This window comes from Pseudomonas sp. JY-Q (genome assembly GCF_001655295.1).
Taxonomy (GTDB): domain Bacteria; phylum Pseudomonadota; class Gammaproteobacteria; order Pseudomonadales; family Pseudomonadaceae; genus Aquipseudomonas; species Aquipseudomonas alloputida.
This window is the reverse complement of the sequence record NZ_CP011525.1, coordinates 1815342-1873012: the sequence shown is the minus strand read 5'-3', so window position 1 is coordinate 1873012 and position 57671 is coordinate 1815342. Positions and strand designations below refer to the sequence as shown.

Genomic DNA, 57671 nt, shown 5'->3' with positions numbered 1-57671 from the left:
GTCAGGACACCTTTTTCGACCTGCAGGTCGAGGTCTTCTTCCTGGAAACCAGCTGCAGCAACCACGATGCGGTAGTGGTCATCGCCATGCTTTTCCACGTTATAGGGCGGGTAGCTGCTACCGGCCTCGTTACGTGCCGCGGATTCGAACAGGTCGTTGAAACGGTCGAAACCAACGGAATGACGGAACAGTGGAGCAAGAGAGAAAGCAGTAGTCATGGTCATAAACTCCTGAGATTCAGCAAGTAAGTCATTACGCGACCCGGCTTCGGCATCGCGTACTCAAAAGATATGGCCGAGGGAAACGCTTTCAAGGGGCAAACAGAAAAAATTTGATTTTTTTTGCACGGGGCCTGATGGCCTATTTGCCGGTCAACCCGCCCCTACGACGACCTGCGCCGAACCACCGCTGCGTGTGTGTGTGTGCGTGTAGGAGCGGGTTTACCCGCGAATACAGTGGCGGCGGCAACGGTGAACGGCCGGTGGAAATTGGCCAGCAGGCCCGGCCCTTTCGCGGGTGAACCCGCTCCTACGACGGCCTGCGCCCAACCACCGATGTGTGTAGGAGCGGGTTTACCCGCGAATACGGTGGCAGCGGCAACGGTGAACGGAAGGTGGAGATTGGCCAGCTGGGCCGGCCTCTTCGCGGGTAAACCCGCTCCTACGACGACCTGTGCCCAACCACCGATGCGTGTGTGTGTAGGAGCGGGCTTGCCCGCGAATACGGTGGCGGCGGCAACGGTGATCGGCGGGTGGAAAATGGCCAGCAGGCCCGGCCCTTTCCCGGGTGACCCCGCGCCTACAGGTGCAGTACCCGCGTAGCGCCCTGCTCAGGCGACGCAAGCCTCCAACGCTTGCGCCTCAACCCCCAGCAACCGGCTGATCCGCGCACAGTCATCTTCCCGGCGCAACTCGGCAAACAAAACCACCGCTTCGGGGTAACTGCGAGTCAGCATCGCCAGCCACTGCTTCATCCGCCCTGGCGCATAACGCGGCGACAATTTGGCCTGGGCCTGGCGCCAGAACTCACGCAACAGTGGCAACAAATCATGCCAGCTCATCGGCTGATAGTCGCGCCCATCCCGCGCCGCTGCAATCTGCAGGCCCAGGTCCGGGCGCGATACCAGCCCACGCCCGAGCATGATGTCTTCAGCGCCACTGACCTCGCGGCAACGCCGCCAGTCATCGACCGTCCATATCTCGCCATTGGCAAACACCGGGACCTTGACCACATCCTGCACCCGCGCCACCCACTCCCAGTGCGCTGGCGGCTTGTAGCCCTCAACCTTGGTCCGTGCGTGCACCACCAGGTGTGCCGAACCGCCCTCGGCCAGCGCCGTGGCGCACTCCAGTGCCCCATCGGGGCTGTCGAAGCCCAGACGCATCTTCGAGGTCACCGGAATGTTCGCCGGCACCGCACGCCGCACTTCACGCACAATGGCGTGCAGCAACTCCGGCTCTTTGAGCAGTACCGCGCCACCGCGCGACTTGTTCACCGTCTTTGCCGGGCAACCGAAGTTCAGGTCGATCACCGGCGCCCCAAGCTCGCAAGCCAGTGCGGCGTTTTCCGCCAGGCATACCGGGTCCGAACCCAGCAATTGCACGCGCATGGGCACACCGGAAGCCGTGCGCGCGCCCTGACGCAGTTCAGGCGCCAGCTTGTCGAACGAGGACGCCGGCAGCAGGCGGTCGCACACGCGAATGAACTCGGTGACGCACCAGTCGATACCGCCCACACGGGTCAATACGTCGCGCAGGATGTTGTCGACCAGCCCCTCCATCGGGGCCAGAGCAATTTGCATGTCGGGGTCTCAGCGGAAAAAGCCGGCAGTTTAACAAAAAATGCCGGCGACTCAGGCGCCGATCAGCGCCGGACCGTAACCTTCGACGAATTCCGCCGGCATGCGCCTGGGCTTGCCGCTGGACAGCTCGATGCAGGCAAAGGTGGTTTGCGCACGCAGCAACGTCACACCATCGCGCGGGCGCTTGAGCTGAAACCGCCGCGTCATGCGCAGGCGTTGGTCCCAATCAATGATCCAGGTGGCCAGCTGCAGCTCATCGTCTTCATAGGCGGCGGCCAGGTAGTCGATTTCGTGGCGCACCACAGCCATCGCCCGGTCAAGGCGCCGGTACTCGGCCAGGTCCAGCCCCAGACGCTGGGAGTGGCGCCAGGCGCAGCGCTCAAGCCAGGTGACGTAGACGGCATTGTTGGCGTGGCCAAGGCCGTCGATGTCCTCGCTGCCGACGCGCAGGTCGATGACGAAGGGTGTTGCCAGGTCCCAGCTCATTTTCGCTTCCTTGGCGCAAAAGGCGATTTAGCAGCGATCTGCGGGGCAATGTCCAGCCCCAGCGAGCCTGAAGCGGTCGTTGTAGGAGCGGGCTTGCCCGCGAATCAGACACCGCGGTGGGTGGCACCGGCGATGCCGATGTTCGCGGCTGAAGCCGCCCCGACACTGACCGCTTCAGCCCGAGCCAGCAATTCGAGCACGGCGTCACTCAGCCGCGGGTCGGCCAGCACTCGCTGGTGACCACCCCCTTCCAGCAGCATCAGCCGGCTGTCGAACCAGGCCTTGTGGATCACATGTGCCTCATCTGCGGGCACGAGAGCATCATCGGCGGCATGCACCACCAGCCCCGGCAGTTCCAGCTGGTAACCCGTGACATCCAGCCGCGCAATCTGCATGCCCACATCGCGCTCGATCTGGCGAATGAACGCTGCCCGTGCCCGGGCTGGCAGCCCCAGGCGATGGGCAAAACCACGCAACACACCGAGCAACCGTGCCGGCGCTGCAATGCTGACAGCCGCCTCTGTACGCAGCCCCATCTGCAAAGCCAGCAGCACGCTGGCACCGCCCATGGAATGACCTATGACCGCACGCAAGGGCGGCAACTCAGCCGCAGCCTCAAGCAGCGCCCGGGCAAACAGCACCACATTCGCCTGCTCGCCAGGCGAACGACCATGCCCAGGCCCTTCCAGCGACACCACCGTATGCCCCGCCTGAACCAAAGTCTCGATCAAGGCGGCAAACTGCGTTGGGCGCCCTTCCCAACCGTGCATCAGCAGCACGGTCGGCCCTTGACCCCAGCGCAAGGCAGACAGACCGAAGCGCAGTGTAATGCGCTCAGCCCTGGCCAGCACAGGCAGCTCCCAATCCCGCGGCGGCAGGTTGCGCGGGGTCATGAAGGCACGGCGCATCTTGCCCGCGACATGCTCGGGGGCCAGGCGGCCCAAGGTGCCATTGACACCGCGAATCCAGCTCAGGGTGGTCATCGCCATGCTCCAGGGTTAAAGCACCGCCGATTTGGCGGCGCGCAGAATACGGTCAGACAGGTCACTGGCCCCCAAGGCCCGGGCCAGCGCCAGCCCCCCCACCATCAGGGCCAGGTCGGCCAATGCTTTGTCAGCATCCTCAGGGCGGTCGACCATCGCGGCAGTCATCAACTCGATGTGCTCGGCCAGCACCTCGCGGAAGACCTCCGGCAGGCGCTGCATTTCGCCCAACGCGTTAGGCAGCGGGCAAGCATGTACTTCGCAGTCCCGGTGCTTGCGCGAGAGGTAGAAAGCCCCGGCCAGCGCTCGCCGCCCGGCGCCATCGAGATCGGGGTCGATCTGGGCGAGCAAGGCACGGCGCTCACCCAACAACTGGCGGAACGCCTCGAGCATCAGCTCGTCCTTGCTGTCGAAGTGCGCATAGAAGCCCCCGACGGTCAGGCCTGCCGCACCCATCACCTGGCTGACGCTTGGCTCGGCCGGGCCGTGCTGGATCAGCGCACTGCGCGCAGCTTCCAGAATGCGTTCGCGGGTTTTGCTCTTCTTGTCGCTCATCTGGCACACACCACACAAAATATGATGATCGAAATATTATTCTCATCATATTTTTTGGCAAGCAAAATGTGCGGCCGTTTGTCGGGGGCAAATTATTGAGAAGGGAAAAAACAAAAGGCCCATTCAATAAGCGAATGAGCCTTTAAAGTCCCGCAAAACGCGGGTAAACGTGGCGTCCCCTAGGGGACTCGAACCCCTGTTACCGCCGTGAAAGGGCGGTGTCCTAGGCCACTAGACGAAGGGGACGTAACCTTCGCGAAGATCCACTTGCGTGAACCCTGGCAGAAATGGTGGAGCTAAGCGGGATCGAACCGCTGACCTCCTGCATGCCATGCAGGCGCTCTCCCAGCTGAGCTATAGCCCCGAAACAAAAGGCTCATCAATAAGCGACGAGCCTTTTAAAGCCCTGCAAAACGCAGGAAAAGTGGCGTCCCCTAGGGGACTCGAACCCCTGTTACCGCCGTGAAAGGGCGGTGTCCTAGGCCACTAGACGAAGGGGACGTAACCTTCGTGCCGATCCGCTAACGCGAACCGCGGCAAAATTGGTGGAGCTAAGCGGGATCGAACCGCTGACCTCCTGCATGCCATGCAGGCGCTCTCCCAGCTGAGCTATAGCCCCGGATTTCTAGCCTCGCGGCCCAGCGACATAACAACATCGCTTGTGTAAAACTGGCGTCCCCTAGGGGACTCGAACCCCTGTTACCGCCGTGAAAGGGCGGTGTCCTAGGCCACTAGACGAAGGGGACGAACCTTCTTACCTTCAAGACCTGGTTGCTGGACCCGGTCTTGCTTATCAGCCTTGGCTGCTAAGCGGAATTTGGTGGAGCTAAGCGGGATCGAACCGCTGACCTCCTGCATGCCATGCAGGCGCTCTCCCAGCTGAGCTATAGCCCCACAATGTCGCTTTGAACTGAACCGCTGGCTGGGTGCCTGGCGTTTCGTTTTCGTTCATCGCTGTGGACGGGGCGCATATTAAGTTCGGATTGCAAGGCTGTCAAACGAATTTTCAAAAATATTCAAAAATTTTTTCACAGATAACAATCACTTACCGCCCTGCTCCACTCAATCCGGCCACTTGGCCCTCAGGGAAATGCCTGTGGGAGCGGCCTTGTGTCGCGAAAGGGCCGCAAAGCGGCCCCGACGGATTTGCGTCGAGTCAAAGATTGTGGGACCGCGTTGCAGTCCTTTCGCGACACAAGGCCGCTCCCACAGTGCTCAACAGCGGTGCTCGGAAAACGGTCAGCCGATGGAGCCCAACAGCTTTTCCCACTCTTTGTTTTCTTTCTTCGACACTCCACCCAACAGGTCCAGGGCCTGGCGCAGGCGGTAGCGCGTCAGGTCGGGGCCGAGGATTTCCATGGCGTCCAGCACCGAAACCGAGCTGGCCTGGCCCGTGATGGCGGCGAACATCAGCGGCATGGCGTCACGCAGCTTCAGCTCCAGCGCTTCGACCACAGCCTGGATGCAACCGGTGATGCGCTCTTTTTCCCACTGACGCAGGCTTTCAAGCTTCCACAGGATCAGCTGGATCACCTGGCGCACCTGGTCGGCCGACAGTTTCTTGCTTTCGAACAGCTTGGCGTCCAGCTTGAGCGCGCCTTCGAAGAAGAACCCGCCCAACGGGGCAACCTGGCTGAAGGTTTCTACCCGGCCCTGCACGTGCGGGGCAATCTTCATCATGTAGTCGCTGTTGAACGCCCATTTCTGCAGGCGTGCGGCGAATTCCTCTACCGGCAGCTCGCGCAGCCACTGGCCGTTGAGCCAGGACAGCTTCTCGATGTCAAAGATCGGGCCGCCCAGCGAGATACGCGACAGGTCGAAGTGCTCGACCATTTCGGCCAGCGAGAACTTCTCGCGCTCGTCAGGCATCGACCAGCCCATGCGGCCAAGGTAGTTGAGCATCGCTTCAGGCATGAAGCCCATGCGCTCGTAGAAGGTGACCGAGGTCGGGTTCTTGCGCTTGGACAGTTTGGATTTGTCCGGGTTGCGCAGCAGCGGCATGTAGCACAGCTTGGGCTGCTCCCAGCCGAAGTACTCGTACAGCTTGATCAGTTTGGGCGCCGATGGCAGCCACTCTTCCCCACGCAGCACGTGGGTGATGCCCATCAGGTGGTCGTCGACCACGTTGGCCAGGAAGTACGTCGGCAGGCCGTCGTTCTTCATCAGTACCTGCATGTCCATGCGGTCCCACGGGATCTCGACATCGCCGCGCAGCATGTCCGGCACCACGCAGATACCTTCGCTCGGCACCTTCATGCGGATCACGTGCGGCTCGCCAGCGTCCAGGCGGCGCTGCACTTCTTCGGCGCTCAGCAGCAATGCACGGCCATCGTAACGCGGGGTTTCGCCGCGAGCCTGCTGCTCGGCACGCATCTGCTCCAGCTCTTCGGCGGTGCAGAAGCAGTAGAAGGCGTGGCCGGCGTCTACCAGCTCTTTAGCGTATTTGGCGTAGATTTCGCCACGCTCGCTCTGCCGGTAAGGGCCGTGCGGGCCGCCGACATCCGGGCCTTCGTTCCATTCGATGCCAAGCCAGCGCAGGGCGTCGAAGATCTGTTGCTCCGACTCACGCGTGGAGCGCAGCTGATCGGTGTCTTCGATGCGCAGGATGAACTCACCGCCGTGCTGCTTGGCAAAGCAGTAGTTGAACAGGGCGATGTAGGCAGTGCCGACATGGGGGTCGCCGGTAGGCGATGGCGCAATACGCGTGCGTACGGTGGTCATGGAGAGTCTCGAACGAAAGATGAAACAAAGGCGGGATGTTAGCAGGAGGCGGGCACCGGGCTCCAGCAATGGCGCGAACGTCACTTGTCGACAGGCCCGGTGCCGCTGTTAAATTTGTTTACATTTCTGGAACGATAGTCCCCATGCCTGCCCAACTCAAACGCCGCCTGACGCTCTTCTTCGCCCTGGTGGCCATCATCGCCCTCGCCTTCCTGGGCCACTGGTACTTCAAGGGCCGCTTCTACGAGAGCACCGACAACGCTTACGTGCAGGGTGAGATCACCCGTATCTCCAGCCAGCTTGGCGCACGTATCGAAACGGTACCGGTCGAGGACAACCAGCACGTCAGCAAGGGCGACCTGCTGGTGCGCCTGGAAGCCGCCGACTTCGAGCTGGCGGTCGAACGCGCCCGTGCCGCCCTGGCCACCCGCGAAGCCGAGTACGCACAAGCGCAAAGCCGCCTCACCCAACAAGGCAGCCTGATTGCCGCCGGCCAGGCCCAGTTGGCGGCCACCCAGGCCACGTTCGACCGTTCACGGCTGGACCTGAGCCGTGCCGAGAAGCTGCGCAAGCCGGGTTTTGTCTCTGAGGAGCGGGTCACTACCCTGTCGGCGGACAGCCATGTCGCCGGCTCCCAGGTCGACAAGGCCCGCGCCGACCTGCAAAGCCAGCGCCAGCAGGTCACCGCCCTGAACGCCGAACTCAAGCGCCTCGATGCGCAAATCGCCAATGCCCGCACCGACCTGGCCCAGGCCGAACTGAACCTGACCCGCTGCGAAATCCATGCGCCGATCAGCGGCACCATTGGCCAGCGTAATGCGCGCAATGGCCAAGTGGTGCAGGCCGGCGCCTACCTGCTGTCGATCGTGCCGGATGAAGACATCTGGGTGCAGGCCAACTTCAAGGAAACCCAGATCGGCCGCATGCACCCCGGCCAGCGCGCGGAGCTGTTGTTCGACAGCTACCCCGACACACCGATCGAAGGCAGGGTGGACAGCCTGTTCGCCGCGTCCGGTGCGCAGTTCAGCCTGCTGCCACCGGACAACGCCACCGGCAATTTCACCAAAGTTGTGCAGCGCATCCCGATAAAACTCACGTTCAGCGCTGACAACCCGTTGCACGGGCGTATTCGCCCCGGCATGTCGGTGACCGCCACCGTCGACCTGCGCAGCGCAGACGAAGGCCACAATGGCCGGTGACCAACTGCTGCGCCCCACGGCGGAGCCAACCCGACGCGACTGGATCGCGGTGATGAGCGTGATGCTCGGTGCCTTCATGGCAGTGCTGGATATCCAGATCACCAATTCCTCGTTGAAGGACATCCAGGGCGCTCTGTCGGCGACCCTGGAAGAAGGCTCATGGATTTCAACCTCCTACCTGGTGGCGGAAATCATCATGATCCCGCTAACGGCCTGGCTGGTGCAGCTGCTGTCGGCGCGGCGCCTGGCGGTGTGGGTATCCAGCGGTTTCCTGCTGTCGTCGCTGCTGTGCTCGATGGCCTGGAACCTGGAGAGCATGATCCTGTTTCGCGCCTTGCAGGGTTTCACCGGTGGCGCGCTGATCCCGCTGGCCTTCACCCTGACGTTGATCAAGCTGCCCGAGCACCACCGCGCCAAAGGCATGGCGATGTTCGCCATGACCGCCACTTTTGCCCCCTCCATCGGTCCCACCCTGGGCGGCTGGCTGACCGAAAACTGGGGCTGGGAATACATCTTCTACATCAATATCCCACCAGGCCTGCTAATGATCGCCGGCTTGTTGTATGGGCTTGAGAAGAAGGAGGCGCACTGGGAGCTGCTGAAAAGTACCGATTACGCCGGCATCGTCACGCTCGGCCTTGGGTTGGGCTGCCTGCAGGTGTTTCTCGAGGAAGGCCATCGCAAGGACTGGCTGGAGTCACACCTGATCGTCGGCCTGGGCAGTGTTGCCCTGGTCAGCCTGATCACCTTCGTCATCTTGCAGTTTTCCAAGCCACACCCCCTGATCAACCTGCGCATTCTTGGCAACCGCAACTTTGGCCTGTCGAGCATCGCCAGCCTGGGCATGGGCGTGGGCCTGTACGGGTCGATCTATCTGCTACCGCTGTACCTGGCGCAGGTACAGGGTTACAACGCCTTGCAGATTGGCGAGGTGATCATGTGGATGGGTATTCCGCAGCTGTTCCTGATCCCGCTGGTGCCGCAACTGATGAAGGTGATATCGCCCAAGGTACTATGCGCGCTGGGGTTTTGCCTGTTCGGCGCTGCCAGTTTCGGTTCGGGGGTGCTCAACCCGGACTTTGCCGGGCCGCAGTTCAACCATATCCAGATCATCCGCGCCCTGGGTCAACCGATGATCATGGTGACCATTTCGCTGATTGCCACCGCGTATATCCAACAACAGGATGCAGGGTCCGCGTCGAGCCTGTTCAATATTCTGCGTAACCTCGGTGGCGCGATTGGTATTGCCTTGCTGGCCACCCTGCTGGATGCGCGCACCAAGGTGTACTTCGACTACCTGCGGGAGGCGGTGGTGCCGAGCAACCCGCAGGTGGCTGAGCGGCTGGCGCAACTGGCGGAGCGCTTGGGCAATGACAATGCGGCGCTGGGCAAACTTAGCGAGATTACCCACCAGCAGGCACTGATCATGGCTTACAACGATGCCTTCCACTTTGTCGGGATCGGGTTGGCGGTGAGCATGGTGGCGGTGTTGCTGACCCGCAAGTTGCCGGAGGGGCTGAAGGCTGGGGAGGCCCACTGAGCACAATTTCAGATGATGCGCGATGCCTGTTGGAGCGGGCGTGGCAGCGAACACCCAGCGCAGCCGGTGCCAGACACCGCGTGGAATGCTTCGCGGGCACGCCCGCCCCCACAGGATCAGCTGCTAATCAACCGCTCCCGCAGTTGCGCAATCTCGTCACGCAACTGCGCCGCAGCTTCGAACTCCAGGTCGCGGGCGAACTGCATCATTTTTTCTTCCAGCTGCTTGATGCGCTTGGTGATCTCGCCCGGCGTACGCAGTTCGGCCTCGTAACGGGCGCTCTCCTCCGCCGCCTTGGCCATGCCCTTGCGCTTCTTGCTGCGCGCACCAGGCACGGCGGCACCCTCCATGATGTCGGTGATGTCCTTGACCACGCCCTTGGGCACGATGCCGTTGGCTTCGTTGAAGGCGATCTGCTTCTCGCGGCGACGCTCGGTTTCGTCAATGGCCCGCTGCATCGAGCCTGTTACGTTATCGGCATACAGGATGGCCCGGCCATTGAGGTTACGTGCCGCGCGGCCAATGGTCTGGATCAGGGAGCGCTCGGAACGCAGAAAACCTTCCTTGTCCGCATCGAGGATGGCCACCAGCGACACCTCGGGCATGTCCAGGCCCTCGCGCAGCAGGTTGATGCCCACCAGCACGTCGAAGGTGCCCAGGCGCAGGTCACGGATAATCTCCACCCGCTCCACCGTGTCGATGTCCGAGTGCAGGTAGCGTACCCGCACATCATGGTCGGCCAGGTAATCGCTGAGGTCCTCGGCCATGCGCTTGGTCAACGTGGTCGCCAGCACACGTTCGCCTGCCGCGACACGCTTGCGGATCTCGGACAGCAGGTCGTCGACCTGGGTCAGCGCCGGGCGCACCTCTACCTGCGGGTCGACCAGCCCGGTCGGACGCACCACTTGCTCCACCACGCGCCCGGCATGCTCAGCCTCGTAGGGGCCCGGAGTGGCCGAAACAAAAATGGTCTGCGGGCTGACATCCTCCCACTCGTCGAAACGCATCGGCCGGTTGTCCAGCGCTGAAGGCATGCGGAAGCCGTACTCGACCAGGGTCTCCTTGCGTGAACGGTCGCCCTTGTACATGGCGCCGACCTGCGGAACGCTAACGTGGGATTCGTCGATCACCAGCAGCGCATCAGGCGGCAGGTAATCGTACAGGGTGGGCGGCGGTGCCCCGGCCGGGCGCCCGGACAGGTAGCGCGAGTAGTTTTCGATGCCGTTGCAGTAGCCCAGCTCGAGGATCATCTCCAGATCGAAGCGGGTACGTTGCTCCAGACGCTGCGCTTCGACCAGCTTGTTGGCCTTGTGCAGGTACTCCAGACGCTCCTTCAGTTCTTCCTTGATGCCCTCCACTGCTTCCAGCAGCGTTTCCCGCGGGGTGACGTAGTGGCTCTTGGGGTAGAAAGTGAAACGTGGCAGCTTGCGGAAAACCTCGCCGGTCAACGGATCGAAGGCGGCGATGTTCTCCACTTCATCATCGAACAGCTCGATGCGGATGGCTTCCAGGTCCGATTCGGCCGGGAAGATGTCGATCACGTCACCGCGTACCCGGAAGGTGGCGCGGGCAAAGTCCATTTCGTTGCGGGTGTACTGCAGGTCGGCCAACCGGCGCAGCAGCGCGCGCTGGTCGAGCTTGTCGCCACGGTCCACGTGCAGAACCATTTTCAGGTAGGTCTCGGGGCTGCCCAGACCGTAGATGCACGACACGGTGGTCACGATGATCGCGTCACGCCGCTCCAGCAGCGCCTTGGTCGCCGACAGGCGCATCTGCTCGATGTGGTCGTTGATCGAGGCGTCCTTCTCGATGAAGGTGTCTGACGAAGGTACGTAGGCTTCCGGCTGGTAGTAGTCGTAATAGGAAACGAAGTACTCCACCGCGTTGTTGGGGAAGAACGCCTTGAACTCCCCGTACAACTGCGCGGCCAGCGTCTTGTTGGGCGCCAGCACCAGCGTTGGGCGCTGCACCTGCTGGATGACGTTGGCAATGCTGAAGGTCTTGCCCGAACCGGTCACCCCGAGCAACGTCTGGTGCGACAGCCCCGCCTCGATGCCTTCGACCAACTGGCGGATAGCCTCGGGCTGGTCGCCGGCCGGCTGGAAACGTGTGACGAGCTGGAACTCGGACATGAAGGACCTCGCGGTGCAGCAGCTGTAAATTTAGCCAGTAGTCTATACCCAAATGCGCCCGTTCGGGGGCGCTTTCAAGGCACAGGTGTGGGCGGGCTCAACGGTGGACACGGCATTTAGACCAATGGTCGAAAAATATTTGCGCAAATAGCCCCAAAAGCTGCGCCAGAGTGTCGCGGTGACCGGTCGGTATCACTATACTGACTCCCCGTTTGTGCACCGCTTCAGTGCATTCGGCTGGAGCGTGTACGCCCTATCACACTCCAATCAGAGCCAAGGTAACAATGAGCCTGTTTTCCGCTGTCGAGCTGGCACCCCGCGACCCTATTCTGGGCCTCAACGAAGCATTCAACGCCGACCCACGTACCGACAAGGTCAACCTGGGCGTAGGCGTGTATTGCAATGAGGAGGGCCGCATTCCGCTGCTGCGCGCCGTGATCGAAGCCGAAACCCAGCGTGCCGCCCAGCACGCTTCGCGCGGCTACCTGCCGATCGACGGCATCGCCACCTACGACCAGGCTGTGCAGAAGCTGCTGTTCGGCGCCGAGTCGCCACTGCTGGCCGCCGGCCGCGTGGTCACCGTGCAGGCCGTCGGTGGTACCGGCGCACTGAAGATCGGTGCCGACTTCCTCAAGCGCCTCTCGCCCAACGCCGTGGTTGCCATCAGCGACCCTAGCTGGGAAAACCACCGTGCGCTGTTCGAATCAGCCGGCTTCCCGGTGCAGACCTACCGCTACTACGATGCGCCGACCAACGACGTCAACCGCGCCGGCATGCTCGAAGACCTCAACGCCCTGCCGTCCGGCTCGATCGTGGTGCTGCACGCCTGCTGCCACAACCCGACCGGTGTCGACCTGAACCTGGACGACTGGAAGAACGTCCTGGAAGTGGTCAAGGCCAAGGGCCACGTGCCGTTCCTCGACATGGCCTACCAGGGCTTTGGTGACGGTATCGCCGAAGACGCCTTCGCCGTGCGCCTGTTCGCCGAGTCGGGCCTGGAGTTCTTTGTTTCCAGCTCGTTCTCCAAATCGTTCTCGCTGTACGGCGAGCGCGTCGGCGCACTGTCGATCGTCACCGCCTCCAAGGACGAGAGCACCCGCGTGCTGTCGCAGGTCAAGCGCGTGATCCGCACCACCTACTCCAACCCGCCAACCCACGGCGCAACCATTGTTGCCACCGTGCTGAACAGCGCAGAACTGCGCCAGATGTGGGAAACCGAACTGGCCGAAATGCGCGAGCGCATCCACGGCATGCGCAAGCAGATGGTTTCGCTGCTGGCCGAATACGGTGCCAACCGCGACTTCAGCTTCGTTGGCCGCCAGGTTGGCATGTTCTCCTACTCGGGCCTGACCGTTGAACAGGTCGCCCGCCTGAAGAACGACTTCGGCATCTATGCCCTGGACACCGGCCGTATCGCGGTGGCCGCGCTGAACCAGAGCAACATCCACGTGGTGACCAAAGCGATCGTGGAAGTGCTGTAACTCATTGTTTTGCCTGGGGGTGGGTTGACTTCTCCCAGGCAATCAGTAAGATACGCGCAGATTCCGCGATAGCTCAGTCGGTAGAGCAAATGACTGTTAATCATTGGGTCCCTGGTTCGAGTCCAGGTCGCGGAGCCAGACATTGAAGAAGCCCCCGGATGCGCAAGCAACCGGGGGCTTTTTCGTTGCGCTGGAATTATTGGCCAAGCACCTCGGTCACTGGCTTGCCCTCGTCCACCAGGCTCCAGACCAGCAAACTGGCCGGCTGGGTTTTGCTGGCGTTGCGTGAAACGCTGTGCACGGTGCCCGGCGCCTCGTACCAATAATCGCCGGCCTTGTAGGTCTTTTCCTGCTCGCTGTTGAGCTTCGATACCACCGCCCCTTCCAGGACGTAAGCCATGACTGCGCCCGGATGCTGATGCGCGGGTGATGCCTCGCCCGGGGCGTAGCTGACGGTGAGCATGACGGCGGTTTTGCCGGGGGCATTAGAGGGCTGCTGTTGTTGCAGGACCTTGACCTGGTCGGCGACATCACCGTGGGCCCAAGCGGGTGTTTGGGCGGCGAGCAGTGCGAAGAGGATGATGGCTAATGGATTCATGAGCTTTCCTGGAGGACAAGTGCCTGCAGGTTAGACCCTGACTGGCTGAAGACAAATGGCCAATCCGGGGGAAAAGCAGGGGGCCGATTTTCGCCTGTACTGGCCCTTTCGCGGGTAAACCCGCTCCTACGACGGCCTGTGCCGCCCTCGATGCGTGCGTAGGAGCGGGTTTACCCGCGAATACGGTGGCGGCGGCAACGGTGAACGGCGGGTGGAAATTGGCTGGCAGGCCCGGCCCATTCGCGGGTGAACCCGCTCCTACGACGGCCTGTGCCGCCCTCGATGCGTGCGTAGGAGCGGGTTTACCCGCGAATACGGTGGCGGCGGCGACGGTGAACGACGGGTGGAAATTGGCTGGCAGGCCCGGCCCATTCGCGGGTTAACCCGCTCCTACATCGGCCTGTGCCGCCCTCGATGCGTGCGTAGGAGCGGGTTTATCCGCGAATACGGTGGCGGCGGCGACGGTGAACGGCGGGTGGAAATTGGCTGGCAGGCCCGGCCCATTCGCGGGTGAACCCGCTCCTACGACGAGCCTGCGCCCAATCACCGATGCGTGTGCAGGAGCGGGTTTACCCGCGAAGAGGCCGACATCGTCAACATAGGCCTCAGCCGCGCCCGATCGGGTAAAACGCCCCCCGACTCCACACCCCAAGCCACTCCTCCCCGTCGATCACATGCGGCACCGCCAGCTCCACCAGTTGGTAAAACACATTGCGATGTATCAGCGCCTCCAGGTTGCTGCGCATCAGCACATACGGTGATGGCTCCTGCGTCACCGGGTCGATCACTACCCGCAGGGGGTTATCCGGCCCCGCCTCGACCTGGTCCTCGACATTGCTGGTAAAGCGCAGCACCTGCTGTTCGCCTTCGCCCTGCACGTCCAGCAGCACGGCCACGAATGGCGCATCGTCGACACGAATGCCAACCTTCTCTACCGGGGTAATCAGGAAGTAGTCATCGCCGTCGCGGCGAATGATGGTAGAGAACAGCCGCACCATCGGCTTGCGCCCGATCGGCGTGCCCAGGTAGTACCAGGTGCCATCGCGGGCGATGCGCATGTCGATGTCACCACAGAAATCCGGGTTCCACAGGTGCACCGGCGGCAGCCCCTTGGCCTTGGGGATCTGCGCCAGAAGGTCATTGGCCTTGCCGGAGTCGCTCATCACGCTTGCCTCATTCACTCATGCCCAGGAGGCTACGAGCGTACTCGCGCATCGGCGCACCAAGCAAATCCTCCGGCGTGTTGTCGTGGAACGTCAACAAACCGCCACGGCTCTTGATGCGTGCGGTGTCGATCAGGTAGCGGGTACTGGTTTCGATCAGCATCATCTGCACCACGCCAGAGTCCCAGCCCAAGCGGTCGACGGCCTGTTCGTCATACCACTCGTCACCATTGCCGATGCGATCGTCAGTACGGGCAAAGCGCGTGTACAACACATAGTCGGCGCCTACCGAGCGCGCCTGGGCAATGGCCTCTTCGAGGCCCAGCGGGCCCTGGGCACGACGCACCATCGGGAAGTATTCGACGAAGCTCTTGAAGGCCTGCTCGGCCACTGCATTCTGCCGAGGCACCGGACCCTTACCCGGCGGCACGAATGCACCCTGACCAATGAAAATGAACGAATCGGGCTGCAGGCGGATCGACAAGGTGCGACGGGTTTCGCTGTGGTCCAGCAGACCGGCATCGCTCATGTGATAGCGGACGCCTTCGCCCATATCGCTGACATTCATGCAGCCGCCCAGCGCCATCAGCGCCAGCAGCAAGACCAGGCTACGCATCTTTCCTCCAGTGGCCGGCGACGAAAAACCGGCGAATAGCCGGCGGATGCAGCTTTTGCGCCAGCTTCAGCCACCGATCACTTTCATGACTGTCACGCCACCGGAGAAGGCCACGTCCTGCTTGTCAGCCAAAGCCTTGACCAACAACCGCTGCAAGGCCGGCAGCGCCTGATGACGCGGTTTTTCCAGCAGGTCGCCGACGAAGTGCCGGTTACCTGACGACAGGCAGCCATGCAGCCAGCCCGTAGAAGACAGGCGCAGCCGCGAGCAGGTCCGGCAAAACGGCACGCTTTCGTTGGCAATGACGCCGAAGTGGCCCCTGCCAGGGATGTGGTAACGCATGGCTGTGGCGTCCAGCGGCGCATTCACCTGGGCGTAGGTATGCTGGCCGCCGATCAGCGCAAGCAGCTGGTCGAGGCCTACAAACTGTTGGAGGAAGGCGTTGCGATCGTGAGAGAGGTGACCCATGCGCATGAGCTCGATGAAGCGCAGCTCGAAGCCGCGCGCGAGGCAGTAATCCAGCAGCGGCAGTACCTGATCAAGGTTTTTCCCGCGCATCGGCACCATATTGACCTTGATTCGCATACCCACGGCGCGGGCCTGCTCCATTGCGTCCAGCACAGTGCCCAGGTCGCCGCCACGGGCAATCTGGCGGAAAGCCAGCGGGTCGAGGGTGTCGAGGGAAACGTTCAGCCGACGAATCCCCGCCGCCTGCAGTTGCGGCAACTTGCGCGCCAGCAACTGGCCGTTGGTGGTCAGCGAGACGTCGTCAAGGTCGAGTTTGGCCACGGCAGCCAGAAAGGCATCCAGGCGCGGGCTGACCAGTGGCTCACCGCCAGTAATCCGCAGACGCTCGATGCCGGCGGCTTCGATCAGATAGGCCACGCCGCGGGCCAGGGCATCCGCAGACAGCTCGTCCTGCGCCGCCACCAGCCGCTTGCCGTCGGGTACGCAGTAGGTGCAAGCGTAGTTGCAGGCAGCCGTCAGGCTGACGCGCAGGTTGCGAAAGCGCCTGCCTTGACGATCGACAATCATGAATGACTCCGGCATGGATGAAGGGGCCGGCAAAACCTGACTCATAAATCAGGTTTTTGCAAGCCCCATGAGCAATGCCGAATGTCCAGACGATAGCGAAACGCTTTGGGCTGCACTGCCGCGCAGAGAACGCACGACGCAGTGCTTATGGGAGCGGGCGTACCCGCGAAGAATCAAACGCGGTGCCTGGCACGGGCTGCGCCGGTGTTCGCGGGCGCGCCCGCCCCCATAGGGCCCGCGCAGTTTCGCGCAAGGCTCAGTTCGAGGGTTCCGGGTCGCGCTTGCGCTTGTTGCCCATACGCACGCCAATGTCCATCAGGAACTGGAAGAAGCCTTCCTGGTCCTCCAGCACATTGCTCCAGAACGGCGAGTGGTACAGCGCCACAGCGCCGTGCACCAGCGCCCAGGCAGCGCAGTAGTGGAAATACGGCGGCACGTCTTCGAGCTTGCCTTCGCTGATACGGCCCTTGATCAGCTGGGTCAGGCGGTCGAAGTTGGAGGCACGGATGCTGTGCAGCTGCTCGACCATTTCCGGCACCTGATTGCCCTTGACCACCTTTTCTTCAAGGCGGTCGAACAGCCGGTAGCGTTGCGGATCGCGCATGCGGAACTCGAAGTAGGCGCGCGACAGCGCTTCCTTGTCACGGTCGACGTCGGCCGAGTGCAACAGCTCGTTCAGGTCACGCTCGTAATCGAGCATCAGGCGCAGGTAGATCTCCGCCTTGGACTTGAAGTGCTTGTAGATCGTGCCTTTGCCGATGCCCACGGCGTCGGCGATCATCTCGACGGTGACGCTGTCTTCACCTTGCTCGAGAAACAGCTTGAGCGCGGTATCGAGGATTTCCTGTTCGCGACGGCGAAACTCACGGACCTTACGAGGTTCTTTCTGCATGGGAAGGACTGGATGACAATCGAAGCGGTTTATTATGCCTAACTTGCGGGAAATTGCACGGATCATCCACGCATGTCTGTGTTTCACGATGCATACAGCCATGCGCTGCGGGAGGAATGAAACGTTGGCGTATTCCAAATCTGTTTAAAAAACGTCCAATATGCACTGGCACTGCGCCAAACCTGACCAATACTTGAAGTGTTGGCGCGGCGCATCCCCCCCAGTGGCGCGCCGATAAAGGTGCTCAGGGACCGCGTACCTTTGTTTTACTCCTAATGGTCTTAACCCGGATTCCTCCCCCAGAACCCGGGTTTTTTTTGTGGGGAGGATGGTGTGACGGCTGCCAGGTGCGTGCCGCAAGATTCTCAGCGCCTGTGAGATCGAGCGCCGCCCGCGCGGCGCTTCGCGGGTAAACCCGCTCCTACGTTTGTTTCGGGCCAATTAGGCCTGTGGGATTTGCGCGCGAACGCCTTGGCGCACGCCTCGATATCGCGCCGTACAAACAAGGCGGTCGCGCGCGCCTGGCACAGAAGGGAGATCGGGCGCCGCCCGCGCGGCGCTTCGCGGGGAAACCCGCTCCTACGCTTGTTTCGGGCCAATTAGGCCCGTGGGATTTGCGCGCGAACGCCTTGGCGCACCCCTCGATATCGCGTCGTACAAACAAGGCGGTCGCGCGCGCCTGGCACAGAAGGGAGATCGGGCGCCGCCCGCGCGGCGCTTCGCGGGTAAACCCGCTCCTACGCTTGTTTCGGGCCAATTAGGCCTGTGGGATTTGCGCGCGAACGCCTTGGCGCACGCCTCGATATCGCGTCGTACAAACAAGGCGGTCGCGCGCGCCTGGCACAGGACGGACTGGCCCGAAACAAACGTAGGAGCGGGTTTACCCGCGAAGCGCCGCGCGGGCGGCGCTCGATCTCATAGGCGCTGCAAGGGCTGTGGCAGGCACCTTGTGCCCCTCACACAATCTCTAACCCCGGTGAATCAATCCACACGCGCCAACGGGAACAGCCGCTTGAAGTTGGCGGTAGTCTGCTCGGCCAACTGCTCATAACTGGCCCCACGCAACGAAGCCACATACTCCGCCACCTCCCGCACGTACTGCGGCAGGTTCGGCTTGCCCCGGTACGGAATTGGCGCCAGGTAGGGCGAATCGGTCTCCACCAGCAAGCGATCGACAGGCACCTGCCGCGCTACTTCCCGCAAGGCATCAGCATTGCGGAAGGTCACGATGCCCGACAGCGAAATGTAATAACCCAGGTCCAGCGCCGCCTTGGCCATGTCCCAGTCTTCGGTGAAGCAGTGCAGCACACCCGCTTGCGGCAGGCTCGCCTCACGCAGCAGCGCCAGGGTATCGGCGCGCGCTGCCCGGGTATGCACGATCACCGGCTTGCCGGTCTGCCTGGAGGCCTCAAGGTGCAGGCGGAACGAAGCCTGCTGCAGCTCTGCCGCCTCTGGCTCATAGTGGTAATCCAGCCCGGTTTCACCAATCGCCACCACATGCGGGTGGGCCAATTCGCGCAACAGCCACTCCAACGCCGGGGTTTCGCCAGGGGCCAGGTCCAGCGGGTGCACGCCCACCGAGCAGTCGACGTCAGCGTACTGCTCGCTCAGCGCCTTCACTGCACCCGCATTCTCGGCACTGACGCCAATGCACAGGAAATGCCCGACCCCACGCTCACGCGCCGCCTGCAGGGCAGCATCGAGGGAGCCCTGGTGGGCACTGAGGTCAAGACGGTCGAGGTGGCAATGGGAATCTACGAGCATGGGATAACGGCACACATGAAAAATGGGAAATCAGCGGGCACCCGGCAGTTGCAGCCAGTGAGCCAGCAGCGATTCAAGCAACAAGGCACGGTTGAGGTTGGCCTTGCCCAGCACCTTCTGGCGCTGCTCGAGGATCCAGGCCTGCACTTCCAGCACCTTGGCCTGGCGGCTCTTCTGCGCCAGGTATTGCACGACCTTGCGCATATCGGCCAAGCCTAACCCTTCCTCGTCCTGGGTCAACTGGTAGCGCAGGATCAGGTGCGACCAATCGCAGAACCAGTCGAACAGCAGCAACAACGGCACACCGCTCCAGGCATCGGCCAGCTGGCTGGGCGATTGCTGCTGCTTGAGCAGCTTCTTCACCCCATCGGCCACCAGCGCGCGTTGCTCGCGCACACCCTGCGCCTGCAGGCTGACCGCCATCAATGGCGAGCCCGCTGCCAGCGTCAGCAGCTCATCGCGCTCGACCTCGTCGCAGTCGGGTAACGCGCCAGCCAGCCATGCCTGGCTCTGGGCCAGGCTGGGCTGCGGGCAGGCCACCTGCTGGCAGCGGCTCTTGATCGTCGGCAACAGACGGCTGGGCTGGTGCGTCACCAGCAACAACACGGTGTCACCGGAAGGTTCTTCAAGGCTTTTGAGCAGGGCGTTTGAGGCGTTTACATTCATCGCCTCCACCGGCTCGATCAACACCACCTTGCGCCCGCCCAACTGCGCGGTCTGCACCACAAAGGCCACCAGCTCCCGTACCTGGTCGACCTTGATCGGCTTGTCAGCCTCCTCCGGCTCGAGGACGAAGTTGTCCGGGTGGCTGCCGGCCTTGAGCAACAGGCACGACTTACACGCCCCACAAGCGTCCAGGCCCTGCGGCTGCTGGCACAACAGGCGCGCCATCAGGCGCTCGGCCATGGCCCGCTTGCCAATACCCTGCGGCCCATGCAGCAGATAAGCGTGGGCGTGGCGGCTGCGACCGGCCAGTTGCTGCCACAGCGCCTGCTGCCAAGGGTAGGCCTCAGCCACGGCAACGCTCCAGAATGCCTGGCAGCAGAGCGTCGATGTCACGCTGCACAGCCTCCAGGGATTGTGCCGCATCAAGCAGGCTGTAGCGCTGTGGCGCGCCTTGGGCGCGCTGCAGGTACGCCTGGCGCACTGCTTCGAAGAACGCCTGCCCTTCCTGCTCGAATCGGTCCAGGCGGCCACGGGCAGCGGCGCGGGCAAGGCCCACTTCTACCGGCAGGTCGAAGACCAGGGTCAGGTCCGGGCGCAGGTCGCCCTGGACGAATTGCTCCAGAACCGCGATACGCTCTACCGACAAACCACGACCGCCGCCCTGATAGGCATAGGTGGCGTCCGTGAAACGGTCACACAGCACCACAGCCCCGCGTGCCAGCGCCGGCCGGATGACCTGCGCCAGGTGCTGGGCGCGAGCGGCGAACACCAGCAGCAGCTCGGTGTCGGCCGCCATGCCTTCGTCGCTGGGCGTCAGCAACAGTTCACGCACCTTTTCCGCCAGCGGCGTACCGCCTGGCTCACGGGTCAGCACCACGTCCAGGCCGTGCTCGCGCAGGCGCGCGGCCAGGTAGTCGCGATTGGTGCTCTTGCCCGCGCCTTCGGGGCCTTCCAAAGTTATAAACAAGCCGCTCACAGGCAGTCCTTAATGTTGTTCGTCAGGCGTCGGCCGCTCGGCCGCTTGCGCACCGCCGGCAGGGGCATCCTGCGCGGGCGCTTGATCGGGGGCTGGCTGCGCAGCTGGCTCGTCCGCTGCTGGGGGCTCAGGGCGCTGCGCATCGTCGGCGCCCGACGCCTGTTCGGCATCATCGGCCCCTGGCTTGGCCTCTTGCTGCGGCGCGGGGCTGGAGCGGTAGTCCGACCGGCGCTTGAGCTGGAACTCGCGCACTGCCGAATTGTGGTCGTCGAGGTCGTCGGAAAACACATGGCTGCCATCGCCGCGGGCGACGAAGTAAAGGCTGGTGCCATTGGACGGGTTCAGCGCCGCGTGAATCGCCTCGCGGCCGACCATGGCGATCGGGGTCGGTGGCAGCCCAGTGATGGTGTAAGTGTTGTAGGGCGTTGGCTCGCGCAGGTCGGCGCGGGTGATCTTGCCGTTATAGCGTTCACCCATGCCATAGATAACCGTCGGGTCGGTCTGCAGCATCATACCCAGGCGCATGCGCCGCACGAACACGCCGGCGATCTGCCCGCGCTCCTGCGGAATGCCGGTTTCCTTTTCGACCAGGGAGGCCATGATCAGCGCCTGGTAAGGGTCACGATACGGCAGGTCGGTGGAGCGCTCGGCCCACTCCTTGGCCAGCACTTCGTCCAGACGCATGTAGGCCTGCTGCAGCAACTCGACATCGGTCATACCCCGCACGAAGCGGTAAGTGTCGGGGAAGAAGCGGCCTTCGGGGAATACACCGGTATGGCCGAGCTTGTCCATGACCTCGGCATCCGACAAGCCGTCCAGGGTATGCTTGATCTTTTCATGCTTGGCCACGGCCGCACGCACCTGACGGAAGGTCCAGCCTTCGACCAGGGTGAGGTTGTACTGCACCACGTCGGCACGGCGCCAGGCGTCGAACAACTGCTCGACGGTCATCCCAGGGGTAAGACGGTACTCGCCAGTGTGCAGCGGGGTGCCGGCCATGTTGAAGCGCCAGTACAAACGCAACCAGACAGCATCGTCAAGCAACCCATCTCTTTGCATGCTGTAGAACATGCGGTTGGGGTTAGTGCCATTGGGCACATCCAGCAGGCGCTCCTGCGTGACGTGCAGGGGCTGCTCCAGGACCGAGTTGACCTTCCAGGCCGACCAGCCAAACGCCAGGCCGGCAAGGATCAAGCCCATTTCCAGCAACAGCAGGAATTTACGTCTCACGAATTCAGGTTTCCAGTAACGTACGGGCAACGGCCTGCAGTTTACGAGTGAGCGGGCCCGGCGACCAGTTTAGCGCGGCTACGCCACACACGGGCCAAATGCCGTAAACGCTATTGCAAACAAATACTTCATCCGCTTGCTCAAGCGCCTCGAACGACAGGTCGCAGACATGTGCCGCAATACCCAGCAGCGGGGCCTGTTCCAGCAGTGCGGCACGCATCACGCCCGCCACGCCACAACGGCTAAGGTCGGCGGTAAGCAACACGCCATCGCGCACCAGAAACAGATTGCTGTATACCCCTTCGATCACCCTGCCCTGCGCGTCACGCATCAGGCCTTCGGCATGGTCGCTGTCCTGCCATTCGGCACGGGCCAGCACCTGCTCCAGGCGGTTAAGGTGTTTGAGGCCGGCCAGCAGTGGTTGTTCCCCAAGCCGGGTCTGGCAAGGGAACAAACGCACGCCATGCTCAGCATGCTCGACAGGATAGCGGGGTAATGGGCTGCCTTGCAGGATACGCCGCGGCGCTGCATCGACAGCTGGCGCATAGCCACGCTGGCTATCGCCACGGGTAAGGATAAGTTTGACGACACCCTCACCCAGCTGGCTGGCGTAACGCAGCAGCTCGTCGCGCACCAGCGCCAGGTCGGTGTTGATCGCCAAGCGCTGGCAGCCCAGTGCCAGGCGTGCAAGGTGGCCGTCCAGCAAGCTGGGCTGGGCACCTCGCACGGCGATGGTTTCGAACAGGCCATCGCCGTAGGCCAGGCCGCGGTTCTGCAGGTTGAGTGCAGTCGCCGGCTGGCCGTCGATCCAGCTGTGCATCAGTCGGCAAACCGGCGGAATACCAGCGAGCCGTTGGTGCCGCCAAAGCCGAACGAGTTGGACAGCACCACGTCGATCGGCATGCTGCGCGCCTGGTGGGGAACGAAGTCGAGGTCACACCCTTCGTCCGGCTCGTCCAGGTTGATGGTCGGTGGGGCCATCTGGCTATTGATTGCCAGCACGCTGAAGATCGCTTCCACCGCGCCTGCGGCGCCCAGCAGGTGGCCCGTCATCGACTTGGTCGAGCTGACCGCCAGCTTGTAGGCATGCTCGCCGAACACGCGCTTGATCGCCGCCACTTCGGCCACATCGCCCGCTGGGGTAGAAGTGCCGTGGGCGTTGATGTAGCTGACGTCTTCCGGCTGGATACCGGCATCGCGCAAGGCGTTGGCCATGCAGCGGGCAGCGCCTTCGCCAGAGTCGGGCGGCGACGTCATGTGGTAGGCGTCGCCGCTCATGCCAAAGCCAACCAGTTCGGCGTAGATAGTCGCCCCGCGGGCCTTGGCGTGCTCCAGCTCCTCGAGCACCAGGGCCCCAGCACCGTCGGACAACACAAACCCGTCACGCCCCTTGTCCCACGGCCGGCTGGCCCGGCTGGGTTCATCGTTGCGGGTAGACAGCGCGCGCGAAGCGCCAAAACCGCCCATGCCCAGACCACAAGCCGCCATTTCGGCGCCACCGGCGATCATCACATCAGCTTCACCGTAGGCGATATTGCGCGCGGCCATGCCGATGCAATGGGTGCCGGTGGTGCACGCAGTGGCGATGGCATAGTTCGGCCCTTGCAGGCCCAGGTGGATCGACAGGAAACCGGAGATCATGTTGATGATCGAGCCCGGCACGAAGAACGGCGAAATGCGGCGCGGCCCTGAATCGTGCAGGGTGCGGCTGGTTTCTTCGATGTTGGTCAGACCACCGATACCCGAGCCCATGGCCACGCCAATACGCTCGCGGTTGGCATCGGTGACCTCCAGGCCGGCATTACGCACAGCCTGGAAACCAGCCGCCAGGCCGTACTGGATGAACAGGTCGAGCTTGCGGGCCTCTTTGGCCGACAGGTACTGCTCAACCTCGAAGCCTTTCACCGAGCCGCCAAAACGGGTGGAGTAGGCAGACAGGTCCGTGTGTTCGATCGGACCAATGCCACTGCGGCCAGCCAGAATGCCCTGCCAGGTGCTCGGTACATCGGTACCCAGTGGCGACAGCATACCCATACCGGTGACCACGACGCGTCTACGCGACACAGTACTCTCCTTTTCTAATAACAGAGTCTCTTGCCATTGCATTCAAGCGCTGGAATGAAATGGCAACAAGCTCTTGGTGCGCGGTGAACGAAGCCGCCTGAAAAATGCGAGGCGCTCGCAAAGAAAAAACCGCACGCCAGCGAAGGCAGTGCGGTTTTCCCCGACAAGAAACGTCGACTGTAGCGTCTTAGGCCTGGTGGGCTTTGACGTAGTCGATGGCAGCTTGAACGGTAGTGATCTTCTCGGCTTCTTCGTCAGGGATTTCGGTCTCGAATTCCTCTTCCAGAGCCATCACCAGTTCAACGGTGTCAAGCGAATCGGCACCCAGGTCATCGACGAAGGACTTAGTCTCAGTCACTTCTTCTTCCTTGACGCCCAGTTGCTCGGCGACGATTTTCTTGACGCGTTCTTCGATGGTGCTCATACCTAGTTTTCACTCCTAATGGATATATGTCAGGCAGCTGGCCGGTGGCTAATTTTATAGAAAGACGTTCGCTTTTCAAGCTAAACGCACCTTCAGGCTAGTCACCACACCCGCTGCCTGGAATCTGGTTGCAGCTTTATAACGGATTTTAGGCTCGCAGTATGACTCTTTTTTTACGAAACCCGTCACATTGAGTTGCAGTATTACATGTACATCCCGCCGTTGACCGGCACGGTAGCGCCGGTCACGTAGGCGGCGCCGTCGGACGCCAGGAACGAAACCACCTTGGCAATTTCGTCAGCCTGGCCCAGGCGGCCCAGCGGAATCTGGGTCTGCAGGGCTTCGCGCTGAGCTTCTGGCAGCTCGCGGGTCATGTCGGTATCGATGAAGCCTGGGGTCACCGAGTTGACGGTGATACCACGCGAACCCACTTCACGCGCCAGGGCGCGGCTGAAACCTTCCAGACCGGCCTTGGCAGCCGCGTAGTTGGCCTGACCTGCGTTACCCATGGCACCAACGACCGAGCCGATGCTGATGATACGACCCCAACGTGCCTTGGTCATGCCACGCAGCACGCCCTTGGACAGACGGTAGAGGCTGTTGAGGTTGGTGTCGATGACATCGAACCACTCGTCGTCTTTCATGCGCAGCATCAGGTTGTCGCGGGTGATACCGGCGTTGTTGACGAGGATGGCCGGCGCACCGAACTGCTCGCCAATGGCGGCCAGCACGGCTTCAACCGATTCGGCGCTGGTCACGTTCAGCTCCATGCCGGTGCCGGTGATGCCGTGTTCTTTCAGGGTGGCAGCGATGCGCTCGGCGCCGGACGCCGACGTGGCGGTACCGATCACGGTCGCGCCCTGGCGGCCCAGCTCGAGGGCGATGGCCTGGCCAATGCCACGGCTGGCGCCGGTAACCAGTGCAACTTTACCTTGCAGGCTCATGCAAGCTTCTCCAAATCAGGCCAGTGCCGCGCGAGTGGCAGCAACGGCGTCAGGGGTGTTGAGGTTGTAGGTGGTCACGCCGTCGGCGCAACGCTTGTTAAGGCCAGCCAGGACCTTGCCCGGGCCACACTCGACCAGGTTGACCGCACCGTTGGCGGCCAGGGTCTGCACGCACTCGACCCAGCGCACCGGCTGGTACAGCTGTGCCAGCAGGTCGTGCTTGAGGGCATCGAGGTCGGCGCCGACGGCGGCAGTGACGTTCTGTACCACCGGAATCTGCGGGGCCCTCCATTCGATGGCATTGACCGAATCGGCAAAGCGCTCGGCGGCGGGCTTCATCAGGGCGCAGTGCGACGGGACGCTCACCGCCAGTGGCAGGGCGCGCTTGGCACCTTTGGCCTTGCACAGTTCCATGGCGCGATCTACCGCTGCCTTGTTACCGGCGATGACCACCTGACCAGGCGAGTTGAAGTTCACGGCGCTGACCACTTCATCTTCAGCGGCTTCGGCGCAGATTTCCACGACCACAGCATCGTCCAGGCCGAGAATGGCAGCCATGGCGCCATGACCGGCCGGTACGGCTTCCTGCATCAGCTGACCGCGGCGCTCGACCAGGCGAACGGCATCTTTCAGGCTGATGCTGCCGGCGGCGACCAGGGCACTGTATTCGCCCAGGCTGTGACCGGAAACGAAGGCCGGCTTGGCACCGCCCTCTTCCAGCCACAGGCGCCACAGTGCGATGGACGCAGTAAGGATCGCCGGCTGGGTCTTGTCGGTCTGGTTAAGTTGCTCTTCCGGGCCGTCCTGGACCAGCTTCCACAGGTCGTAGCCGAGCGCTTCGGACGCTTCCTTGAAGGTTTCGATGATCACTGGCTTCTCGGCGCCGAGCTCGGCGAGCATGCCCAGCGACTGGGAACCTTGACCGGGAAAGACGAATGCGAGGGATGCAGACATTGAACAAGCCCTTATGATCTTGTCGTCGGATAGTGTGCGCCAGGCCCGAGGCCAGGCGCGGAATCTGAAAACTTGGATGGAAACACAGACCAAGCGGTCACATTTAAGCACTTCATCGGCGAAATGCCTAAGGCAACAGGTCTTCAAGGCGGCCATGCAGCCGCTGCGGCAGGTTTTCCTGAATTTCGATCAGCGCCCGCTGGATGGCACTCTGAAACCCCTGCACGCCCGCCGAGCCATGACTCTTGATGACGATACCCTGTAGCCCCAGAAAGCTCGCCCCATTATGCCGCGCCGGCGCCAGGTCGGCCTGCAGACGCTTGAGCAGCGGCATGGCAACGGCCCCGGCAACGCGGGCAAAAGCACCGCCCTTGAACAGTTTTTCGATGCGCGCACCGATCATCGTCGCCAGGCCCTCGCTGGACTTGAGCAGTATGTTGCCGACAAAACCGTCGCACACCACCACGTCTGCCTCACCCCGGTACAGGCCATCCCCTTCGACGAAACCGACATAGTTGAGCCCACGGGCGCCCTGCAACAACGTGGCAGCCAGCTTGACCTGCTGGTTACCCTTGATGTCCTCGGTACCGATGTTCAACAGCGCCACGCGTGGCCGATGCACACCCAGGGCCTGAGCGGCCACCGAGCCCATTACCGCGAACTGGTAGAGGTTTTCGGCGCTGCAGTCGACATTGGCGCCCAGATCGAGCAATTGACAGTAACCCGTCTGGGTCGGGATCGCCGCCACCATGGCCGGCCGGTCGATACCCGGCAGGGTCTTGAGCACGAAGCGCGACAACGCCATCAGCGCCCCGGTATTGCCGGCACTGACACAGGCCTGGGCTTTTCCGTCGCGCACCAGTTCGAGGGCGATGCGCATCGACGAATCCGGCTTGCCGCGCAACGCCTGGGATGGCCGCTCGTCCATGCCGACCACCTCACTGGCGGCCACAATCTGCAGGCGCGCGCGATCCGCAGCTGGCAAGCCACTGATGAGATCTTCAAGGAGGGAGGGTTGACCGACGAGGGTCAGGTGGAGCGAGGGGGTAGCCGAAAGGCAGGCAATGCTAGCCTGGACAATGCTGCGGGGACCGAAGTCCCCGCCCATTGCGTCGATCGCGATGACCTGAGCGGACAAGGATTACTCGTCAGCGCCCTTGTCGACCACTTTACGACCACGGTAAACGCCTTCTGGCGAAACGTGGTGACGCAGGTGAACTTCACCGGTGGTTTTCTCTACCGACAGCGCGTTTTCCGACAGAGCGTCGTGCGAACGGCGCATGTCACGGGCAGAGCGGGATTTTTTGTTCTGCTGAACAGCCATAATTGATTAACTCCTAAACGTTTGGGTCACGCTTTAACTGCGCCAAAACACTGAACGGGTTGGACCGCGATACCTCGTCCTTGCTCGATTCGGGCTCGTCTGCGCCCGCCGGCTGCTGGCATTCTTCCGGATGATGAGCAGGCACGATTGGCAAGGCGAGCAAAAGCTCCTCCTCGACCAATGCCTGCAGATCCAAAGGATCTTCGCCCAGTTCCAGCACGTCATAGCCTTTCGGCAACGACTGGGTATTCGCACCCTCCTTCACCACGGCGTATGTACATTCGCTGTGGACCGGTAGGGTGACCAGCTCAAGACAACGCTGGCAAACCATCTTGACTTCGACGTCCAGCTCGCTGTGGATTACCACCACGTGCTGTTCATCTCGTTCAAAATCGAACTTCGCCTGCACCGTACCGACATTGTCGGAAAGCGGGTCGCAGAGTCTTTCCAAATCAGCGAGTTGCAGCGAACCGTTAAGGGTTACGCCACGATCGGCTAATTTGCGCGGGTCAACGTGAGGTGGAATCGGGTCATTCAACATAGGCGCAGCATTCTAGGGATGCCCCCCGCCCCTGTCAAAGGAAATTAGGCGGCATCGTGCGTGATAGAATTGGTTCAACCGAACCCGGAGTCTACCATGCTTCCTTTGTTACTGGCTTCCAGCTCTGCCTATCGCCGCGAACTGCTCGCTCGCCTGCACCTGCCCTTCACCTGGGCAAGCCCCGATATAGACGAGCAGCGCCGGCAAGACGAGCCAGCCGTTGAGCTGGTACGCCGCCTTGCCAGGCAAAAAGCCGAGGCCTTGGCGGACAGCCATCCCAGGCACCTGATTATCGGGTCGGACCAGGTAGCTGTGTTGGGCGAACAGGTGCTGGGTAAGCCGCACACCTTCGAGCGGGCTTGCGAGCAACTGCTCGAGTGTAGCGGGCAGCAGGTGAGCTTTCTGACTGGACTGGCACTGCTGAACAGCGCCACCGGGCAATGCCAGGTGGATTGCGTGCCGTTTACCGTCACGATGCGCGAATTGAGCCGCGAGCGCGTGGAGCGCTACGTCGCGACGGAACAGCCGCTGGATTGCGCAGGGAGCTTCAAGGCGGAGGGGTTGGGGGTGAGCCTGTTCCAGAGCACCCATGGGTGCGATGCAACCAGCCTGATCGGGCTGCCACTGATTCGGCTGGTGGATATGCTGACCAAGGAAGGGGTGGTGGTTCCGTAGCCTGGCTGGAGATTTTGGCGCCCGACGGATCGAGCGCCGCCCGGGAGGGTGAACGATCGGGGATATTGGCCGGCAGGTCCGGCCTATTCGCGGGTAAACCCGCTCCTACAACGGGCGTGGCGACACCAGCTCATGCTCGCGAATGCGATGGTGCTGCGACGGTGAAAGGCCAGGGTATTGGACGGCAGGTCCGGCCTATTCGCGGGTAAACCCGCCCCTACAACGCACCGCTGGGCACCCCGATCGATGAGCGCGCCGCGCGGGCGGCGCTCGATCTGCCAGACACCACAAGAACTGCGACGAACTCAACGCAACTGCGGCCCCTGGAACCCCATCCACATCGCCAGGTGCTCAGCCACGCTGGCACCCACGCGCTTGGAGAAGCGATCGAAAGGCGACTCCTGAACGGTGAAGTCCACCAACTCCTTCTCCCCCACGATCTCACGCGCCACATAGCTGGCACTGCCCAAGCCATCCACCAGCCCCAGCGCCTTGGCCTGCTCACCCGACCAGATAAGGCCACTGAACAACTCCGGATGCTCCTTGTCCTTCAGGCGCTCACCCCGCCCCTGCTTGACCATGGCGATGAACTGCTGGTGCGTGGTATCCAGCACGCCCTGCCAGAACCGGGTCTCTTCTGGTTTTTCCGGCGAAAACGGATCAAGGAACGCCTTGTGCTCACCCGATGTATAGGCACGCCGCTCGACCCCAAGCTTCTCCATGGTACCAACAAAGCCATAACCCGCCGCCGTCACCCCAATGGAACCCACCAGGCTGGCCTTGTCGGCATAGATCTCGTCCGCCGCACTGGCGATATAATAGGCACCGGAAGCCCCAAGGTCGGCGATCACCGCATACAGCTTGATGGCGGGATATTCGGCACGCAGGCGACGGATTTCGTCATACACGTAACCCGCCTGCACCGGGCTGCCACCCGGGCTGTTGATGCGCATCACCACAGCCTTGGTCTTGTCGTCCTTGAACGCCTCTCGCAGGCTCTTGACGATGTTATCGGCGCTGGCAGCCTCCTGATCGGCAATCACCCCCCGCACCTCGACCAACGCGGTATGACTGGCACTGCGCGAAGCGGCCTTGTCCATGTCCATCAGCGGCGAGAACAACGCCAGAATGCCGAACAGGTAGACGAAGGTCAGCAGCTTGAAGAAGATCCCCCAGCGCCGCGACCGTCGCTGCTCCTGCACGCTCGCCAGCAAGGTCTTTTCCAGGAGCTTCCAGCTGTTGCGCTCTTCGCGTTCCCCGGGCTCGGGCTCAGGGGCTTTCCATTCGTCTGCCATGCTTACCTACCTTGGAAGTGGAATTGCGGAACCACCCAGCCACTCGCGCAACTGGGAAAAGTGATCGATACATACCTGCGGGCCAAACTCGGCCAGCGCCTGCAGCGACATGGCACCATAGCCAACCGCCACCGAATGCATGCCGGCATTGCTGGCCATCTGCAGGTCGAATGCCGAATCTCCGACCATCAGCGCACGCGACGGTTCGACGCCACAATGCCCGAGGATTTCCTCAAGCATCAGCGGGTGTGGCTTGCCACGGGTCTCGTCAGCGGCACGGGTGATGTCGAAGAACCGCTCCCAGCCATTGGCCTTGAGCACCCGATCCAGCCCGCGACGAGCCTTGCCGGTGGCCACCGCAAGGCGGTAACCCTCGGCGCGAAAGGCATCCAGCGACTCGACCACGCCATCGAACAGCGGCGAAGGTTGCTGATCCAGTGCGACGTAGACATCGGCATAGTGCTGGCGGAAGCTGGCAACCTCTGCGGGCACCAGGTGCGGGTACAAGGTGTGGATCGCCTCGTCCAAGGCCAGGCCGATGATACCCTTGACCGCATCATCGCTGCTCTGTGCCTCGCCGGCACGCTCTGCGGCGACATTCATGGCCTCGACGATACGACCAATGGAATCGGCCAGGGTGCCGTCCCAGTCGAAGATCAGTAGCTCATAGCCTTTTTTCATGGATCAGGACGCACTCAAACGTTCAACGGTTTTCGCCCATACCTCATCCACAGGCGCCTCGAGCTTCAACTCGCCACCGTCGGGCAGCGGTACAGTCAACGCGTAGGCATGCAGGAACAGGCGCTTGCCACCCAACTCGCGAATTTCCCGGCTGAAGTCTTCGTCGCCGTATTTGCTGTCGCCAGCGATCATGTGCCCGGCATGCAAGGTGTGCACGCGGATCTGATGAGTACGACCGGTGATCGGGCGCGCCTCGACAATGGTGGCAAAGTCGCCAAAGCGGCGCAGCACGCGAAACAGGGTCAGGGCCTCCTTGCCTTCATCGTTCACCTCGACCATGCGCTCGCCGGAACGCAGGTTGCTCTTGAGCAACGGCGCGTTAACCTGCTTTTTCGAGGTTGGCCAGTGGCCGCGCACCAGCGCCATGTAGCGCTTGTCGACACCATCGCCGCGCAGGGCGGCATGCAGGTGGCGCAGCATGCTGCGCTTCTTGGCGATCATCAACAGACCAGACGTGTCGCGATCCAGGCGGTGCACCAGCTCCAGCTCCTTGGCGTCCGGGCGCAACTGGCGCAGCGCCTCGATCACCCCGAAGCTCAGGCCGCTGCCGCCGTGCACGGCGATGCCGGCCGGCTTGTTCATCACGATAAGCGCCTTGTCCTCGTAGACAATGGCGGCTTCCAGACGCTGCAGCAGGCCTTGGGCCACCGGCGCCGGTTCGTCTCGTTCCGGCAAGCGGACGGGCGGAACGCGCACGATGTCGCCGGCCTGGATCTTGTACTCCGGCTTGACGCGGCCCTTGTTGACCCTCACCTCACCCTTGCGCAGGATGCGGTAGACCAGTGTCTTGGGCACGCCCTTGAGGGCCGTGATGAGGAAATTATCGATGCGTTGGCCGGCAAGCTCCGGCGCGACTTCGATCAGCTGAACGCCGGAAGTCGGAGGGGTATTGGTCGTCATTGCGAGATCATAACAATTTTTTATGGAATTGAAGCACTTAATCATTGCTGCTATAGTCGCGAACGCCGCCAAAAGCGGCAGGCCAGCGGCACCAGGCTCTTTGCCGGTCCTTGACCTTCGCAATTCTCCAGGACGCGAGGCCGTCCTACGGGGTTTTCGCCAGTTTACCGAAATGCCTGGAATCGCCACCAGCGCCGTGTAGAGAAGACCGAAAAAAAACGACAAGTGCGGTGTTTCACCTGCTTACCCGATTCTTTTCGCTGCACCTCTGCCCGCGAGTCGCTTCCACGCATCGCCCGGCGAATGCTTCGGAAATACCTGCCTTGGACATGAATGGCGCCAGCGCAGAACCAGCGCTGGCGAAAAATGCAACCCGTTGCGGATTCAGCGCGCGGCAGCACCCGAATTATCAGGGATACGTGCAGGGTGGAGATGCACAGCCCTCGGACCGTGTAGCACCGCGTCCGGCCACCAGCCCACTGACGGCTGGTGAGCGGATAAGGTCCTGAACAGATGCCCTCCGGGCGTCCACGGCTGACGGTTGATTCCTCCTCCTGACTGAGTGCACAAGGCCCGCTTGGTTGATTCGGATACCTATTCGAAGCCACCGGGGCCTTGTTGGCACCGCAGCAAACAGGACGCGTCGTCGCGACAACGGCAGGCTGGGCAACCGGCTGGTGCCGAACGTCGCTCGACACGGGGGTGGCCCGGCCACCCTTTGCGCACCTTGGCACCGACCATGAGACGTCGTGTGTGCCGAACGCCGTTTCCGGCAGCCCGGAAACCGACGGTACAACATGAAAAGAATGCTGATTAACGCGACTCAACCCGAAGAGTTGCGTGTAGCCCTGGTGGACGGCCAACGTCTCTACGACCTGGACATCGAGTCCGGCGCGCGCGAGCAGAAAAAGGCCAACATCTACAAAGGCAAGATCACCCGCATCGAACCCAGCCTCGAAGCCGCCTTCGTCGACTTCGGTTCCGAACGTCACGGCTTCCTGCCGCTGAAAGAAATCTCCCGCGAGTACTTCAAGAAGGCCCCAGAAGGCCGGGTCAACATCAAGGAAGTGCTCAGCGAAGGCCAGGAAGTCATCGTTCAGGTCGAGAAGGAAGAGCGCGGCAACAAAGGCGCCGCCCTCACCACCTTCATCAGCCTGGCCGGCCGCTACCTGGTGCTGATGCCCAACAACCCGCGTGCCGGTGGCATCTCGCGCCGCATCGAAGGCGAAGAGCGCAACGAACTGCGCGAAGCCCTGAACGGCCTGACTGTACCGGGCGACATGGGCCTGATCGTGCGCACTGCCGGCCTTGGCCGCAGCAGCGAAGAAATGCAGTGGGACCTGGATTACCTGCTGCAGCTGTGGACCGCCATCAAGGAAGCGTCCCTGGACCGCGCCGCGCCATTCCTGATCTACCAGGAAAGCAACGTCATCATCCGCGCCATCCGCGACTACCTGCGCCAGGACATCGGCGAAGTGCTGATCGACAGCATCGACGCCCAGGAAGAAGCGCTGACCTTCATCCGCCAGGTGATGCCGCAGTACGCCAGCAAGGTCAAGCTGTACGAAGACAGCGTGCCGCTGTTCAACCGCTTCCAGATCGAAAGCCAGATCGAGACCGCCTTCCAGCGCGTGGTCGACCTGCCGTCCGGCGGTTCGATCGTGATCGACCCGACCGAAGCCCTGGTGTCCATCGACATCAACTCGGCGCGCGCCACCAAAGGCAGCGACATCGAAGAAACCGCCCTGCAGACCAACCTGGAAGCGGCCGAGGAAATTGCCCGCCAGCTGCGCCTGCGTGACATCGGCGGCCTGATCGTCATCGACTTCATCGACATGACCCCGGCGAAAAACCAGCGCGCTGTTGAAGAGCGCGTGCGTGAATGCCTGGAAGCCGACCGCGCCCGCGTGCAGGTTGGCCGCATCTCGCGCTTCGGCCTGCTGGAAATGTCCCGTCAGCGTCTGCGCCCATCGCTGGGCGAAAGCAGCGGCATCGTCTGCCCACGCTGCTCCGGCACCGGCATCATCCGTGACGTCGAATCGCTGTCGCTGGCCATCCTGCGCCTGATCGAAGAAGAAGCCCTGAAGGACCGCACCGCCGAAGTACGTGCTCAAGTGCCGATCCCGGTAGCCGCGTTCCTGCTGAACGAAAAGCGTAACTCGATCACCAAGATCGAGCTGCGCACCCGCGCGCGCATCATCATCCTGCCGAACGACCACCTGGAAACCCCGCACTTCGAAGTCCAGCGCCTGCGCGACGACAACCCTGAAGTGCTGAACAACCAGTCCAGCTACGAAATCGCCGCCGCCGAAGCTGAAGAAGCGCCGCAGCCGACCGCCACCCGCACCCTGGTACGCCAGGAAGCCGCAGTGAAGACGGCCCCGGCCCGCGCCAACGCACCGGTACCGGCCGCCGCTGAAGAGCCCCAGCCTGCCGCCCCGGTCGCCCCTGCCCCGAGCGCTCCGGAGCCAAGCCTGTTCAAGGGCCTGGTGAAGTCGCTGGTGAGCCTGTTCGCCGGCAAGGACGAGCCTGCCGCCGCGCCAGTGGTGCCCGCCGCCGAAAAACCGGCTGCCGAGCGCAGCCCGCGTAACGAAGAACGCCGCAACGGCCGCCAGCAAAGCCGCAACCGCAACGGCCGCCGCGACGAAGAACGCAAACCGCGTGAAGAGCGTGCCGAGCGCGCACCGCGCGAGGAACGCGCCCCACGCGAAGAACGTGCACCGCGTGAGGAGCGTGCCCCACGTGAAGAACGTGCACCGCGTGAGGAACGTGCCCCACGTGAAGAGCGTGCACCGCGTGAAGAACGTACTCCGCGCCAGCCACGCGAAGACCGCCGTAGCAACCGCGGCGAAGAGCGCGTTCGCGAGCTGCGCGAACCGCTGGACGCCACCCCGCCAGCCGAACGCGAAGAGCGCCAGCCGCGTGAAGAACGTGTAGCCCGCGAAGAGCGTGCTCCACGCGAAGAACGCGCACCTCGCGAAGAACGTGCGCCACGTGAAGAACGCGCACCGCGTGAAGAACGTGCTCCACGTGAAGAACGCGCACCGCGTGAAGAACGTGCTCCACGTGAAGAGCGCGCACCTCGGGAAGAACGCGCCCCACGTGAAGAGCGCGCCCCGCGCCCACCACGCGAAGAACGCCAACCACGCGCTGCCGAAGAAGCAACCGAGCAGGCTGCCGAACTGGCCGAAGAGCAACTGCCAAGCGAAGAGCTGCTGCAAGACGAGCAGGAAGGCACCGATGGCGAGCGCCCACGCCGCCGCTCCCGTGGCCAGCGTCGTCGCAGCAACCGTCGTGAGCGTCAGCGCAATGCCAATGGCGAGCTGATCGACGGCAGTGAAGAAGAAGGCAGCGAAGAGCAGCCACAACAGCACCAGGCCACCGAGCTGGGTGCCGAACTGGCTGCCGGCCTTGCCGTGACGGCTGCTGTCGCCAGCAGCAACATCAGCTCCGACGCAGAAGCCCAGGCCAACCAGCAGGCCGAGCGTGCTACTGCCGAAGTCACTGCCGTTGCAGAAACCGACAACAGCGAAGCCGCCCAACCGGTCGAGCAGGTCGAAGCGGTCACCAAAGCTGAAGAAGCGTCCGTGGCCCCAGCGGTCGAGCAGCCGGTCACCGAGCCAGTGGCCGCAGCCGAGGCAACTGCCGAGCCTGTGGTCGAAATGGCCCCGCAGCCTGTCGCTGAAGATGCACCTGCTGTTGAGCCGGTCGTAGTTGCAGAAACCGTGGTCACTGAAACCCCAGCAGAAGCCCCAGCGGTAGAAGCCGGTGAGATCGAACAGGCCCCGGCCGTGGTCGAAGTCGCTCCGGTTGCCGCACAGCCTGCCCCGGTTGTCGAAGCCCAGCCAGAAGTGGTGGCCGAGCCTGCACCTGCGGTGGTCGAACCTGCACCTGCAGTGGTCGAACCTGCCACTGTCATGCTGGCCAACGGCCGTGCACCGAACGACCCACGTGAAGTGCGTCGCCGCAAGCGGGAGGCCGAGGCTGCTGCCAAAGCGGCACAGGAAGCTGCTGCAGCTTCCCAGGAACCAGCCCTGGAAGCCGCCGATGAGCACAAACCTCATCACGGCTGATAGCCAAAGCTGAATGAAAAAGCCCCGCCAGTGCAAACTGGCGGGGCTTTTTTTGGTTTGCCTGACGGGCCTCTTCGCGGGTAAACCCGCTCCTACAATGGCCTGTGTCCAACCCCCCGATGTGTGTCCACCACCGATCAGCGTGTAGGAGCGGGTTTACCCGCGAATACGGTGGCGGCGGCAACGGTGAACGGCGGGTGGGAATTGGCCACCAGGCCCGGCCCTTTCGCGGGTAAACCCGCTCCTACACGACGGCCTGCGCCCAATCACCGATGTGTGTCCATCCCCGATCAGGTGTAGGAGCGGGTTTACCCGCGAATACGGTGGCGGCGGCAACGGTGAACGGCAGGTGGAAATTGGCCACCAGGCCCGGCCCTTTCGCGGGTAAACCCGCTCCTACACGACGGCCTGCGCCCAATCACCGATGTGTATCCATCCCCGATCAGGTGTAGGAGCGGGTTTACCCGCGAATACGGTAGCGGCGGCAACGGTGAACGGCGGGTGGAAGTTGGCCACCAGGCCCGGCCCTTTCGCGGGTAAACCCGCTCCTACGGGGGGTCACAGCCGGCAAATCAGTAAAGATTAGGCTCCATCTCCAGCTCAACCCCAAACCGCTCGAAGATATCCGCCTGAATCTTGCGCGCCAGCGCATGCATCTGCGCTCCGCTCGCCTGGCCATAGTTGACCAGCACCAGCGACTGCAAGCGATGCACGCCAGCATCACCGTCACGATGACCCTTCCAGCCCGCCTGCTCAATCAACCAGCCCGCGGCCAGTTTCACCTGGCCATCCGCTTGGGGGTAAGCCACAACCGCGGGATACTGCGCACGAATTCGCTCGACCAGATCAGCCGTTACCACCGGGTTCTTGAAGAAGCTCCCGGCATTGCCAAGCTCTACCGGGTCTGGCAGCTTCTCGCGGCGAATGCTGCAGATTGCATCGCTGATCGCTTGCGCGGTCATCTCGGTCACACCCTGCTCAGACAGACGATGGCGCACCGGGCCATAGTCCAGATGAGCGTGCAGGGTGCGGGTCAAGGCAAAGCGCACACGCAGGATCAACCAGCGGCCGGGATTGCGCTTGAAAAGGCTGTCGCGATAGCCGAAAGCACATTCCGCCAAACTGAAGTCACGCAGCGCGCCCGTCTCACGGTCCAGGGCTGTCAGCCCGGCGAACACGTCCTTGATCTCCACCCCGTAAGCGCCCACGTTCTGCATCGGCGCAGCACCCACGGTGCCAGGGATCAGGCTGAGGTTCTCCAACCCGCAATAGCCCTGCGCCAGCGCCCATTGCACAAACGCGTGCCATGGCTCACCGGCCTCGGCTTCGACCACGATACGCTCGCCATCGTCACTGAGCACACGCCGACCGCGGCTGGCCATGTGCAGCACCAGTGCATCGATATCGCGGGTCAGCAGCAGGTTGCTGCCACCCCCGATCACCAGTACCGGCAAGCCCCTCTGCTGTGCCTGGCCCAGTGCCTGACGCACCTGCTGGTCGTCCTGCACCTGGCTGAAATAGCGCGCCTTCACGTCGATGCCGAAGGTATTGTAAGGCTTGAGCGATACCTGCTCCTGCCACTGCACTGTCATAGACGCCCCTTGATTTCCAGTACCAGCGCCTGGCAAGCCGCTTCCACCAGGTCCAGCACCTGCTCGAAGCCGTCGGCGCCACCGTAGTACGGGTCTGGCACTTCATCCAGGGCTGCACCGTAGCGGCGCAGGAACAGGTCGAGTTCGCCCACTGCCGTGGACGGGCGCAGGGCGCGCAGATCGCGCAGGTTGTGCTCATCCATGGCCAACACCAGGTCGTATTCGGCGAAGTGCGATGCCTTGACCTGTTGGGCGCGTTGCTGCGACAGGTCGTAACCGCGCGCCAGCGCCGCCTTGCAGGTGCGGCTGTCTGGCGCCTTGCCGACATGCCAATCGCCGGTGCCGGCAGAAGCCACCTGCACCTTGTCAGCGAGCCCGGCGGCGTGCAATTGATGGCGCAGCACGCCTTCGGCGGTGGGCGAGCGGCAGATGTTGCCCAGGCACACGAACAGGACGCGCATCAGGCCTCCAGCAAGCGCCGTACGCGCTCCAGATCCTCAGGGGTGTCGACCCCCACGGCAGGCGCCTCGATGGCGTCCTCGATGTGAATGCGTACGCCGTGCCACAGGGCACGCAGCTGCTCCAGCGCTTCAGCCTGCTCGAGCCAGCATGGGCCCCAGCTGACGAAGTCGTGCAGGAACCCGACACGGTAGGCGTACATGCCAATATGACGGCGATAGGGCACCCCTTCCGGCAGCACGTCGCGGGCCTTGGCAAAGGTATCGCGGGCCCAGGGCAGCGGCGCTCGGCTGAACGTCAGGGCCAGGCCGTTCTTGTCACTCACCACCTTGACCGCGTTCGGGTTGAACACGGTTTCCGGTTCATGGATCGGCTCGGCCAGGGTGGCGATACCGGCTTCCGGATGCGCCGCCAGGTTGGCCGCCACCTGGTCGATGATCACCGGCGGGATCAGCGGCTCGTCGCCCTGCACGTTGACCACAATGGCGTCAGCCGGCAACCCTAGGTACGCGGCCACTTCGGCCAGGCGGTCAGTGCCCGATTCATGATCGGCACGGGTCATCAGCACTTCGGCACCGAAGGCCTGGCAGGCTTCGAGGATGCTGGTGTCGTCGGTGGCGATGACCACACGGCTGGCACCGCTCTTGCGGGCCTGCTCCCACACATGTTGCACCATTGGCTTGCCGGCAATCAGCAGCAGCGGTTTGCCTGGCAGGCGGGTGGAGCGCAGCCGGGCGGGGATTACTACCGTAAATTCCAGGCTCATTTGTCAAGACGCTCGTCGTCGGTCAGGGTGCGTGCCTCGCTTTCCAGCATGACCGGGATACCGTCGCGAATCGGGTAGGCCAGGCCAGCGCCTTTGCTGATCAGCTCGGTCTTGTCGGCGCTCAGCTTGAGCGGGCCCTTGGTGATCGGGCAGGCCAGGATATCAAGCAGTTTGGTGTCCATTGGAGGCTTCCTTTAGGCCAGGTGGCCGGAAATTGAAAACGGGCTCAGGGTTTGCGCAACAAGCGTTGCAGCTGGTTGTCGAACCAGGCGCTGAAAGCCGGCGTAGGCTGCGCTTCGACGGCCAGGTACCACCAGTCGTCAGCGGCAAAGGCCCGGCATTTCACCGCGTCCTTCTCGGTCATGACCAGCGGCAGTGGCGGGCTGAAAGCCAGGCTCCGGGCACTGAACTGCGCATGGTCGGCGAAGGGATGCGGCACCGGCTGCCAGTTTAGCCCCAGCAGGGTGTTGAAGAAACGTTGCGGGTTGCCGATACCGGCCACCGCATGCAGGCGCTGGCCGGCGGGGAAATGGTCGAGCGCACGGCGCTCGCCAGTGCGCACGTTGACCAGGGCCGACGGCTGCAGGCGGAAACCAAAACCCTCGGTGCGGTCTTCGCTGGCGCCGTTGAACAGCACCGCGTCAGCCTCACGCAAGCGGTCGGCCGGCTCACGCAACGGCCCCGCCGGCAGGCAGCGGCCATTGCCCAGGCCGCGGGCAGCGTCGATCAGCACCAGTTCCAGGTCACGGGCCAGGCGGTAATGTTGCATACCGTCGTCGCACAGGATCAGGTCGAGGGGTTCGCTGGCCAGCAATGCCTGCACGGCCCGGGCGCGATCCGGGTCGATCATCAGTGGCACGCCGGTGCGTTGCACGATCAGCAGCGGCTCGTCGCCCGCCTCATCGGCCGGCTGATCGGCCTGCACCCGCCAGGGCAGCCGTGGAGGCCTGGCACCATAACCGCGGCTGACTACGCCCACCTTCAGCCCTTGCTGGCGACAGTGTTCGATCAACCAGAGAATCATCGGCGTCTTGCCGGTGCCACCGACGGTGATGTTGCCCACGACAATGACCGGTACCGGTGCCCGGTAGCTGGCACTGTCACCCCTTAGAAAACGTGCCCGCTTGCGCGTGACCACGCGGCGATACAAGGCCTCCAGCGGACGCAGCAGCGCCAGCGCCGGATGCCCGGCGTACCAGGCAGCGAGCAAGCGGTCGGCGAAAGCCATCAAGGCGTGCCCTGGGCCGCCTCGACGGTGGTCATGCGCAACTGGCTGAAACCGAGCTTGCCGGCAGCATCCATTGCGGTGACCACAGCCTGGTGCGGGGTCTTGCCGTCGGCGCTGATGGCCAGCGGCAGCGTGTTGTCGCCACCCGACTCGCGCGCTATGGCCTCGCTCAGGGTGGCCAGGTCGCTTTTGGGCAGCAGGTGGTTGTTCACCGAATACACGCCTTCGGCGCTGATGGTGATTTCCACCAGCTTGCCCGGGTCGGTCGGCGCCGGCTCGGCGCTGGTGGCTTCGGGCAGCTCGACGCGCAGTTGCGTTTCGCGGGTGAAGGTGGTGGTAACCACGAAGAACAGCAGCAGGACGAACACCACGTCGATCAGCGACGCCAGGTTGATGTCGACGCTCTCCCGCTGGCGATTGCGCCGGAACTTCACGCCTTGCCTCCGGCCACTTCCACTTCACGGTCGCCCTGGATCACTTCCACCAGCTTGATCGCCTCCTGCTCCATGCCGACCACCAGCTCATCGATGCGGCGCAGCAGGAAGCGGTGGAAGAACACCGCCGGGATACCGACCATCAGGCCTGCCGCAGTGGTGACCAGGGCCTTGGAGATACCACCGGCCAGCACGGCGGCGTTGGCGGTCATCTGCGAGCCCATGAAGGCGCTGAAAATGTCGATCATGCCCAGCACGGTGCCCAGCAGGCCCAGCAGAGGCGCCATGGCGGCGATGGTGCCGAGGGTGCTGATGTAGCGTTCCAGTTCGTGGATGACGCGCGAGGCGGCCTCCTCGATGCACTCTTTCATGATTTCACGACCATGGCGCGAGTTGGCGAGGCCCGCTGCCAGGATTTCGCCCAGTGGCGAATCGGCCCGCAGCGCCTTGAGCTTGTCACTGGTCAGTTGCTTGTCCTTGATCCACATCCACACCTGGCCCAGCAGGTGGGGCGGGGTGACGCGGCTGGCACGCAGGGTCCACAGGCGCTCGACGACGATAGCCATGGCAACGATGGAACTCAGAATGATCGGCAGCATCATCCAACCACCGGACTTGACCAATTCCCACACAGTAAACGCCCCTTCGGAAAAAGGCCGCCACTCTACCATAGGCGCGCCGAGGGCTCATCTGCCGGAGGTCAGGGAATTAGGCTGTCGGGCTACCGGGTCGGCCCTCTGGGCCGTGCAGTACCTGTGGCAGCGGCTTTACCCGCGAAAGGGCCAGATCAGCCACCCCCCACATCACGCCAGAATCGCCGCTGTCGGCGCACACCCTCAACCTCCCCATGCCGCCCCAGCACCAACCGCAATGCCCCCTCCACCGCCGTATCATGCATCACCACCCCATGCCGCCCATACCGCTCGACCACCTGCACGTGGGGGTGCCCGAAACTGTTGTTGCGCCCCCGCGAAATCAATACCCCGCGCGGTGCGGTAGCCCGGACGAACGCCTCGGTGGACGAGCTGCGGCTGCCATGATGCGGCGCCTGCAGCCAGTCGATACGCGGCACTTCAGTGTCCGCCAGCCAGGCCCGTTCGGCAGCAACTTCCATATCCCCCGCCAGCAGCAAGCGCTCGCCCTGCGCCTCGACCAACAGCACACAGGAACGGTCATTACTGCTCTGCCCGTCCACCCAGCGCCACAACGAAAAACGCACGCCATCCCAGTCCCATTGCTCGCCACTGGCACACGGCTGCAACGGAACATCAACCAGCGCTTCCCCACCGATTATCCGCTTGATCGGCAAACCACGCGCAATGGCCACGGCCCCGCCCGCATGATCGGCATGCGCATGGCTGATCACCATCACGTCAAGGCCGCCCACCCCCAGCTTGCGCAAGGTTGGCAGCACCACGCGTTCCCCCAAGTCGCTTTCCCCCCTGGCCGGCCCGGCATCGTAAAGCAGGCTGTGATGCCGCGTACGCAAGAGCACCGCCAGCCCCTGGCCGACATCCAGCTGCCAGACCTCGATTTGGCCAAACGGCACCGGCTCCCTGGGTACCCACAGCGCCAGCAGCATCACCCCTCCCAACCCGCGCAGCGGCACACCACGAGGCAGCAAAAGCAACAGCGCACCCAGACATACCAGCAGCCAGGCCCACCACGGCAGGGCCGGCGGCACCCATGCCGGGCGCTGTTGCGCCACCAGCGCCAGCCCGCGGAACAGCACATCCAGCAGGCCACCTGCCAGCCAGAGCAACGCCTCGCCAACGCCCGCCAGCGGCAACATCAGCGTGCCCAACAACGCCAACGGCAAGACCGCCAGGCTGACCCACGGCACCGCCACAAGGTTGGCCAGCGGTGCACTGAGGCTCACCGGCAAGCCGGTGGCCAGCAACACCGGCAGCAAGCCGACGGCGATCACCCATTGCGCTCGTGTCCAGGCCTGCCAGGGCCGCCAACCCCCCAACCGGGCACTGAAGCAGTAGATGAGCGTGGCCACGGCGGCGAACGACAGCCAGAACCCAGGCAGCAACGCCGCCAGTGGCTCGAAGACCAGCACAGCGACCAGTGCAAGCAGCAACGGAAAAAAAGCGCCAAGGTGGCGAAAGCGCAGACGCCAGAGCAGCACCACGGCCAGCATCAGACAGGCCCGCTGCACTGGCACCCCACCACCCGCCAGCCACCCGTAGGCCAGCGCTGCGGCCATGGCCAGGCCGCAGGCCCAGGGTAACCACGGTAGCCTTGCCGGCCATAGCCCCCAACGCGCCAGCCCGGCGACCAGGCCATAGAGCAAACCGGCGACCAGGCCAATGTGCTGGCCGGAAATCACCAGCAGGTGCACCGTGCCGGTGGCCTGCAACGTCTGCCAGTCCTCCCGGGCCATGCCCGCACCATCGCCAAGCACCAGTGCCACCAGCGCTGCCTGCCGGCCATTGGCTTCGACCATCAGCAAGCGCTGACGCAGCGCATCGCGCCAACCACCGGCGACTGGCGCCAGCAACTGCCCCGCCTTGACCGTACCCGTAGCCCCCACCCGTCGCGCCAGCAACTGCGCTTCCCGGTCAGGCCCGTGCGGGTTCAGCAGCCCGGCCGGGCGTTGCAAGGTCACCGCCAGCCGCCACTGCTCGCCCGCCCGCAGCGGCGGCCCATCGAACCAGCTCAGTTGCAAACGCTGAGGCAGTTCGGCCCGCCGCGAGCGTGGCGCTTCCAGCTCGAAACGCACGCCTTGTGCAGTGCGGGCCGGCAAACCCGCCACCCGCCCCTCCAGCCACAAGGTGCGCCCCTCCAGGCCGGCAGCCAGACGATCATCAAGGGCCTGCTGAGCAGACCCGCACGCCCAACACAAGCCCAGCAGAAACCATCCCAACGGCCATACGCGGGTAAACTGGCTGCCGACAGCGCAGGCTGCCAGGGTTATCAACCATCCGACCGATGGCAATGCGGGCAGAAAGCCCAGGCACAACAGCCCGAGCGCGAGCGCAAACATCCCTGTGCGCATGAGGTAGAGCTCCAGAAGGCGAGTCACCTCCTGAGGCATAGCTCAATTGCCGGCATCGCTTGCTCAACAATTGTCACAAACTCTAAACGAGGCGGAGCAGGATTAAGGGCATACTGCCAGGGTCAACGCTCCGGGAGCCTACATGCCGCGCCGACTTTTCAAACGCTACATGCCGGACCCGACCAGCATTCGGGAACACAAGTCCTTACGCTTTTTCGGCAAATTGCTGCACGACCCCAACCTCTGGCACCTGAACCGCCATTCGGTGGCCAGAGCCATGGGTGTGGGCCTGTTCGCGGCGCTTATTCCCATCCCGATGCAGATGCTGCTGGCGGCGGCCCTGGCGATCCCGGTGCGCGGCAACCTGCCGGTCGCCGTCAGCCTGGTGTGGCTGACCAACCCGTTGACCATGCCGCCGGTGTTCTTCGTCACCTACATGACCGGTGCCTGGCTGATGCAGGTACCGCCGCGCACCCTGCCCGACGAGCTGACCTTCCAGTGGATCACCGACCAGCTGTCGACGCTGTGGCAACCCTTCCTGCTCGGCTCGGTGGTGTGCGGCGTGGTGCTGGGCATCCTTGCCTACTTCACCACCATGTTCTACTGGCGCTGGTGGGTGGGCCGGCAGTGGCGTCGTCGCCAATGCCGGTGCAAGGCTTCAGGCCCGCATGCCACGGCCGCTGACCAGCAAGCGAACGCAAACAACGTAGAGCACCGCAGTGGCCACCAGCATGAAGGTGATCGCCGTGCCAATGCTGATATCCGACACCCCTAGAATGCCGTAGCGGAACGAGTTGACCATGTGCAGCACCGGGTTGGCCAACGACACGGTCTGCCAGAACGGCGGCAGCAGGTTGATCGAGTAGAACACCCCGCCCAGGTAGGTCAGCGGCGTCAGCACGAAGGTCGGGATGATCGAGATATCGTCGAAGTTGCGCGCGAACACTGCGTTGACGAAGCCAAGCAGCGAAAAGATGGTGGCTGTCAGCAGCACCACCACCACGGTCACGCCCAGGTGGTGCACCTGCAGGTCGGTGAAGAACATCGACAGGATGGTCACGATCACCCCCACCGCCAAACCACGCAGCACCCCACCCAGCACATAGCCGACGAGAATGGTGTGAGGCGACACCGGCGACACCATCAGTTCTTCGATCGAGCGCTGGAACTTGCTGCCGAAAAAGCTCGACACCACGTTGCCGTATGAGTTGGTGATCACCGACATCATGATCAGCCCCGGCACGATGTACTGCATGTAGGTGAAGCCACCCATGTCGCCGATCTGCCGGCCAATCAGGTTACCGAAGATGACGAAGTACAGGACCATGGTGATCGCTGGCGGCAGCAACGTTTGCGGCCAGATGCGCAGGAAGCGCCGCACTTCGCGGTAGACGATGGTGTTCAGGGCGACCCAGTTGGTGCGCAGTTCCACACTCATACGGCCACCTTCGACAGGTTTTTTTCCACCAGGGACACGAACAGCTCCTCAAGTCGGTTGGTCTTGTTGCGCAGGCTCTGTACCTCGATGTTCTGCAGCGCCAGCTGGCCGAACAGCGCGGTGATGCCGATGTCCTTCTCCACCTGCACTTCCAGGCTATGCGGGGTCAGCAGCCGGCACGGGTAGCCCTGCAGTACCGGCGCCGTGGCCAGGTCCTGCTTGAGGTCGAGCACGAAGGTTTCGACATGCAGCTTGCCCAGCAACTGGCGCATGCTGGTGTTCTCGACGATGGTGCCGTGGTCGATGATGCCGATGTTACGGCACAGCTGTTCAGCCTCTTCCAGGTAGTGGGTGGTGAGGATGATGGTGATGCCCTTCTGGTTCAGCTCGGTGAGGAAGCTCCACATCGAGCGGCGCAGCTCGATATCCACCCCGGCGGTGGGTTCGTCCAGGATCAGCAGACGCGGTTCGTGGATCAATGCGCGGGCAATCATCAGACGCCGCTTCATGCCGCCGGACAACGAACGCGACTGCACATCACGTTTGTCCCACAGGCCCAGCTGGGTCAGGTACTGCTCGGCGCGCTCCTTGGCCAGCTTGGGCGGGATGCCATAGTACCCGGCTTGGGTCACGACGATGTCGAAGGTCTTCTCGAACTGGTTGAAGTTGAACTCTTGCGGCACCACGCCCAGGCAACGCTTGAGCGCGGAGGGCTCGCGGTCCAGGTCGTGACCGAACACGCTCACTGTGCCGCTGGTCTTGTTCACCAGGGTCGAGAGAATGCCGATGGTGGTGGATTTGCCGGCGCCGTTGGGGCCGAGCAAGGCGAAGAAGTCGCCTTCGGCAACATCGAGGTCGATGCCTTTGAGGGCCTGAAAGCCATTGCCGTAGGTCTTGGTCAGCTGTCGGATGGACAGGGCGGAACTCATAGCGGGTCACTTACCGAAGAAAAAGGTGCAGGACACGCCAGGTAAAGTCACTGGCGCAGTGAGTGCAGCCATGGTGCAAGGCCAGGCTGCACAAGTACAGTCACATCTATTGATAATGACTATCGAAGCGGGTTCAAGTGAGCGCGGTCATCACGGCGGCCTGGTAGGCCGGGCGTTGCTTCAGGCGCTCATACCAGGCTTGAAGGTGGTACATGTCCGGGCGCTCGATGGGCAGTTCGAACCAGGCATAGATGAAGCTACCCAGTGGGATGTCGCCCATGCCGATCTGGTCACCGGACAGGTACGGCTGATTGGCCAGGGTTTCGTCGGCAATGGCCAGTAATTGCGCGCACTGCTTGTGCGCGGCGTTGATCGCCACCCAGTCGCGCTGGTCTTCCGGCGTGCGCAGCAGCCCCCAGAACAGCGGGCGGAAGGGTGCGGCGAAGGACGATGTGGTCCAGTCCATCCACTTGTCGGCCAGGGCGCGCTGGCGTGGGTCTGCCAGATACCAGCCCTGCTCCGTGCCGTACTCCGCGCACAGGTAGCGAACGATGGTGTTGGATTCCCACAAAGTCAGGTCGCCGTCTTCGAGCATCGGCACCAGGCCGTTGGGGTTGCGGGCGCGGTAGTGCGGCTCGTTGACCACGCCGAAGGCGCCGCCGGCGTCGATGGATTCGAAGTCCAGGCCCAGCTCGTGGGCGATCCACAGCGCCTTGCGCACATTGCTCGAATTCTTGCGGCCCCAGATCTTCAGCATGGCAACATCCTTTTGAGTGCGGAGGTGGCACAGTCTACTCCAGACCTTCGCCGCCTGTACGGGCCTCTTCGCGGGCAAGCCTCTGCATCGCTCGGTGATGTTGCCACGTACCGTCGTAGGAGCGGGTTTACCCGCGAAAGGGCCGGCCCTGCCGGCCAATATCCCAGATCATTCACCGTCGCAGCACCATCGCATTCGCGGGCAAGCCCGCACCTACATCGATCGGGGGGCTCGCCACACACCGTTGTAGGAGGGAATGGAACGGTACAGGCGAACACATGAACTGAAACTCCCACCGCCACACCCTGTCACTGTTCTGAACATGCCGTTCACAGCATTGCGTCTAAGCTGTCTGGGACGGCTCAAGCCCTTGGTTCCAAGGAGGACCGATTATGTTGCTGTTGTGGTTGGTGGTGCTGGTGATCGGCGCGGCGTACCTCACGCACCGGCGCCTGGCGCCCTTGCAGATTCTCGGCATCCTGGCGGCCTATGTGCTGTTGATGGGCATTTTCAGCAGTGCCCCCGGCTGGCTGCTGGCCCTGATCTGGGTGGTGCTGGCCCTGAAGATCGCCCTGGTTGCGCTCCCGCAGTGGCGACGCAAGGTGTTTACCGCCCCAGTATTCCGCTGGTTCCAGCGCACCCTGCCGCCCATGTCCCAGACTGAGCGCGAAGCCATCGACGCCGGCACCGTGTGGTGGGACGGCGAACTGTTCAGTGGCCGCCCCGACTGGCGCACCTTGCTGGCCTACCCGGCACCGAAATTGACCGATGAAGAACAGGCCTTCATCGATGGCCCGACCGAAGCACTGTGCGCCATGGTCAGCGACTGGCAGATCGGCCAGGACCTGGACCTGCCGCCCGAAGCCTGGGCACATATCAAGCAGCATGGCTTTTTTGCCCTGATCATCCCAAAGGAATACGGCGGCAAGGGCTTCTCCGCCTACGCCCACTCCCAGGTGGCGATGAAACTGGCCACCCGCAGCGGCGACCTGGCCTCCACGGTGATGGTGCCCAACTCCCTCGGCCCTGCCGAACTGCTGCTGCATTACGGCACCGACGAACAACGCAACCACTACCTGCCACGCCTGGCCCGAGGCGAGGAAATCCCCTGCTTCGCCCTCACCGGCCCACTGGCCGGCTCCGACGCTGGCGCCATGCCCGACACCGGCATCATCTGCAAAGGCCAGTGGCACGGCGAAGAAGTGATCGGCCTGCGCCTGAACTGGGAAAAGCGCTACATCACCCTCGGCCCGGTCGCCACCCTGCTGGGCCTGGCCTTCAAAGCCTACGACCCCGACCATCTGTTGGGCGAACAGGAGGAGCTCGGCATCAGCCTGGCCCTGATCCCCACCAACACGCCCGGCGTCGAAATCGGCAAACGTCACCTGCCGCTGGGCGCCGCCTTCATGAACGGCCCCAACAGCGGCAAAGACGTGTTCGTACCGCTGGACTTCCTGATCGGTGGCCAGGCCATGCTCGGCAAGGGCTGGATGATGCTGATGAACTGCCTGTCGGTAGGCCGCTCCATCTCACTGCCTGCCGTGGGTACAGGGGCTGCCAAGTACACCAGCCTGGTGACCGGCCAGTACGCCAATATCCGCGAGCAATTCAACGTGCCACTGGCTGCCTTCGAAGGTATCCAGGAATCGCTGGCACGCATTGGCGGCAACGCCTGGCTGATGGACAGTGCCCGCCTGCTGACCGCCAAGGCCGTAGACCTGGGCGAGAAACCCTCGGTGCTGTCGGCGATCCTCAAGTACCACCTGACCGAACGAGGCCGCGAATGCATCCAGCACGCCATGGACGTGCACGGTGGCAAGGGCATCATCATGGGCCCGAACAACTACCTGGGCCGCAACTGGCAAGGAGCGCCGATCTTCATCACGGTCGAAGGCGCCAACATCCTTTCGCGCAACCTGATGATCTTCGGCCAGGGCGCCATTCGCTGCCACCCGTTCGTGCTCAAGGAGATGGCGTTGGCCGGGCGTGAAGACCACGATCACGCACTTCAGGAATTCGATGACCTGCTGATGAAACACATCCTGTTCGCCGCCGGCAATGCGGCCAGCACTGTGGTGTTCAACCTGGGGCTGGGGGTTTTCGAGAAAGTACCGGGAGACACGCTGAGCCAAGGCTACTTCCGGGCCCTCAACCGCCAGGCCGCCGCCTTTGCCCTGCTGGCGGACCTGTCGATGATGCTGCTGGGCGGGGCGCTCAAGCGCCGGGAGCGCCTGAGTGCGCGGCTGGGCGATGTACTCAGCTACCTGTACCTGTCCAGTGCCGCACTCAAGCGCTACCACGATCTCGGTTCGCCCGAGCACATGCAGCCCCTGCTGCGCTGGGCCATGGAAGAAAGCCTGGGCCAGGCGGAGCACGCCCTGGACCGGTTGCTCGACAACTTCCCCAACCGTTTCGTCGGCTGCGCGCTACGGGTGCTGGTGTTCCCCTTCGGCCGCCGTCATACCGGGCCGAGCGATGAACTGGACGCCGAGGTGGCAGCGCTGATCGGACGCAGCAAAGGCGACCCTGCGCTGGAAGAGCTGCTTGCCGGTTGCTTCAGGCCGCAAGCTGACGGCGACCCGGTGGCAGCCCTGCAACGGGCCTGCGACCTGCTGGAGGCGTCGACGCCGCTGCACAACGCGCTGCATCAGGCAATCAAGGAAGGCAAGGTACGACCGGCGCCCGGGCAGTCGGTGATCGATGCGGCAGTCGACAGTGGTGTACTTCAGCCTGATCAGGCGCAACGCCTGCATGCAGCTGAGCAAGCGCGCCGTGCGGTGATCGACGTGGACGCCTTCGACAAGGCACAGCTGCTGCCGGAGCAAGGCAAGGTACGCTGAGACAGGGGCCGTTTTGCGGCCCCTTCCCCAACCGGCGTATACTCCGCGCCCCGTTTCAACCACCCCGAGGACCGCCCCAATGGCTAACCCCCACCTGGAATATCACCTGCAACTGCTGAACCACCTGCGCACCATATTGGTGGCCCTGGGTGAAGCCGAGCAGGTGCCGGAGGAAAGCCACGCCCTGTTCCTCGAACGCTTCGACGAACTGCTGACCCTGCTGCCGCAAGCCCCGCTCGAAAGCCAATACCTGGGCCAGGACCTGATCTGCCAAGTCATCCAGCGCTACCCACAAATCGCTCACCTGGTGCCCCGCGATTTGCTGTGGTTCTTTGCCGGTGACTGCTTGCATTTCATGCCAGACGAGGAATTGGACCTTTACCAGAGACTGGAGGAGCGTCGCTACGAAGCGGAGCAGAGCGATGAACCCTTTGACTGGAATCAGGAAAAGCAACTGCTGAACGCCTCGAACCAGGGCCGCAGCCACTAAACCGGGTTACGGCTGCCCAGCTTTCTGGGCAGCGCCCCGGGCTGTGTATTTGTGACACGCACACTGTTCTTAAATCTCGCCAAAACGAAAACCTTCTCCTACAGACCTTACCTTGCGCCTTCTCTACCCTGCATCAGGTGCCATCCCCCCCCCAAATACGGGCACGAATGGAACATACCTGTTCAAGCTTCACGCTTGGCTTCACTTAGGAAGACGCATGAAAAAAATACTCTCCATACTCGCCATCACGTTGACCAGCAGCGCAGCAATGGCCAACAACGGCACGATGAGTTTCACCGGAACTGTCAGCCCTGGCGGCACTTGCCCTATTGATGTCGTGACACCAGGCACCGGCGTCCCCATGCCAGTGTTGAATTTGGGCAACTACAAGACACAGGACTTTGTCGGTGCCGGCCAAGAAACCCCACGGATCGGTTTTGCGCTACGGCTCACCCCTGGCGGTAGCTGTACCATCGGCACAGGTAAAGTCGCGAACGTCACCTTCACCCCAGCTTACGGCCAAGCCGGCACCAGCGGCGACCTCTACGGCCTGCAAGATGGCATCGGTTACACCAAGGGCTTGGGCCTGAAAATTTCTGACCGAACCGGTGCGCAGCTCGCACCAGACACCCCGTCCATGGACTACCCACTGAGCCAAACTGATCCGACCGAGATGGTTTTCTCGGCCCGCCTGCAGCAAATAGCGCCAGCGGTGGAACAAGGTGATATAGCGTCGACCGTCACCTTCGTGGTCGCGATCAACTGATCATTGCCCCACGTGCTGGAACTCGGCACCTGGGGCCTCCAGATACAAAAAACCTTGAACGAAGGTTCACCCTCTCGATGTCCATCATTCAGCGATTCTTCACTTTACGGGTTGTCGCATTTGCAAGCTGCCTGGCGACCACGGTATCTCCAGCACAAGCAGCGTTGACAATCGATTCCACACGTATCGTACACGGTACCGATTCGCGCAACTCATCGGTAATCGTCGCCAATCCCAGTAACTCCACCTTCGCCGCACAGGCTTGGGTCAACACTGAAGAAGACGACACTGTCACCCCCGTCCCCTTGATCGCTTCACCCGCACTGTTCCGCCTCGACCCGGGCAAACAGCAGATGGTCCAGATCAATCGGTTGCCTAACGACTTGCCGGAAGACCGGGAGTCATTGTTCTACTTCAATGTGCAGGAGATTCCCCAGCAGTTAGAAACCAACGCGAACCTCCTTAACATCGCCCTGCGCACCCGCATCAAGCTGTTCTATCGCCCTAGCCACCTGAAAAGCCGACCCGAAGAACACCTCAAAGCGCTGAAATGGTCGGTGCAGACACTCAACGGCAAGGCCAACCTGGTTGTCGACAACCCCTCGCCTTATCATTTCACCTTCAACCAGGTGCAAGTCGGTGCGCACAACCTGCAAGCGAGAGCGATGGTGGCGCCCTTCTCACAACAAATGTATCCGTTACCAGGCAAACAGCTTGCACCTGATACCAAGGTAACCTTCTCGATCATCAACGACTACGGCGCGACATCCGAAAAACTGACAAGCGATGTTCATCACTAGGTGGATCAAGGGACCAATGTGAGCGACGTTTGGAAATAGCCACTTTCGGGCCATGTCTGACCGCCGTCCAGGCTTACCGTTGTCCGCACGAAGAATGTAATGTCCGCTTTCAACGTATCAAAAAAGGACCGCGGCAGGATCAGCGTTCTCCCTTGCCCAAACCCGTCCAGCATTTCCGGCTCGGTGACTGCATGCTGATCGAGCACGATATGCTCCTGCAACTGGGACTGCGCGTCATAAGCGAATGCCCTGATCGTGACACGCTGGTCGGTACTGATGAGCCCCCAAGCGACTTGGGTAACATGAACACCCTCCCCTATATCCCTCAGGCTTAGATATTGAGTGCCCGCTTCTTCTATCTGAGGCCCCGGCGCAGAGGGCCTGAATACAGTCAGCCTGACCTGGCGCCTGGTCGACACATCGCCGCTGGCCAGGTAATACAGCGGTATGGTCTTGCCACTGTGGGCGGGCACATGCTTCAGCGGGACCAGAAAGCGTCGGGTACCAGGCGCACCCTGGATGGTCACAGCCCCCACCTGGCCTGGTTCGCCCCACTGCATCTGCACAGGCTCCAAGCTACCGACGCCAGCATCCTCCGGGATCCATGCTTCCAGATCTTCCTCTACCGAACCGGTCTCCAGCACAATCGTTTCGTCCTTACCCTCCGCCGCCGGCAGTTCGGGCCATGAGAGCGTGCGTGGAGCAGGCGTGGCTGCCACTGTCAGTTGCAGGAGAGCGGATGCGGCGCTCTGGTTGCCAGCACGATCATCGACTCGATAGTGCAGAAAGCGCGGACCATCTCCACGCTCACGAATCATTTCTCCGCCGTATTTCAGCTTCGGTAGCGTCCCCGCCGCCACATCAGCCTGGGTGAGGCTGAGCACATCAACCAGTTCGTCACTACCCAGCTGCCGGTCCCAGTAATAGCTGATGCGGTCACCTACCTGGGGGGTATCGTAGGCTGGCAACGTCGCCAACAACTCATCGCCGTTCTGTTCCAGGTACACCACGGTCACACCGCCGCTAACCACCTCGGGAGGCGGCTGCACCTTATTGTCGCTCGCCAGGATTGGGGCCTGGCGGTCGATGGTCAGCATAAGTGGGTCTGAGTCTTCAGGTACACCATTGAAGATTTTTACCTGGTATTTCAGAACAGGCTCGCCCTCCCCGAGCCGATTGGCAGGAACATGCATGATGAGGTCAGCGTCCGTGACTGGAACGGTGAATGTTCTTTGCTCGACGACATCAGTGTTCCAGAACAGCGTGAGCGTTTCCGGACCCAGGTCAGGGTTGCTGTTTGGCCACATCGGCACTTCGACCCGCAGTGGATCCTTCAGCGCACTGACAGGCAACAAGTTCATCTGCCCGCCGGGCACGTTTTCCAGCATCTGGGGGACACGCGGCGTTTTGTCAATCGACAGCCCCCGCCTACCGTCTGACGACCTGACCATAACCTTCAGCCAGGTACGAAGCTTTGTGAACCACCCCTGAGCATTGAGCATGATGCATGCCCTCCCGCAATCCCAAAAAAAGGGAAAGCAACGCTTTCCCTTGTTCAGTGTCACCAGCTGTAGTGCAAACCGACGTTAGCGCCCCAAGGCTGCTCGATCCGCTCACCGTTGCTGTAGTCAAAGTCGGCATGCAGCTGCCAGCGCTCAGCCAACGATACGGCGAGGCCAACGCCCAGCTCCCCCCGGGAGCCTGCCAGGTCGCTGTCGAACTGATGATCATTGACCTTGGCATCATTGTTAGTGGCAAACTCATGGGCATAAGCCAGGCGCACATAGGGTTGGGCGACGTGCCCGTTACCCAGGTCGAAGTTGCGCCCCACGGTCGCTCCCGCCTTGCCCAGCAGCGAACGGGTGTCACCGCCCTTGACCCGCAGACCATTGTCCAGGCTATAGCTCGCGCCCTCGATGCTCACCACCGACCACTGCGTATACGGTTCGATGAAGTACCCATCGCTCAGCGGGATATTACGGCCGAACTCCAACGAAGCGCCGAGCCCATGGTTGTTGAAATCACCATCACTGCGCTGGCCATCGCTCAGGTTGACCTCGGTGCTGTTATCGAACCGGTTGAACTTGACCACGCCATCGAAGTAGTAACCGCTGGCGGCATCCAGCCACGTTGTGTACAGACCCACGTAATAGCTTTTAACCTCTGCAGAAGCCCCCCGCGCCACATCCAGGTCAGAGCTGCTGTAACCCGCCAGTACACCGGCCATCCATTGCCCGTCCCCCAAGGGTAGGGGGGCGTCGGCGCCCAACGATATGCCCTGCTGCACCTGCGAGTAGGCCGCCCCCGAAGCCGGCGTGGCGTTGTACTTGTTGCCATAGGTGCGTATCCAGCCACCCGACTTGCGTTCATCCATTCGCAACTCGCCCATGCGCGTGCGCAACGTGCTCAATTCGCCGTACCACACGGTAGGTGCGGTGTTGAACAAGGCAAGGCTCGCCGCCGTCCCCGGGCTGATGACTTTGCGCGAACCATCGAGGAACCAGTCATTACCGCGCTGCGCGAGTTCGTAGGAGAAGGCGCCCAGGTCAACCGAGCCATTGAGCAACGAAAAGCTCGCATCCCCTGCACCTGCATGTACCAGGTGCAGCGAGTTCTGCTGGCTCGGCTCGTTGCCGCTACTGCCCACTTGCAACGTGTGGCTGCCGGTTGCGGTGCCCACCTCCAGAAAGTCGGTCTGGCCATTGGCAAAATCGGCATCCATGATGAAAGTACCGTTGCCACTCAGCGTGCCCAGGGTGAGGCGCTGGTACTGCCCTGGCTCACCAAAGCGCACCGAGCCACCGTTCATCGCCATGCTCCCCACCTGGCTGTCTTCCACCATGTTCCAGCGTGCCTGGCTGTTCAGCGTAAGGCCTGCAACATTTTCCAGGCGGCCGGTAAGGCTGGCCTGGTTCTCCAGGGTCAAGTTGGCAGTGGAACCCGCTTCGGCGACTACATCCCCAAGCAGTTGGGTGGCATCGACGCGCATGTTGGCCGTCGAGCCGCCCGCCACTTGCAACAGTACATTGTCACCACCCACCAGGGTCGAGCCCGGGCCAACCACGATATCCGCCGTCGCCGCCGGTAACGTATCGCTGCCCACGACGATCGCCGGGCCCGTCAAACCTTCCACTCGGCTATTCACCAGGGTCACCTGCGCCGTGCCGCCAGCGGCATCGCCAAACAAGCGGATGCCCGCGCCACCGCCGGTGAACACGCTGTCCTGCGCGGTAAGTTTGCCATTACCGAACAGGTCCACCACCGCTCGGCTACCGTCCCCCACAAAGGTACTGCGCAGCACTGTCAGGGCCGAGTTCGAGGATACATAGGCCCCGCCACTGGCCCCTTGTACATGGCTATCGGTGACCAGGGCCGAAGCCCCGACAGTGCCGTCCTGCAACAGGCGGATGCCGTACAGGTCCGACTTGATGGAAGCGCCCCCCTGCACTGTCGCGCTGCTGCCAGCCATCAGCCTGACGCCGTCGTGGGCACCGGTCGCGTTGATCGAGCCGCCCGTCATGCTAAAGGTCGAGCTCGATCGCGCTACCACATAGTCGATCGTGGCGCCCGTGGCGGTCAGTGACGCGCCATCGCTCAACAGGTAGTCGTCGACTGGCGTCGAGGGGCCAATCACCCGCTCCCCCGAGACCGGCGTCGTGGCCATCGCCAGCGGGCTCAGTGCAAGCGCCAGGGGCGCGAACACGGCCCAGGCCAATGCCTGCGTCGTGTGGGCAACAGGACGATAACTGCTTGGGGACATTGGGTAACACCTCTTCTGCTGGAAAACTCGCGACCCAGCTGGGCAGGCCGCAAGAAAAGACGGCAAATCTACTCAAACCAGCCGACTAGTTATGTCGGAAAAGTCTGAATTCATCATTGCAATGAGGCGTCAGCTATTATTTTGGGGGCGGTTGAACGCTACTGGGCATGGGCCCCAAACACCATGCATGGCAATTTTTTGCTCAATGACCTCAGATACGATCAGCGCATCCAAACCTTGTTCGCGCAGGGAAGGGTCTTCGAACTCGTACCAGCTAAACGCCCGTCCGGTGTGGTCATCATCATCAAACTCATACAGAGGCAGGATGTAATCTTCGTACGGTTCAACCCGCCAGATGAAGCCGCTTGGTGGGTATTCTGTTCCGAGCTTGATCTCTTGCTCCCAGGACAGAACTTCCACATCCCCGGACTGGGCATGCAGCAGTTTCCAATGCATTGTCACCAGATGATTCTCTTTCAGGCCATATTGGCTAAGGTCCCCGACCTTGACCCTTACCGCCGCTGGCAAACTCGGATCAGCAGGGTCTACAAGCGCCTCGCAGGCCAGCCACCCCGTGTCACTCACACCTTCGAACCCAGGCGCGTCCGGATGCACCACAACTGCGCTCACCGTTACGCTTTGGTTCTTGGAGGCAGGCTTGTTCGGAACGCCAGCTCGGGTAATCTCGTAGTGCACGGGCACGGTGGTATTACCGGTTCTCTGGATGTAACTCCACAGAATTTCCGCCGTGATGTTGTCACCCGCGCTATCGGTAGCCTTCACCTGGTAGTCAGCTTGCGTGATGTGGGTATTGCCCCAGTAGAACTCCATGAGGTCATGCTCTTCCAGCCCCTCATACAAGTCGACTTTCAACGTCGCGTTCAGGCGGTCATCCACGGGGAGCAACTCGTTTGCCTGGTTCGATTTTGCGCCGTACACACTGCACAGGGGGAGCCGCGAGTTGATCGGGTCTGGCCAATCCGGGTCTGGATCGGTACCAGGGTCCACCGGCCCGAAGGTTTCAAAGTTGACATTGACGTCTATTGCCTTGGAGCCGCGCGATTTCCCACCCCGCAAGACCTCATAGCTCACATTGACAACCTGGGTACCCAGGACGTCCTCGTCATACTCACCCCTCAGCACCGTTGGGTCGATGCTAAAGACCACAGGGAAATTCTGCCCTTCTCCAATAGGTCGCATTTCGAGTGGCGTCGCCCCCCAGCTCACGCTGATCTCGTCGGTAGACTTCCAGTTATCGTATTCCAGCACATGCACCTGAACACCCTGCTTGGCATCCAGCCGATCAATCAGATCATCGGCAGCCAATGGCACCTCAGGTAACTTGAGGTTCGCCGGCATTGCCCCCAATGCCACGACAACCGACATCGGCTTGGACACTCGACTGATGTTACCGGCCTTGTCCACAAGCACGTACACCACGAACCACTCACCGTCGCCGCCCGCCTTGATCAGCGTATCAGGGATGGGAAGGCTCTGATTTGCGGCGGTGACTTCGACATTGTCAACCGGGGGGATGTTGTCAATATTCTCGGGCACACGGTCGAGCCAGTAATAGTAGACAACATCCTTGGGGGCACGGTCTGGGTAATCCGGAAGAATGGCACTGACCGAACTTACGTTGCCATCAACTACTTCAACAATAGGAGGCACCGCGTCAGGTGGGTTGTCCAGGTTCGGAGGCATGCGGTCGAAAATCAACGTCAACGGATCGGAAGGTTGTGGGATGCCCGTGTTGAATGGAGTGACCACGAAAATGAAGTTGTGCTGCCCATCTGCGCCGTATTCATCCGCGTCTTTCTCCAGTACCACGCGAAGTGGAAAATCACCCGCTTGGTCCTGGTTAAAGGCTCCCGAGAAGATATCCTGCTCGAACTCTCCTATACGGTGATAGACGGTCAGGGCATCCTCGCCAGCATCTGGGGATGGCAGGCCCCATTTGGGGATCGAGATCGCAAGCTCTTTGGCCGGGTCTTTCAACACCGATGCCTTCACTGTGAAGTCACTTGGATCCGCCAGCACATCATCAGGCTTATCCACACCAGGCCCGACCTTGATCACTGGCGCCTTGCGAACCTTACGGGCCTCCCGGCGAACTCGCTGGGCTTCCGCAAATGCTTCCCTCGAACTTTTCATTGCGATCATCTCCTTAGTCAGGGGCCGAAACCAGCCACCACAAACCTGCCGATGAACACTATTGAACGCGCCGCAAGTTACAACTACAACTGGCATTTTTATCAGTTTGACAGTGCGCGTTATACGCACTACCGCCCTATAAAAAAGAAAAAACCTGCACAGTGACCAAGATGCCTCTCAGCCACCGTGCAGGTGAGGAACCGCTTATTCAGATGATGTTGCCTGCTCTTTCTCCGTGGGCGCCGCCACCGCACTCGCGCCCTGACTGGCCAGGCGGTCAAGGGGATCGTAACCGTACAGCGCGTACTCACCATCCGGCAGATCGACACGCTCCAATTGCCCCAGGGCGTTGTAAGTCAGTGTGCGCCCCTGCTCGTCATTGGTCAGGTTACCGTCACCGTCGTAATGCAGTTCGACGGTGGTACCGGCGCGGGTGATGCCGGTCAACTGTGCCGGGTCCAGGGGGTTGCCGAACAAGTAC

At 62.4% G+C, this 57671-nt stretch carries 51 protein-coding genes, 7 tRNA genes and 1 pseudogene (2 of these 59 cut by a window edge); 11 read left to right on the top strand and 48 right to left on the bottom strand.

Translation table 11 applies throughout. The annotated features are described in order from the left end of the window. The 12 genes from AA098_RS08445 to gltX form a co-directional block, all read right to left on the bottom strand. Positions 1–218, bottom strand: partial view of an Hsp20 family protein gene (locus tag AA098_RS08445; protein ID WP_003247188.1) — the 5' portion only. It extends 226 nt beyond the left edge of the window; only the first 218 of its 444 coding nucleotides appear in the window; the start codon lies at positions 216–218; its stop codon lies off the left edge, out of view. Positions 219–829: 611 nt separating this feature from the next. Next, entirely contained in the window at positions 830–1801 is a 972-nt protein-coding gene (locus AA098_RS08440) for a tRNA-dihydrouridine synthase (RefSeq protein WP_003247187.1), read from the bottom strand. A 51-nt stretch (positions 1802–1852) separates the two neighbouring features. Continuing rightward, positions 1853–2287: a thioesterase family protein gene (locus AA098_RS08435; protein ID WP_003247186.1), complete on the bottom strand. Its 435-nt coding sequence runs from the start codon at positions 2285–2287 to the stop codon at positions 1853–1855. Positions 2288–2391: 104 nt separating this feature from the next. Beyond that, a complete protein-coding gene (locus AA098_RS08430; protein WP_047604522.1) occupies positions 2392–3270 on the bottom strand; it encodes an alpha/beta fold hydrolase in 879 nt (292 codons plus the stop codon). A 15-nt stretch (positions 3271–3285) separates the two neighbouring features. Beyond that, positions 3286–3825, bottom strand: coding sequence for a TetR/AcrR family transcriptional regulator (locus tag AA098_RS08425; protein WP_064614052.1), 540 nt, complete (start codon positions 3823–3825; stop codon positions 3286–3288). Between the two features lie 170 nt (positions 3826–3995). Then, positions 3996–4071 (bottom strand) — tRNA-Glu (locus AA098_RS08420). 42 nt (positions 4072–4113) lie between these two features. Continuing rightward, positions 4114–4189: transfer RNA gene (locus AA098_RS08415), tRNA-Ala, on the bottom strand. Between the two features lie 61 nt (positions 4190–4250). Then, a tRNA-Glu gene (locus AA098_RS08410) sits at positions 4251–4326 on the bottom strand. Positions 4327–4368: 42 nt separating this feature from the next. Next, a tRNA-Ala gene (locus AA098_RS08405) sits at positions 4369–4444 on the bottom strand. 51 nt (positions 4445–4495) lie between these two features. Then, positions 4496–4571 (bottom strand) — tRNA-Glu (locus AA098_RS08400). A gap of 72 nt (positions 4572–4643) precedes the next feature. Then, positions 4644–4719 (bottom strand) — tRNA-Ala (locus AA098_RS08395). A 345-nt stretch (positions 4720–5064) separates the two neighbouring features. Then, on the bottom strand, positions 5065–6546 hold the full coding sequence (gltX, locus tag AA098_RS08390) for a glutamate--tRNA ligase (protein ID WP_003247183.1): 1482 nt from the start codon (positions 6544–6546) through the stop codon (positions 5065–5067). Positions 6547–6689: 143 nt separating this feature from the next. Between gltX and AA098_RS08385 the strand changes: the two genes are divergently transcribed. Further along, the gene (locus tag AA098_RS08385; protein WP_004577219.1) at positions 6690–7745 is read left to right on the top strand and encodes an HlyD family secretion protein; all 1056 of its coding nucleotides are present in this window, start codon (positions 6690–6692) and stop codon (positions 7743–7745) included. A gap of 49 nt (positions 7746–7794) precedes the next feature. Next, positions 7795–9285, top strand: a complete 1491-nt coding sequence (locus tag AA098_RS08380; protein ID WP_176393467.1) for an MDR family MFS transporter — start codon at positions 7795–7797, stop codon at positions 9283–9285. A gap of 116 nt (positions 9286–9401) precedes the next feature. Here AA098_RS08380 and uvrB read toward each other — a convergent pair whose 3' ends face one another. After that, positions 9402–11417: an excinuclease ABC subunit UvrB gene (uvrB, locus tag AA098_RS08375; protein WP_003247179.1), complete on the bottom strand. Its 2016-nt coding sequence runs from the start codon at positions 11415–11417 to the stop codon at positions 9402–9404. A 284-nt stretch (positions 11418–11701) separates the two neighbouring features. On the opposite strand from uvrB, the gene AA098_RS08370 reads away from it, so the two are divergent. Then, positions 11702–12898 carry an amino acid aminotransferase gene (locus AA098_RS08370; protein ID WP_003247178.1) on the top strand — a complete coding sequence of 399 codons (1197 nt, stop codon included), beginning with the start codon at positions 11702–11704 and terminating at the stop codon, positions 12896–12898. A 62-nt stretch (positions 12899–12960) separates the two neighbouring features. Next, positions 12961–13036 (top strand) — tRNA-Asn (locus AA098_RS08365). 58 nt (positions 13037–13094) lie between these two features. On the opposite strand, the gene AA098_RS08360 is transcribed toward AA098_RS08365, so the two are convergent. The 17 genes from AA098_RS08360 to AA098_RS08280 form a co-directional block, all read right to left on the bottom strand. Next, positions 13095–13496 (bottom strand): cupin domain-containing protein, encoded by a 402-nt coding sequence (locus tag AA098_RS08360; protein ID WP_003247176.1) that lies wholly within the window; start codon positions 13494–13496, stop codon positions 13095–13097. A 605-nt stretch (positions 13497–14101) separates the two neighbouring features. Continuing rightward, the gene (locus AA098_RS08355; RefSeq protein ID WP_003247173.1) at positions 14102–14659 is read right to left on the bottom strand and encodes a DUF1285 domain-containing protein; all 558 of its coding nucleotides are present in this window, start codon (positions 14657–14659) and stop codon (positions 14102–14104) included. Positions 14660–14669: 10 nt separating this feature from the next. Next, positions 14670–15275, bottom strand: a complete 606-nt coding sequence (locus tag AA098_RS08350) for a DUF4823 domain-containing protein (protein WP_003247172.1) — start codon at positions 15273–15275, stop codon at positions 14670–14672. A gap of 66 nt (positions 15276–15341) precedes the next feature. Beyond that, a complete protein-coding gene (locus AA098_RS08345) occupies positions 15342–16310 on the bottom strand; it encodes a GTP 3',8-cyclase MoaA (RefSeq protein ID WP_003247171.1) in 969 nt (322 codons plus the stop codon). A gap of 256 nt (positions 16311–16566) precedes the next feature. Beyond that, positions 16567–17202 (bottom strand): TetR/AcrR family transcriptional regulator, encoded by a 636-nt coding sequence (locus tag AA098_RS08340; protein ID WP_003247170.1) that lies wholly within the window; start codon positions 17200–17202, stop codon positions 16567–16569. A 981-nt stretch (positions 17203–18183) separates the two neighbouring features. Next, entirely contained in the window at positions 18184–18966 is a 783-nt protein-coding gene (locus AA098_RS08335) for a TatD family hydrolase (RefSeq protein ID WP_003247169.1), read from the bottom strand. A gap of 30 nt (positions 18967–18996) precedes the next feature. Continuing rightward, entirely contained in the window at positions 18997–19983 is a 987-nt protein-coding gene (locus AA098_RS08330) for a DNA polymerase III subunit delta' (protein WP_003247167.1), read from the bottom strand. Further along, positions 19976–20608 carry a dTMP kinase gene (gene tmk, locus AA098_RS08325; protein ID WP_012053289.1) on the bottom strand — a complete coding sequence of 211 codons (633 nt, stop codon included), beginning with the start codon at positions 20606–20608 and terminating at the stop codon, positions 19976–19978. The genes AA098_RS08330 and tmk overlap by 8 nt, the downstream gene beginning before the upstream one ends. A gap of 9 nt (positions 20609–20617) precedes the next feature. Next, positions 20618–21838, bottom strand: coding sequence for an endolytic transglycosylase MltG (gene mltG / locus AA098_RS08320; RefSeq protein ID WP_060539090.1), 1221 nt, complete (start codon positions 21836–21838; stop codon positions 20618–20620). A gap of 4 nt (positions 21839–21842) precedes the next feature. After that, positions 21843–22658: an aminodeoxychorismate lyase gene (gene pabC / locus AA098_RS08315; RefSeq protein ID WP_003247163.1), complete on the bottom strand. Its 816-nt coding sequence runs from the start codon at positions 22656–22658 to the stop codon at positions 21843–21845. Further along, a complete protein-coding gene (gene fabF / locus AA098_RS08310; protein ID WP_003247162.1) occupies positions 22658–23902 on the bottom strand; it encodes a beta-ketoacyl-ACP synthase II in 1245 nt (414 codons plus the stop codon). Before fabF ends, pabC begins: the two co-directional genes overlap by 1 nt. A gap of 187 nt (positions 23903–24089) precedes the next feature. Next, the gene (gene acpP / locus AA098_RS08305; protein WP_003247161.1) at positions 24090–24326 is read right to left on the bottom strand and encodes an acyl carrier protein; all 237 of its coding nucleotides are present in this window, start codon (positions 24324–24326) and stop codon (positions 24090–24092) included. Positions 24327–24529: 203 nt separating this feature from the next. Further along, positions 24530–25270, bottom strand: coding sequence for a 3-oxoacyl-ACP reductase FabG (gene fabG, locus AA098_RS08300; RefSeq protein ID WP_003247160.1), 741 nt, complete (start codon positions 25268–25270; stop codon positions 24530–24532). Between the two features lie 15 nt (positions 25271–25285). Then, positions 25286–26224 carry an ACP S-malonyltransferase gene (fabD, locus tag AA098_RS08295; protein ID WP_064614051.1) on the bottom strand — a complete coding sequence of 313 codons (939 nt, stop codon included), beginning with the start codon at positions 26222–26224 and terminating at the stop codon, positions 25286–25288. 127 nt (positions 26225–26351) lie between these two features. Further along, positions 26352–27362 (bottom strand): phosphate acyltransferase PlsX, encoded by a 1011-nt coding sequence (gene plsX / locus AA098_RS08290; protein ID WP_080634975.1) that lies wholly within the window; start codon positions 27360–27362, stop codon positions 26352–26354. A 3-nt stretch (positions 27363–27365) separates the two neighbouring features. Beyond that, on the bottom strand, positions 27366–27548 hold the full coding sequence (gene rpmF / locus AA098_RS08285) for a 50S ribosomal protein L32 (RefSeq protein ID WP_003247154.1): 183 nt from the start codon (positions 27546–27548) through the stop codon (positions 27366–27368). Between the two features lie 13 nt (positions 27549–27561). Continuing rightward, positions 27562–28089 (bottom strand): YceD family protein, encoded by a 528-nt coding sequence (locus tag AA098_RS08280; protein ID WP_003247153.1) that lies wholly within the window; start codon positions 28087–28089, stop codon positions 27562–27564. Between the two features lie 96 nt (positions 28090–28185). Here AA098_RS08280 and AA098_RS08275 point away from each other — a divergent pair, with 96 nt between their 5' ends. Further along, complete coding sequence (locus tag AA098_RS08275; RefSeq protein ID WP_004576625.1) at positions 28186–28764, top strand: nucleoside triphosphate pyrophosphatase; 579 nt, start codon at positions 28186–28188, stop codon at positions 28762–28764. Positions 28765–29069: 305 nt separating this feature from the next. On the opposite strand, the gene AA098_RS08270 is transcribed toward AA098_RS08275, so the two are convergent. From AA098_RS08270 to rluC, 3 genes are read right to left on the bottom strand one after another with little or no spacing between them, the layout of a single operon-like run. Further along, entirely contained in the window at positions 29070–30059 is a 990-nt protein-coding gene (locus tag AA098_RS08270) for a S49 family peptidase (protein ID WP_004576624.1), read from the bottom strand. 6 nt (positions 30060–30065) lie between these two features. Beyond that, positions 30066–30740 carry an HAD family hydrolase gene (locus AA098_RS08265; RefSeq protein ID WP_004576623.1) on the bottom strand — a complete coding sequence of 225 codons (675 nt, stop codon included), beginning with the start codon at positions 30738–30740 and terminating at the stop codon, positions 30066–30068. A gap of 3 nt (positions 30741–30743) precedes the next feature. Beyond that, the gene (rluC, locus tag AA098_RS08260) at positions 30744–31700 is read right to left on the bottom strand and encodes a 23S rRNA pseudouridine(955/2504/2580) synthase RluC (protein WP_003247149.1); all 957 of its coding nucleotides are present in this window, start codon (positions 31698–31700) and stop codon (positions 30744–30746) included. Positions 31701–32497: 797 nt separating this feature from the next. On the opposite strand from rluC, the gene rne reads away from it, so the two are divergent. Continuing rightward, entirely contained in the window at positions 32498–35773 is a 3276-nt protein-coding gene (gene rne / locus AA098_RS08255) for a ribonuclease E (protein ID WP_033725197.1), read from the top strand. A 572-nt stretch (positions 35774–36345) separates the two neighbouring features. On the opposite strand, the gene murB is transcribed toward rne, so the two are convergent. From murB to AA098_RS08215, 8 genes are all read right to left on the bottom strand, one after another. Continuing rightward, complete coding sequence (gene murB / locus AA098_RS08250) at positions 36346–37365, bottom strand: UDP-N-acetylmuramate dehydrogenase (protein ID WP_003247146.1); 1020 nt, start codon at positions 37363–37365, stop codon at positions 36346–36348. Further along, a complete protein-coding gene (locus AA098_RS08245; protein WP_004575950.1) occupies positions 37362–37826 on the bottom strand; it encodes a low molecular weight protein-tyrosine-phosphatase in 465 nt (154 codons plus the stop codon). Before AA098_RS08245 ends, murB begins: the two co-directional genes overlap by 4 nt. After that, positions 37826–38590 (bottom strand): 3-deoxy-manno-octulosonate cytidylyltransferase, encoded by a 765-nt coding sequence (gene kdsB, locus AA098_RS08240; RefSeq protein ID WP_003247143.1) that lies wholly within the window; start codon positions 38588–38590, stop codon positions 37826–37828. The genes AA098_RS08245 and kdsB overlap by 1 nt, the downstream gene beginning before the upstream one ends. Beyond that, a complete protein-coding gene (locus tag AA098_RS08235; RefSeq protein WP_003247142.1) occupies positions 38587–38772 on the bottom strand; it encodes a Trm112 family protein in 186 nt (61 codons plus the stop codon). The genes kdsB and AA098_RS08235 overlap by 4 nt, the downstream gene beginning before the upstream one ends. Before the next feature lie 44 nt (positions 38773–38816). Further along, the gene (gene lpxK, locus AA098_RS08230) at positions 38817–39818 is read right to left on the bottom strand and encodes a tetraacyldisaccharide 4'-kinase (RefSeq protein WP_003247136.1); all 1002 of its coding nucleotides are present in this window, start codon (positions 39816–39818) and stop codon (positions 38817–38819) included. Then, a complete protein-coding gene (locus AA098_RS08225) occupies positions 39818–40252 on the bottom strand; it encodes a biopolymer transporter ExbD (RefSeq protein ID WP_003247134.1) in 435 nt (144 codons plus the stop codon). The genes lpxK and AA098_RS08225 overlap by 1 nt, the downstream gene beginning before the upstream one ends. Next, on the bottom strand, positions 40249–40884 hold the full coding sequence (locus tag AA098_RS08220) for a MotA/TolQ/ExbB proton channel family protein (protein WP_003247132.1): 636 nt from the start codon (positions 40882–40884) through the stop codon (positions 40249–40251). Before AA098_RS08220 ends, AA098_RS08225 begins: the two co-directional genes overlap by 4 nt. A gap of 155 nt (positions 40885–41039) precedes the next feature. Further along, entirely contained in the window at positions 41040–43256 is a 2217-nt protein-coding gene (locus AA098_RS08215) for a DNA internalization-related competence protein ComEC/Rec2 (RefSeq protein WP_004575949.1), read from the bottom strand. A gap of 142 nt (positions 43257–43398) precedes the next feature. Here AA098_RS08215 and AA098_RS08210 point away from each other — a divergent pair. Beyond that, a pseudogene (locus tag AA098_RS08210) lies at positions 43399–43905 on the top strand (DUF2062 domain-containing protein); the annotation flags it as partial. A gap of 9 nt (positions 43906–43914) precedes the next feature. On the opposite strand, the gene AA098_RS08205 reads toward AA098_RS08210, so the two are convergent. The 3 genes from AA098_RS08205 to AA098_RS08195 form a co-directional block, all read right to left on the bottom strand. Beyond that, positions 43915–44694, bottom strand: coding sequence for an ABC transporter permease (locus tag AA098_RS08205; RefSeq protein ID WP_003247128.1), 780 nt, complete (start codon positions 44692–44694; stop codon positions 43915–43917). Next, a complete protein-coding gene (locus AA098_RS08200; RefSeq protein WP_003247127.1) occupies positions 44691–45623 on the bottom strand; it encodes an ABC transporter ATP-binding protein in 933 nt (310 codons plus the stop codon). The genes AA098_RS08205 and AA098_RS08200 overlap by 4 nt, the downstream gene beginning before the upstream one ends. A gap of 133 nt (positions 45624–45756) precedes the next feature. After that, complete coding sequence (locus AA098_RS08195) at positions 45757–46380, bottom strand: glutathione S-transferase (protein WP_003247126.1); 624 nt, start codon at positions 46378–46380, stop codon at positions 45757–45759. A 392-nt stretch (positions 46381–46772) separates the two neighbouring features. On the opposite strand from AA098_RS08195, the gene AA098_RS08190 reads away from it, so the two are divergent. The 4 genes from AA098_RS08190 (at position 46773) to AA098_RS08175 (ending at position 51276) form a co-directional block, all read left to right on the top strand. Continuing rightward, positions 46773–49220, top strand: coding sequence for an acyl-CoA dehydrogenase (locus AA098_RS08190; RefSeq protein ID WP_003247125.1), 2448 nt, complete (start codon positions 46773–46775; stop codon positions 49218–49220). A 79-nt stretch (positions 49221–49299) separates the two neighbouring features. Beyond that, the gene (locus tag AA098_RS08185; protein WP_003247124.1) at positions 49300–49710 is read left to right on the top strand and encodes a PA2817 family protein; all 411 of its coding nucleotides are present in this window, start codon (positions 49300–49302) and stop codon (positions 49708–49710) included. Between the two features lie 217 nt (positions 49711–49927). Then, positions 49928–50476 carry a fimbrial protein gene (locus AA098_RS08180; protein WP_156336280.1) on the top strand — a complete coding sequence of 183 codons (549 nt, stop codon included), beginning with the start codon at positions 49928–49930 and terminating at the stop codon, positions 50474–50476. Positions 50477–50553: 77 nt separating this feature from the next. Then, the gene (locus tag AA098_RS08175) at positions 50554–51276 is read left to right on the top strand and encodes a molecular chaperone (protein ID WP_371263220.1); all 723 of its coding nucleotides are present in this window, start codon (positions 50554–50556) and stop codon (positions 51274–51276) included. Between the two features lie 5 nt (positions 51277–51281). On the opposite strand, the gene AA098_RS08170 is transcribed toward AA098_RS08175, so the two are convergent. The 4 genes from AA098_RS08170 to AA098_RS08155 all read right to left on the bottom strand — a co-directional run. Then, the gene (locus AA098_RS08170; protein WP_064614050.1) at positions 51282–52778 is read right to left on the bottom strand and encodes a hypothetical protein; all 1497 of its coding nucleotides are present in this window, start codon (positions 52776–52778) and stop codon (positions 51282–51284) included. A gap of 59 nt (positions 52779–52837) precedes the next feature. Then, a complete protein-coding gene (locus AA098_RS08165) occupies positions 52838–55036 on the bottom strand; it encodes an autotransporter outer membrane beta-barrel domain-containing protein (RefSeq protein WP_054889448.1) in 2199 nt (732 codons plus the stop codon). A gap of 129 nt (positions 55037–55165) precedes the next feature. Next, a complete protein-coding gene (locus AA098_RS08160; protein WP_054889447.1) occupies positions 55166–57190 on the bottom strand; it encodes a hypothetical protein in 2025 nt (674 codons plus the stop codon). 204 nt (positions 57191–57394) lie between these two features. Beyond that, positions 57395–57671: the final stretch of an RHS repeat domain-containing protein gene (locus AA098_RS08155; protein WP_064614049.1), read on the bottom strand. It continues 3713 nt past the right edge of the window; only the last 277 of its 3990 coding nucleotides appear in the window; its start codon lies off the right edge, out of view; the stop codon is at positions 57395–57397.

Excerpts from the sequence above, each read along its gene's own strand:
- AA098_RS08440 (WP_003247187.1), bottom strand. The coding sequence starts at position 1,801 with ATGCAAATTGCTCTGGCCCCGATGGAGGGGCTGGTCGACAACATCCTG.
- AA098_RS08435 (WP_003247186.1), bottom strand. The coding sequence starts at position 2,287 with ATGAGCTGGGACCTGGCAACACCCTTCGTCATCGACCTGCGCGTCGGC.
- AA098_RS08430 (WP_047604522.1), bottom strand. The coding sequence starts at position 3,270 with ATGACCACCCTGAGCTGGATTCGCGGTGTCAATGGCACCTTGGGCCGC.
- AA098_RS08425 (WP_064614052.1), bottom strand. The coding sequence starts at position 3,825 with ATGAGCGACAAGAAGAGCAAAACCCGCGAACGCATTCTGGAAGCTGCG.
- gltX (WP_003247183.1), bottom strand. The coding sequence starts at position 6,546 with ATGACCACCGTACGCACGCGTATTGCGCCATCGCCTACCGGCGACCCC.
- AA098_RS08385 (WP_004577219.1), top strand. The coding sequence starts at position 6,690 with ATGCCTGCCCAACTCAAACGCCGCCTGACGCTCTTCTTCGCCCTGGTG.
- uvrB (WP_003247179.1), bottom strand. The coding sequence starts at position 11,417 with ATGTCCGAGTTCCAGCTCGTCACACGTTTCCAGCCGGCCGGCGACCAG.
- AA098_RS08370 (WP_003247178.1), top strand. The coding sequence starts at position 11,702 with ATGAGCCTGTTTTCCGCTGTCGAGCTGGCACCCCGCGACCCTATTCTG.
- AA098_RS08360 (WP_003247176.1), bottom strand. The coding sequence starts at position 13,496 with ATGAATCCATTAGCCATCATCCTCTTCGCACTGCTCGCCGCCCAAACA.
- AA098_RS08355 (WP_003247173.1), bottom strand. The coding sequence starts at position 14,659 with ATGAGCGACTCCGGCAAGGCCAATGACCTTCTGGCGCAGATCCCCAAG.
- AA098_RS08350 (WP_003247172.1), bottom strand. The coding sequence starts at position 15,275 with ATGCGTAGCCTGGTCTTGCTGCTGGCGCTGATGGCGCTGGGCGGCTGC.
- AA098_RS08345 (WP_003247171.1), bottom strand. The coding sequence starts at position 16,310 with ATGATTGTCGATCGTCAAGGCAGGCGCTTTCGCAACCTGCGCGTCAGC.
- AA098_RS08340 (WP_003247170.1), bottom strand. The coding sequence starts at position 17,202 with ATGCAGAAAGAACCTCGTAAGGTCCGTGAGTTTCGCCGTCGCGAACAG.
- AA098_RS08335 (WP_003247169.1), bottom strand. The coding sequence starts at position 18,966 with ATGCTCGTAGATTCCCATTGCCACCTCGACCGTCTTGACCTCAGTGCC.
- pabC (WP_003247163.1), bottom strand. The coding sequence starts at position 22,658 with ATGCACAGCTGGATCGACGGCCAGCCGGCGACTGCACTCAACCTGCAG.
- acpP (WP_003247161.1), bottom strand. The coding sequence starts at position 24,326 with ATGAGCACCATCGAAGAACGCGTCAAGAAAATCGTCGCCGAGCAACTG.
- fabG (WP_003247160.1), bottom strand. The coding sequence starts at position 25,270 with ATGAGCCTGCAAGGTAAAGTTGCACTGGTTACCGGCGCCAGCCGTGGC.
- fabD (WP_064614051.1), bottom strand. The coding sequence starts at position 26,224 with ATGTCTGCATCCCTCGCATTCGTCTTTCCCGGTCAAGGTTCCCAGTCG.
- rpmF (WP_003247154.1), bottom strand. The coding sequence starts at position 27,548 with ATGGCTGTTCAGCAGAACAAAAAATCCCGCTCTGCCCGTGACATGCGC.
- AA098_RS08280 (WP_003247153.1), bottom strand. The coding sequence starts at position 28,089 with ATGTTGAATGACCCGATTCCACCTCACGTTGACCCGCGCAAATTAGCC.
- AA098_RS08275 (WP_004576625.1), top strand. The coding sequence starts at position 28,186 with ATGCTTCCTTTGTTACTGGCTTCCAGCTCTGCCTATCGCCGCGAACTG.
- AA098_RS08270 (WP_004576624.1), bottom strand. The coding sequence starts at position 30,059 with ATGGCAGACGAATGGAAAGCCCCTGAGCCCGAGCCCGGGGAACGCGAA.
- AA098_RS08265 (WP_004576623.1), bottom strand. The coding sequence starts at position 30,740 with ATGAAAAAAGGCTATGAGCTACTGATCTTCGACTGGGACGGCACCCTG.
- rluC (WP_003247149.1), bottom strand. The coding sequence starts at position 31,700 with ATGACGACCAATACCCCTCCGACTTCCGGCGTTCAGCTGATCGAAGTC.
- rne (WP_033725197.1), top strand. The coding sequence starts at position 32,498 with ATGAAAAGAATGCTGATTAACGCGACTCAACCCGAAGAGTTGCGTGTA.
- murB (WP_003247146.1), bottom strand. The coding sequence starts at position 37,365 with ATGACAGTGCAGTGGCAGGAGCAGGTATCGCTCAAGCCTTACAATACC.
- AA098_RS08245 (WP_004575950.1), bottom strand. The coding sequence starts at position 37,826 with ATGCGCGTCCTGTTCGTGTGCCTGGGCAACATCTGCCGCTCGCCCACC.
- kdsB (WP_003247143.1), bottom strand. The coding sequence starts at position 38,590 with ATGAGCCTGGAATTTACGGTAGTAATCCCCGCCCGGCTGCGCTCCACC.
- AA098_RS08235 (WP_003247142.1), bottom strand. The coding sequence starts at position 38,772 with ATGGACACCAAACTGCTTGATATCCTGGCCTGCCCGATCACCAAGGGC.
- lpxK (WP_003247136.1), bottom strand. The coding sequence starts at position 39,818 with ATGGCTTTCGCCGACCGCTTGCTCGCTGCCTGGTACGCCGGGCATCCG.
- AA098_RS08215 (WP_004575949.1), bottom strand. The coding sequence starts at position 43,256 with ATGCGCACAGGGATGTTTGCGCTCGCGCTCGGGCTGTTGTGCCTGGGC.
- AA098_RS08205 (WP_003247128.1), bottom strand. The coding sequence starts at position 44,694 with ATGAGTGTGGAACTGCGCACCAACTGGGTCGCCCTGAACACCATCGTC.
- AA098_RS08200 (WP_003247127.1), bottom strand. The coding sequence starts at position 45,623 with ATGAGTTCCGCCCTGTCCATCCGACAGCTGACCAAGACCTACGGCAAT.
- AA098_RS08195 (WP_003247126.1), bottom strand. The coding sequence starts at position 46,380 with ATGCTGAAGATCTGGGGCCGCAAGAATTCGAGCAATGTGCGCAAGGCG.
- AA098_RS08190 (WP_003247125.1), top strand. The coding sequence starts at position 46,773 with ATGTTGCTGTTGTGGTTGGTGGTGCTGGTGATCGGCGCGGCGTACCTC.
- AA098_RS08185 (WP_003247124.1), top strand. The coding sequence starts at position 49,300 with ATGGCTAACCCCCACCTGGAATATCACCTGCAACTGCTGAACCACCTG.
- AA098_RS08180 (WP_156336280.1), top strand. The coding sequence starts at position 49,928 with ATGAAAAAAATACTCTCCATACTCGCCATCACGTTGACCAGCAGCGCA.
- AA098_RS08175 (WP_371263220.1), top strand. The coding sequence starts at position 50,554 with ATGTCCATCATTCAGCGATTCTTCACTTTACGGGTTGTCGCATTTGCA.
- AA098_RS08170 (WP_064614050.1), bottom strand. The coding sequence starts at position 52,778 with ATGCTCAATGCTCAGGGGTGGTTCACAAAGCTTCGTACCTGGCTGAAG.
- AA098_RS08165 (WP_054889448.1), bottom strand. The coding sequence starts at position 55,036 with ATGTCCCCAAGCAGTTATCGTCCTGTTGCCCACACGACGCAGGCATTG.
- AA098_RS08160 (WP_054889447.1), bottom strand. The coding sequence starts at position 57,190 with ATGAAAAGTTCGAGGGAAGCATTTGCGGAAGCCCAGCGAGTTCGCCGG.